The sequence below is a fragment of the Leyella stercorea genome, from assembly GCF_019052365.1.
Taxonomy (GTDB): domain Bacteria; phylum Bacteroidota; class Bacteroidia; order Bacteroidales; family Bacteroidaceae; genus Prevotella.
This window is the reverse complement of record NZ_JAHQUY010000023.1, coordinates 1-42,065: the sequence shown is the minus strand read 5'-3', so window position 1 is coordinate 42,065 and position 42,065 is coordinate 1. Positions and strand designations below refer to the sequence as shown.

Below are 42,065 nucleotides of genomic sequence, written 5' to 3'. Positions count from 1 at the left end.
ACGACAAGCCCATTGGCAGAATTAAGTATGCACTAAATTAATTCCGCCAACAGGTTAAATATAGAATATGGAGCATGGACTGTGTCTGTACGGCAATATACGGATTACCGTACAGACACAGTCCATGCTCAAGCACCACACTATGCAAGTATAAAAACTATGAGAAATCTATTCTCTTTCATTCTCACTATACTGACCGCCTCGCTCCTGGTGTCGTGCAATGAGAAGAAAGAACCATCCCTGAACGAATCAGAATATTATCTTAACAATTGTCTTTCATCAATATCTGCAGAGGGAGACTCTGTCGTGTGGGTAGGCACCGAGTTTGGAGAAATTATCTTCTCGAACAACAGCGATAGACGCCAGTACCAGGTGGGTAGCAACCGAATCTACAAGGTGTACACCCAGCAGTGCGACGGCGATAAGCGTATCTGTTGGATAGCAATACGCAATGCCGGTCTTTCCAAATGGGAGATAGCCGGCAATAGCGCCAGATGCCTTGCCGAATATACCATTCCTAAGAAAGGTCAGCATTATTCCGTCTACGACATTATGGAAGAAGACGGGCTACTTCTTGCTGCCACCAGTCAGGGTGTGTACACGCTAAATCTTAGAAGTGCCGATTCGGCTTTGAAGCCTATCTATCCGAATGGCGGCAATTATCACTCCGGCGACCCATTTGTTACCAAAACCATCTGCCGTTCTGCCGCCAATCAGGTTCTTGTGGCTACACAGAACGGTCTGCTGCATATAGACGTCGCATCCATGAAGACCAGTGTCTCTCATAAGGGCGAACGCATCAACTTCGTCAGCGTGATTGATGGCGAGACCAATATCCTTGCTGGCAACAAGTTCTACATCGAGCATAAGGACGGTTCGCTGAAGCGCGAGGTAGATCTTAAGTTTCATGCCAATCTTTTTTATTATGTTGGCGGAGCCTACTGTTTTCTTGATAACAGCACGGCTGTTCTAACGCGCGATTTGGAAAAGTTCTACACTATTTCTCTCCGCCGCAACATTCCGATGTCATGCAACAACGTTATCGTTTCGGCTAAGAAGAACGACCATGTGTGCATAGCTACCGAAAACGCCGTTTGGAAGGTTCCGGTACACCAAAGCGTGTTCAATGACAATGCTGCCATCATGTCGGCTGCAACCGACGAGAATGGCGACATTTATTATATAAACGCGCATAACGAGATATTCCTTCAGCCCAACGGTTCGGATAAAGCCTACAAGATTTTCGACTTTATCCGCGAGGCACCTATTGTCGACTCGCGTATCTACAACGGATGTTTGTATTATGTTACCAGCAACCACGACTTGAAGCAAGTCAGCCTTACTTCCTACTTCATACGCAATATTCTGCTTTCACACAGCCAAATGGTTTACGACTCGCAGTCGAAAATCACTTCCATGGGACTTATGACCGTAGACAACAAGCCGAAGTTGTATCTCGGCATACAGGACGGACTTATAGAGATTGAGCCCGAAAGCAGGCATATTGACACCATACCATCGTTCAACGACAAGTACATCACCAAGTTCTACCAGCAGTCTAAAGACAACAACCTCTATCTCACCACGCTCAACCACGGCATATTCTACGGCAGCAACGGCAGATACAAGCCGATTGCCGGAACCAGCGGCATGGAGAACATACGCAGCATGGCTATCACCAAGGAGTTTCCGCCGCAGATGATTGTGCTTGCTGGCAACTCTCTGCTGATAAAGGACGGCGACAAAGCTATTGACGCCAAGGCTGAGAGCGACATGTTCGTTATCGGCGACAGCGTCGTATACACCTTGCCCGAGTTCGGCATCCGTAAGTATGTGAAGAAAGCCGACAGCCTCGTTCTTGCCGGCTACTACTATCAAGACATCAGTTTTGAGCGTAAGGCATCGGTGGTGAAAGACGACAAGGTATATTTAGGTTGTGAGCTGGGCGTGCTTACGTTCACAGCGGGCAAGGAAAACCAAGCCCAATGGGTGAAGATTACGAACAGCTCCGTCACCCGCAGAAGAATGGTCGTCACCATCGTGTGCCTGCTGCTCATCGTGTCTGCCATTTTTGTCGGCTACCGCTTCTACCGTTATCTTGCCACACGCACTATCAGGGTGCGCAAGGAGGAACTGAAGAAGCGACTTGCCGGCATCGAGTCGGTAAGCAATCTGTTCTCCGACGACTACAAGAGCACGATTCTTGCTTTATACAAGGATATAGCCGAGATTGGATTGGGCAAGCACCATAGCTGGAAAGCCAACAACGAGAAGATTGCCGCCATCTCCGACACTCTCATGCGCATGAACAGAAGCAATGTGTTCATGCTCCTCAAGAAGATAGACCAGCAGCGCGAACGTCTGGCTTCACTCGAGATTGCGGACAGCAAACTTCTCGCCGACAACAGCCAACGTGCCCTAAGCAACGGTGATATTGAAGTGCTCCGCAGCCAGGCTCTCGCCAACGAGCAGTGGCTCTCCGCCTATGAGAAGGTGCAGAAGGAGCTTAGCGGCTATATGTTCCAGCTTCGCGATGTCATTATTATAAAGGGTCTGTCGGACGGCATTCTTACAGAGATTGACGAATACAAGCAGCTTCTCACAACCGATCCTATGGAGAGTCTTGACGGCAAGTTGCAGGAGATACGCCGCAGATACAACCGCCTATTCCTCGACGATGCGCTCCAGACGCTCCGCGCCTATTTCGCTTCGCGCTCGAAACGGCTCGACGCCAACGACGCCAACGACCATGTCGTGGAGGCTGTAAGGATGCAGCTCGACAGCGTCACCTCCGACATGCAGCAGCAAGACCGTCTGACGTTGCTGCGCCAGCTCAAGCATACCGACCGCCGCATTGAGCAGGTCGTGCTACGCTGCCGACTGCAGAAAGAGATGGATAAGTACACCTTCATACGTCGCACGGCTATCAGCGAGAACGAGGAACGGGTAGTGCAGGTAGACGAGAAGCGTCTTGAGTGCGAGATAGCGACGCGTTCCGACGAGGCTACTCACAACATCAGCCTGCTCATTGCCGACATCTATGCTTGCATGAGCGACACCGACCCGCGTCTTGTGAACAGCATCCTTAAGTTCAACGGCTTCGACAACCAGCAGGCAAAGGTGCTCATGCTTCTCATCGCCGACGCTAAGGTGAAGCGCACCGCTATTCCGGGCATGCTTCGCGTTGTTGGCAACCTTAATCCGGTTATTAGCCGACTGCTGAAGAACAAGATTAAGCCTTCGGAAAACGAAATAAGACAGTACGTAGAGCGCCATCCGGCTTCCTTAGCGTCATACATATTAAGACTGATAGAATAACTTCGCAAACACCACATTCTTCTAAACGTCTTACAGACAGACATTTGTAAAAAGTTGCATTTCGATGAAACGTTGTAATCATCGGATGCAACTTTTTTTTTTGCTTTTCATCTATAACTTTGCAGCATCAAAATTCGCAAGCGACCTATTCAAGCAAGCGATCTATTGAAAGCGACAATTATTCTAAAAAACTTAATAACGTAAAACATTATGATGAAAAGAAAATTCTTAGTGGCTGCTCTTGCAGTGTTCTGCTTTTCTGCCTTTGCGCAGACAAACATCAAAGATGTCAGAACAAATCCCGACTTGTTCTTCCTTAAGGACGGAGAGCAGGCAAGTTCGCTCGATCTTCTTCCTCCTCCACCAGAGATTGGCAGTCTTCAGTGGTTCAACGACGAGGCCCGCTACTATTGGGGTCTGAAGCAGCGCAACACTCCGCGTGGCGACCAGGCTGCTGCCGACGCCAACGTAGAGGATGTGGCTATGAACTTCTCCGACGCCTTCGGCACACGCATCACCAAGGAGGAGACTCCAGCTATCTACAAGCTCGTATACAAGATGCGCGAGGATGCCGGCGACCTTGCCACACGCAGCGCAAAGAAATACTATAACCGCATACGCCCGTTCAAATACTACAACGTGCCTACCTGCAACTCTAAGCAGGAGGGCGAGCTGTCTACAAACGGTTCTTATCCGTCTGGCCACACCACGATAGGCTGGGCTGAGGCGCTGGTGCTCGCAGAGATCAACCCCGACCGTCAGAACGAGATACTGAAGCGTGGTTTCGAGATGGGTCAGAGCCGCGTCATCTGTGGCTATCACTGGCAGAGCGACGTTGACGCCGCACGCGTTGTGGCTTCGGCTGTCGTAGCTCGTCTGCACGCCAACAAGGAGTTCCAGAAGTGTCTTGAGGCTGCCAAGAAGGAGTTTGCAAAGCTCGTGAAGGAGGGCAAGGTAAAGAAGAGCGAGTTTGTAGCCACTCCGTGGGACAAGAAGTAAAAGAACGGCTGGCAAACCATTTTGCCTGACAATTAGAATCCTAAAAAACGAATATGAAAAAATATATAATGGCTGCAGCCCTCGTCATGGGTTTTGCGGCTGCTGCAAATGCGCAGGAGAATAAGCTCGTCGTCAAGCCTTCAGGCCGTATCCTTATGGATGCTGCATTTCTGAACAGCTCCAACAAGACTGTAGACGAGCAGTGTGTAGACGGTGTGAACGTTCCCGACATACGTATCGGCATGAAGGTTTCGTACGGCAAGTGGGAAGGCAAGGCAGATATCGGCTATGCCCGCGGTTCGGTTTCTCCGAAGGATATCTTCATCCAGTACAACTTCAACAAGCAGAACTTCTTGCGTGGCGGCTACTTCGTTCATCAGTTCGGCTACCAGAGCGCTACGTCTTCGAGCTTCAAGGTCTCTATGGAGGAGCCTGAGACCCACTCTGCGTTCGGTGTGGGCGGTCGTCTTGTTGGTTTGATGTACGAGCATAGCGACGACAAGTTCATGGGTACGGGTTCGGTATATACCGACGCCCAGTCGTTCAAGAAGCAGACCAACCACACGGGCTATCAGGGTTCGGGCTTTCTCACCCGTTTGGTCTACCATCCGCTCATCGAGAAGGGCAACCTCTTCCACGTAGGCATCGGCTTGAACTATGAGCTTGCAGCCGAAAACCGTTCTAACATGGAGTTCAAGGCGCCTTATCCAGTACGCGTAGCGGGCATCAACGCCATCGGTGCTAAGATTACCGATGCGAAGAACGACTTCAAGTTCTCTGGCGAACTTATGGCAGCCAAGGGTCATGTAGGCATTGAGGGTCAGTACATCTTCATGAACGTAGACCGTAAGGGCGACGCCAAGAGCTACAATGCATGGGGTGCTTACGGCAACCTGCGCTTCCTTCTCAACAACGAGTACGAGTATGTGAAGAACGATGCCGGCATCGCCACTCCTGCCCCGAAGTCGTGGGAGCTTGTTGCAGCTTACAACTACACCGACATGAACGATGCGAAGGCTGGTTTCCATGGTGGCAAGCTCAGCGACTGGGCTCTTACCATGAACTACTACATCAACAAGTATATGATCTGGCGTGTGAGCGGTCATATCGTACGTGCCGGCGAGAGCGACTACTCTGGCTTCAACAAGAACACTTTCCGCGTTATTGAGACACGTCTCCAGTTCAAATTCTAAAAAAACATGTTCAATTAAAGCATCCCGTGAGATATGAAAAAGTTTATAGCTATTTATATTCTGCTTGCAGCTATCCTTCCTGCATCAGTCTTTGCTCAGGTGCAGCGTTCGGCTGCGTTCCACGATAAGTATCAGTTGAAGGAGGTGGTTGTGCTTTCGCGCCACAACATACGCAGCCCGCTGTCTACCAACGGCTCTGCGTTGAGCAAGATGACTACCCACCAGTGGACCAACTGGAGTTCGGCTGCCAGCGAACTGACGCTGAAGGGCGGCGTTCTTGAGACCGAGATGGGCCAGTTCTTCAGAAAGTGGACCGTCAGCGAGGGTCTGTTCAAGGAGAATCAGGTTCCTTCTGTTGACGAGGTGAACGTCTACGCCAACTCCATGCAGCGCTGCATCGCCACCGCTGCCTATTTCTCTACGGCGTTCATGCCGGTAGGTGGCGTTAAGGTGAACCACCGCTACACGCCTTCTACGATGGACCCCGTGTTCAACCCCGTGCTCACAAAGGTGAGCGACGCGTTCAAGGCAAAGGCTATGGAGCAGATCAACGCGCTGGGCGGAAAGGCTGGTCTTGTCGGTTTGGCTAAGAGCCTGAAGGAGAGCTACCGCAACATATCGCGCACGCTCGACTATCCCCAGAGCGAGGCTTACAAGGAGCTGGGCGACGTGAAGTACGACGACACACAGATTACGCTCGTAAAGGGCAAGGAGCCTGGCATGAAGGGCACGATGAAGAACTTCAACTCGGCTTCCGACGCTTTCATCCTGCAGTATTACGAGGAGCCCGACGCCGACAAGGCGGCGTTCGGCGAGAAACTCACACGCGACGACTGGACCTCTATAGCCAAGGTGAAGGATGTGTACGGCGACGTGCTCTTCACAGCGCCTATCGTGGCTGCAAACGTGGCTCACCCGCTGCTGATGTACATGAAGGACGAGCTTAACTCGAAGAACCGCAAGTTCACGTTCCTCTGCGGTCACGACTCTAACATCGCATCCGTCAACGCGGCTCTCGGTGTTGAGCGCTACAGTCTGCCCAACTCTATCGAGAAGGTGACGCCGATAGGCAGCAAGGTGGTCTACGAGAAGTGGATCGAGAAGGCTACGGGCAAGGAGTACGTAGGCGTTAACCTCGTATACCAGAGCACCGACCAGCTGCAGCATAACGCACCGCTCGACCCCGACCATGCTCCGCAGGTCTTCCCGCTCTCGTTCAAGGGCCTCCAGAAGAACGCCGACGGCCTCTACTCGTTCGAGCAGATTAACGAGCGTTTCGAGCAGGCAGTGAATGCCTACGACGACATCAAGTAACATCCTTTTGTAGTAGCATGTTAATAATAGAAGCACAATAAAATAATCCTTTATCCGCAATGCCTGCACAGCAGGTGTTGCGGATTTTTTTTATTGCTGTCCGGTAAAACTGATAATGTGGTCTAAGACGGGCTTTCTTGCTCGGTTGGTGCACTTCTTGCTCTGGCAAGCGGCAAAGCCGAGCGGAGACAAGTGCACCCCCTAAGTGTGCCACCGTTTGCGTCCGCCGTCCAATCAGTTTCCGTTCGCCGCCCGATCAGATTCCGTACGCCGCCCGATTGGATTCCGTACGGGTGACGATGACTTTTCGTGAGGTTTTTACTGCCAATATCAGACAAGCTGAACGCCATATCGCCACCGCACAATATTTTTTTACATGCAAACCCACCTATTTATAAAGAAAAAGACGTAACTTTGCATAAAAACAGTATAAAATCAATGGAATACAACTTCAGAGAAATAGAAAAGAGATGGCAGAGCCAGTGGGTGAAGGACAAGACTTACCACACCACTGAGGACCCTGCAAAGGAGAAGTTCTACGTACTCAACATGTTCCCCTACCCGTCGGGAGCCGGTCTGCACGTAGGCCATCCGCTTGGCTATATCGCATCCGACATCTACGCACGCTACAAGCGCTTGAAGGGCTTCAACGTGCTCAACCCTATGGGCTACGACGCATACGGACTGCCCGCTGAGCAGTATGCTATACAGACCGGACAGCACCCTGAGGTGACTACCGTGGCTAACATCGCACGCTATCGTCAGCAGCTCGACAACATCGGCTTCTCGTTCGACTGGGACCGCGAGATTCGCACCTGCGACCCGAAGTACTACCACTGGACTCAGTGGGCGTTCGAGAAGATGTTCGGCTCGTTCTTCTGCAACTCGTGCCAGAAGGCAGAGCCGATTGAGAAGCTCGTAGAGCACTTCAACGAGAAGGGCACCGAGGGTCTGGATGTCGCCGAGAGCGAGCATCTGGAGTTCACAGCAGAAGAGTGGCGCGCCATGAGCGACGTGGAGCAGCAGAAGACGCTCATGAACTACCGCATCGCTTACCTCGGCGAGACGATGGTGAACTGGTGCGCCGGTCTGGGCACGGTGCTTGCCAACGACGAGGTGGTGAACGGCGTGAGCGAGCGCGGCGGCTTCCCCGTCGTGCAGAAGAAGATGCAGCAGTGGTGTCTGCGCACATCGGCTTACTCGCAGCGCCTGCTCGACGGTCTGGACACGGTCGACTGGAGCGACTCTATCAAGGAGACACAGAAGAACTGGATAGGCAGAAGTGAGGGTACGGAGATGCAGTTCAGAATAGCCCCCTCCTCAACGGGGAGAGACGGAGAGGGGCTGTTAACAATCTTCACCACTCGCGCCGACACTATCTTCGGTGTAACGTTCATGGTGCTGGCGCCGGAGAGCGAACTCGTGGCGCAGCTCACCACAGCAGAGCATAAGGCTGAGGTGGACGAGTACTTAGCGTACGTGAAGAAGCGCACGGAGCTCGACCGCATGGCAAACCACAACGTGACGGGCGTGTTCAGCGGATCGTATGCCGTGAACCCGTTCACCGGCGAGAACATTCCTATCTGGATTTCAGAATACGTGCTTGCAGGCTACGGCACGGGAGCCATTATGGCTGTTCCGGCGCACGACTCGCGCGACTATGCCTTCGCCAAGCACTTCAACCTGCCTATCACGCCGCTCATCGAGGGCGCCGACGTGTCGGAGGAGAGCTTCGACGCCAAGGAGGGCATCGTCTGCAACTCGCCTGCCGCTGGCAAGGAGACATTGGACGGCTTCTCGCTCAACGGACTAAGCGTGAAGGAGGCTATCGCAAAGACAAAGCAGTTCGTGACGGAGAAGGGCATGGGCCGCGTGAAGGTCAACTATCGTCTGCGCGACGCTATCTTCTCGCGTCAGCGCTACTGGGGCGAGCCGTTCCCGGTCTACTACAAGGACGGTATGCCGCAGATGGTGCCCGAGGACTGCCTGCCGCTGCTGCTGCCCGAGATTGAGACATACAAGCCTACAGAGACCGGCGAGCCGCCGTTGGGACGCGCCAAGATGTGGGCGTGGGACGTGGAGAAACGCCAGGTGGTAGACAAGGCACTCGTGGACAACAAGACCGTCTTCCCGCTCGAGCTGAACACCATGCCGGGCTTCGCCGGCTCATCGGCTTACTACCTGCGCTATATGGATCCGCACAACGACACATGCCTCGTGGGCAAGGACGCCGACAACTACTGGCAGAACGTAGACCTCTACGTAGGAGGCTGCGAGCACGCTACGGGCCACCTCATCTACTCGCGCTTCTGGAACAAGTTCCTCTTCGACCTCGGCGTGTCGTGCAAGGAAGAGCCGTTCCAGAAGCTCGTCAACCAGGGCATGATTCAGGGTCGCTCCAACTTCGTATACCGCGTAAACCGCACAGCCCCCTCTAACTCCCCCCAGGGGGAGAACGGAGTTGCCTCTACAGCTAACGGCTCCCTCTCCTCGGAGAGGGCGGGGGGAGAGGCTGCTCCCGTATTCGTATCATATAACCTGCGCAAGGACTACGACGTCACACCGATACACGTAGACGTGAACATCGTGAGCGCCGACGTGCTCGACATCGAGGCGTTCAAGGCATGGCGACCGGAGTATGCCAACGCCGAGTTCGTGCTCGAGGACGGCAAGTACATCTGCGGCTGGGCTGTAGAGAAGATGTCGAAGTCGATGTTCAACGTCGTTAACCCCGACATGATCGTGGAGAAGTATGGCGCCGACACGCTGCGTCTGTACGAGATGTTCCTCGGTCCGGTGGAGGCAAGCAAGCCTTGGGACACCAACGGCATCGACGGCTGCTTCCGCTTCCTCAAGAAGTTCTGGGCGCTGTTCTACGAGAACCGCACCGACGAGTTCCTGCCCGCAGACGCTGAGCCTACAGCCGACAACCTCAAGAGCCTGCACAAGCTCATAAAGAAGGTGACTGAGGACATCGAACACTTCTCTTACAACACCTCTATCTCGGCGTTCATGATTGCCGTGGGCGAGCTGGCACAGCAGAAGTGCCGCTCAAAGCAGGTGCTCGAGCAGCTCGTGGTGCTCATCGCACCGTTCGCTCCGCACATCGCAGAGGAGCTGTGGCACGCCTTAGGCAACACCACGACCGTATGCGACGCTCAGTGGCCCGTGTTCAACCCGCAGTATCTCGTAGAGAGCGAGGTGCAGCTCACCGTGTCGTTCAACGGCAAGGCACGCTTCCAGAAGAAGTTCGCTGCCGACGCTACCAACGACGAGATTCAGGCTGCTGTGCTCGCCGACGAGCAGAGCAAGAAGTATCTCGACGGAAAGACAGTCGTGAAGGTGATTGTCGTACCTAAGAAGATCGTGAATGTCGTTATAAAATAACAAATATAAATCCTATGACCATCGACCGCAAAATTATCTGGCAAGAAGCAAAGGACTATTTCAACATCACCCTCGGCTTGATGCTTTACACCTTCGGCTTCACAGTTTTCCTACTACCATACGAAATTGTAACCGGAGGCATCGCCGGTATCGGAGCCATCGTGTTCTATGCCACTAAATTTCCAGTTCAATGGACATTTTTCATCATCAACGCCGTGCTCATCGTGGCGGCTCTGAAGGAGCTTGGAATAAAGTTCCTTGCCAAAACCATCTATGCCACGATAGCCATAACCGTGATGCTCGACTTGGCGCAGAAGATTGTGGAGATGCCCGACGGCACCTTCTACAAGCTCATGGGCGAAGGCAACGACTTCATGTCGCTCATCATCGGATGTATGCTCACGGGCACGTCACTGGCGATAGTGTTCCTGAACAACGGCAGCACGGGTGGAACAGACATCATCGCTGCCGTAGTGAACAAACACTATAATGTGTCGCTCGGCAAGGGTCTCATCATGGTCGACCTCGTCATCATCGGCAGCTGTCTCGCCATCGACTCTTTCGGTCCGTTCCCGCAGCGCTGTCAGATGGTGGTGTTCGGTCTGTGTACGATGGTCATCGAGTGTACCATGCTCGACTACGTGATGAGCGTGCAACGGCAGTCGGTGCAGTTCATGATTTTCTCGCACAAGTATCAGGAGATAGCAAGCGCCATAACGAAGAAGACCGACCACACGCTCACTATCCTCGACGGTCACGGATGGTATACGGGTAAGGAGATGAAGGTGATATGTCTGCTCGCCAAGAAGAGCGAGTCGGTGCTCATCTTCCGCCTCATCAAGATGATAGACCCACGCGCCTTCGTGTCGCAGAGCAGCGTCATCGGCGTCTACGGCGAGGGATTCGACCAGATAAAGGTTAAGGTAAAGAGCCCCTCCCAACCCTCCCCGTCGGGGAGGGCTAAGGAAGGCTTAGTCAGCAAAGGCTTAGGAAGGCCTAAAGAGGCTTAGAAAGGCTTAGTCAGCAGTCAGCAAAGGCTTAGAAAGGCCTAAGAAGGCTTAGAAAAGCTTATTAAAAAAACAACAATGAACAATTCACAGCAATCATACACCCTCCCCGACGGGGAGGGACGGGGTGGGGCTATAGTCTTCGCCACCAACAACAAGCACAAGCTCTCGGAGATACGCGCCATACTCGGCGACCGCTTCGACGTGCTCTCGCTCGAAGACATCAACTGCCACGCAGACATACCCGAAACAGCCAACACGCTTGAGGGCAACGCCATTCAGAAGGCGCGCTACGTAGTAGACAACTACGGCTATGACTGCTTCGCCGACGACACGGGCCTCGAAGTGCCCGAGCTTGGAGGCGAACCGGGCGTCCACTCGGCACGCTACGCCGAAGGCACCGACCACAACTCTGAAGCCAACATGCAGAAGCTGCTCGCACGCTTGGGCGACAGCAACGACCGCCGTGCGCAGTTCCGCACCGTGATAGCTCTCGCACGCCGCAGCGACGTTGCCGACTACACGCTCTTCGAGGGCATCGTGCGCGGCACCATATCGCGCGAGAAGCAGGGCACAGAGGGCTTCGGCTACGACCCTATCTTCGTGCCCGAAGGCTACGAGGAGTCGTTCGCACAACTCGGCATGGACATCAAGAACGGCATCTCGCACCGAGCACGCGCCGTTGCGAAGCTCGCCGAATACCTCAAATAAATACAACCATAGCGAGTTTTGCACATCCCCAAAACCAATGGTTCAATAAAACCTTCACAAGCAAGCACAAAAAAAATCTGTTGCTGTCCGGTAAAACTAAAAATGTGATGTTGGGCTTTCAGCCCGCGTTAATTGAGTTTTGACACATCCCCCACATACCTCAACATAACCTCTTATGGTTAGCTCGGTTGGTGCAGTGCTTGCGCGGTTGGTGCCTTCCAGGGGGTGCAGCAGTCTCTGCTGCACCAACAAAGTAAATGGTGCATTTCTGCGCGGTTGGTGCACTTCCAGGGGGTGCAGCAGTCTCTGCTGCACCAACAAAGTAAACGATGCATTTCTGCGCGGTTGGTGCACTTGAGACAAGTGCACCCCCTAAAAAAAATCCCAACAGAGGCAGCCCTCTGTTGGGATTTCCATTTTATATATGTTTTTCCGATATTTACTTAACAAGCACCTTCTTAGATGTGCCGTCGCTCATCTTAACAACGTTGATGCCCTTCTGAGGAGCAGAGAGCTTCTTGCCGTCGAGTGAGAAGTACTGAACAGCAACCGGCTTGTCAGAACCATTCAGACCGAGGATAACGGTCTCGCCATTCGGATTCTCGAGGATGAGCTGCATGCAAGGGCAGTATCCTTCTTTATCCGTTTTTTTGTTCAGAGTGTACATACCCTCTTTACTACTTGCATCCGGCTGACCGTAAACCATGCACATACCATCTACGCCCTTATCTGAGCTCTTACCCAAGAGGAAAGGAGTGTCATCCAACGACTTGCCGTTGCCACCAGTCGGTGTGTATCCGAAACCATAGTAGAAAGCTAACTCTTCACCAGTGATTTCATACTGATTTGCAAAAAGAAGTGAATTCCATACCAAGCCCAACTCACCTGTTTGCTGATTAAAATCACAAATATCATAAGAACCCTCTTCAACCATTGCGCCCAACTGCACAGGCTCGCTATTTTCATCTTGGAATATAAGACCTAAAATACCAGCTTCTTCACCCATAGAACCTACAACAGCGAAGTTAAGACCTACGATCTTGTAACCTGCCAATTCAGAGAAATCAAAGTTATCACCATTGTTCTGTGCAGAAAGAATCATACTTGCTGAAGTCCAATTGTACGGACCCCAAACCATAGCAGGATTTGCTGAACCTTCGAAGCCAAGAGTCACATACTTAGCTTCTCCCTCCTTCATCATAGGAGCCTTTGCCTTCTTTACAACGCTAACCGGAGTTGCGTCTACCTTGTCAGTATAAACTGCAGCCGACTTTGCTGTCTGTGCCGAAGCACCACCTGCGAGCAGCAACATTGCTGCCAATGAGAGTAAAGTTTTCTTCATAGTCTATAAGTTTTAAAATTACTAACCGCAAAAGTACAAAATAAATTGCAATTCGATAATGTTTTGCAATAATTTTTTAAAAAATTCAACCAAACTGACTTTTTATGCTGTAAAATTGCAAGAAAAACTGCGATTTTACTGGAAACAGTCCCCGAAAAGCGCTCAGAGCACCATAAAACACCTTAACAACTCTTTACTCCTGCACAAAAAAAGTATGGCGGGCGTGCCCTTATGTGCAAGACTTTCTGTAACTTTGCAAGCATTAAACAATACATTATTAATATAATATATGGCAATTCATCCTCTTTGGACAGACGACTACTGGCTGCTTATCGTGCAGCTCTACCAGAAGAGTCCGGCAGGCGTTAAGTCGGAATACTCGCGCCCCGTGGTAGATCTGGCGCTCGAGCTGCATATTCCGCCGAAGACGCTGCAGGAGCAGATGGTGGCGCTCGAAGAGCACGCCACGCCTTCGCTGCAACGTCTATGGGACACGTACGCCGAAAACCCACGCCGACTGGCACGCGACGTGAAGCGGCTCAGGCAGATGGCGGGGTTCGGCTTCGGCAACGCCTTCTACAGCGGCATGGATATGACGCTGCCCTTCGAGCACGACTATCTGCCTATCGACGCCGAACAGAAGCTGACGCCGGTGATGCTCACCATCATCCTCAGCCTCTACTTCCAGCTGATGACGAACACTATGGTGAGCGAGACGCCGGAGGTGCAGGATATGGCGCGTCTGTTGGGCTTGAAGCCCGAAGAGGTGGTAGATGTGCTGAAGATATACCAGACATTCGACCCCATTCTGAAACGCGAACCGCTGCCCCACTCGCCCCTCAACGACGAGGCGAAGCTGGTTTGGCAGAGATACAGCAACGAAGCACCCGAGGTGCTCACCACTACTGTGGAGAGGCTAAAGGAGTACTTCAAAGGCTGCGCCTAAGCCGAACGGCTCGGAAGAGTTTTGAATTTTGAATTTTGAATTTTGAATTGTTGCGGCTGCGCCGCAATTAGGAATTATTCAGTTTTGAATTTTCAAAGGCTTAGAAAGGCTTAAAGAGGCTTAGGAAGGCTTAAACGCCGCCTAAAAAGGCTTAGTCAACAATGGCTTAGAAAGGCCTAAAGAGGCTTAGAAAGGCCTAAACGCCACCAGAAATATTATGAAACTAATACAAACCCAGGAACAGAAGCAGCAGCAGTTGCAGCGCCTGACGCAACAGCAGATGCTGCAGGTGCACATGCTCGAGATGCCCGTCACGGAGCTTGAAGAAAACGTGAACGCGGAGCTCGACGACAACCCTGCGCTCGTGAAGGCAGACGACGACATCTACGACTCGAACACCTCATACGACAGCAACGACAGCCCCGCATACGCTTCCTCTTCAGACAACGACAGTCGCAACGGCGGCGAAAGCAACGGCAGCGACATGGACGAGGTGGACACCGAGGCGGACGCCTTCGCCGCTCACACAGAGCGAGAGGAACGCGAGTCGGCGCTGAACAATGCGCTCGACCGTATGACCGGTTCCGACGAAGACATGCCTACGGCGGCTTACACCGGAGCCTACGGTGCCGATTCTGCCGACTACGAGGAGATGGTATACGGCGACACGCGCTCGTTTTACGACAAGCTGAAGGAGCAGATGGGCGAGATAGACCTCTCGGAGAACGACCAGAAGATAATGGAATACATCATCGGGTCGCTCGACAGCGACGGATTGCTGCGCAAGGACAGCCAGTCGATATGTGACGAACTGGCTATCTATCAGGGCGTCTACTGCGACGTGGAGGACATCGACCGCATAATCGGAATCCTGCAGACCTTCGACCCGGCTGGCATCGGAGCGCACTCGCTGCAGGAGTGTCTGCTGCTACAGATAGAACGCCGACCCGACGACAGAATGAAACAGCTGATGACGACAGTCGTAAAGAAGCACTTCAACGACTTCGCGAAGAAGCACTTCGAGAAGCTTCCGCAGCTGCTGGGCGTGGACGAGCATACCGGACAGCGCGTGCTGGAGGAGCTGCGCCGACTCAACCCCAAACCGGGCGCTTCGCTCGGCGAGACCGAGGGCAGAAACGTGCAGCAGATTACGCCCGACTTCATCATCGACACCGACGACAACGGCAACGTGTCGTTCTACATAAACAACGGAAACATACCGGAGCTGCGCGTCTCCTCGTCGTTCAGCGAACTCATGGAGACCTATCGCAACAACAAGGAGAAGATGTCGCGCCGCGAAAAGGAAGCGCTGCTCTATGCAAAGCAGAAGGTGGAGCGCGCAATGGGATACATAGAAGCGATAAAGCAGCGCTACCGCACGCTCACGCTCACCATGCAGGCTATCATCGACTGGCAACGCAAGTTCTTCCAGGACGGCGACGAGGCTGACCTCAAGCCGATGATTCTGAAGAACATCGCCGACCGCACGGGACTCGACATAAGCACAATATCGCGCGTCAGCAACGTGAAGTACGCGCAGACCAACTGGGGAACTTACCCGCTGCGCTTCTTCTTCAGCGACGGTTACACCAACGAAGACGGCGAGGAGATGTCTACACGCAAGATAAAGATTGCGCTGAAAGAACTCGTCGACAAGGAAGACAAGGCGAAACCGCTCAGCGACGACGCTCTCAGAGAGGCGCTCGTGAAGCTCGGCTACCCCATCGCACGACGCACCGTGGCGAAGTATCGCGAGCAACTGGGCATACCGGTGGCAAGAATGAGAAAGAACTAATTATGAAAGAAAAGAACATTATCCTCGCAGCCCGCGCCCTGAGCGCGGTGTTCACCCCGTTCTATCTGTCTTTGGTAGGGATGACCGTACTCTTCACGTTCAGTTATCTCAGTCAGATGCCGTGGGGGTACAAGCTGAGCGTGCTCGCTATGGTCTACTTCTTCACCATTCTCATGCCCACAATGCTCATCAAGCTCTACCGCAACTACCACGGCTGGACTCTCATACAGCTCAGCCGCAAGGAGCGCCGCGTGGTGCCCTATCTGCTCTCGATAGTGAGCTACTACGCATGCTTCTACGTAATGCGACTGTATAACATTCCGCACTTCATGGGCAACATACTCATGGCGGCACTCGTGATACAGATAGTGTGCGCTCTGATAAACGTGTGGTGGAAGATATCGACGCACACCGCAGCCATCGGTGGCGTGGTGGGCGCTCTGCTCGCCTTCTCGTTCATCTTCATGTTCAACCCCATCACGTGGCTCTGCTTCTCGCTCGTGCTCTCAGGGCTCGTCGGCACCAGCCGCATAATACTCCGACAGCACACCCTTTCGCAAGTGACGGCGGGCTTCGGCGTAGGCGTGCTCATCGCCTTCGTAATAATATTAGGATTATAACAATAAAAAACAATAAAATATTATGACTCCATTAGTTAGCATCATCATGGGCAGCACATCAGACCTGCCCGTTATGGAAAAGGCATGCAAGTTCTTGAACGACATGCAGGTGCCGTTTGAAGTGAACGCCCTCTCTGCTCATCGCACACCGGACGCAGTAGAAAGTTTCGCTAAGGGCGCAAAGGCGCGTGGCGTTAAGGTAATCATTGCCGCAGCAGGCATGGCAGCAGCTCTGCCCGGCGTTATCGCAGCAAGCACCACTCTGCCCGTCATCGGCGTACCTATCAAGGGTATGCTCGACGGTCTCGACGCCATGCTCTCTATCATACAGATGCCCCCGGGAATACCCGTTGCAACAGTAGGCGTGAACGGAGCCATGAACGCAGCCATCCTCGCTTGCGAGATGATTGCGCTCTGCGACGAAGGCATCGCAGAAAAGATGGCTCAGTACAAGGCTGGCTTGGGAGAGAAGATAGAAAAGGCGAACAAGGAGCTCGCTGAGGTGAAGTATGAATACAAGTGTTGAGATGGTGAGGTGGTGAGATGGTGATATGTTGTTGTGGTGATGTGGTGATGTGGTGACAATAGTACATCTCTCAACATCTCAACACAACAACATCTCTCAACACCTCACCATCTCAACACCTCACCATCTCACCACCTCACCATCTCACCACCTCAACATCTCTCACCACCTCAACATCTCAACACAACAACATCAAAAATCATGATTGATCTCTTCAACTACCGCCGCCGCGAAGCCTCACCCGTTCAGGTAGGCGACATACAGCTTGGCGGCGACGCCCCGATACGCGTGCAGTCGATGACCACAACCAACACCAACGACACGGAGGCGTGTGTGGCTCAGGCTGAGCGCATCATAAAGGCAGGCGGCGAACTCGTGCGACTCACTACGCAGGGCCGCAGAGAGGCTGAGAACCTGCAGAACATAAACGCACAACTGCGTGCCGACGGCTACACCACACCGCTCGTTGCCGACGTTCACTTCAACGCCAATGTGGCTGACGTGGCTGCGCTGTACGCAGAGAAGGTGCGCGTGAACCCGGGCAACTACGTGGACCCGGCGCGCGTGTTCAAGAAGATTGAGTACACCGACGCGGAGTATGCCGACGAACTCAAGAAACTGGAGGACCGCTTCGTGCCCTTCCTCAACATCTGCCGCGAACACCACACGGCGGTGCGCATCGGCGTGAACCACGGTTCGCTCTCCGACCGCATCATGTCGCGCTACGGCGACACGCCGGAAGGCATCGTCGAGAGCTGCATGGAGTTTCTGCGCATCTGCAAGAAGGAGCAGTTCGACAACGTAGTGATAAGCATCAAGGCGTCGAACACCGTCATCATGGTGCGCACGGTGCGTCTGCTCATCACCGAGATGGACAACGCCGACATGCACTACCCGCTCCACCTCGGCGTCACCGAGGCTGGCGAAGGCGAGGACGGACGCATCAAGAGTGCGGTGGGCATCGGCGCACTGCTTGCCGACGGCATCGGCGACACTATCCGCGTGAGTCTGAGCGAGGAGCCGGAGGCAGAGATACCCGTTGCGCGCCACCTCGTCGACTATATCACGAAGCGTGCCGGACACACTCTCGTGCCAGGCACAGAGGCGAAGGACTTCTCTTGGGTGCGTCCTGAGCGCCGCCCCACTCGCGCTATGGGATACATCGGCGGCTCGAATGTGCCGGTGGTGATAGCTTCGCTCGGACAGAACGACGACGCAGAGAGCGTGGAGTTCAACCCCGATATGACACCCGACTATATCTACTGCGGTGCCAAGCTGCCCAAGAACCGCCGCGACGGACAGAAATACATCGTCGACTTCAACGCATACACCGGCGAGCCGAACACCTACCCTATCTTCCCGTACAACGCTACGCCGTTCGTGGGCGGAGTGAAGGCAGATGTTAAGTTCCTCGTGCTGCAGCTCGGCGCTCCGTCGGAGGAGTACATGGCTTGCCTGAAGGCCCACCCGGAGGTAGTGGTTGTTGCTGTGTCGAACCAGCAGAACCGCCTCGGCGAGCAGCGTGCGCTTACTCACGAGTTGTGGTCGAACGGCTTGTTCAACCCCGTTGTGTTCGCTCAGATGTACAGTCACACCAGCGCCGAGAAGGCAGACCTGCAGCTTGAGGCGGCAGCCGATATGGGCGCGCTGATGATTGACGGCCTCTGCGACGGCGTATGGCTGATGAACAACGGCGACATCGCGGTGCGCGACCTTACCGACACAGCGTTCGCAATATTGCAGGCGGCTCGTCTGCGCACATCGAAGACCGAATACATCTCATGCCCTGGCTGCGGCAGAACGCTCTACGACCTGCGCTCTACCATCGCAAAGATAAAGGCGGCTACGGCGCACATGAAGGGCCTGAAGATAGGCATCATGGGCTGCATCGTGAACGGACCGGGCGAGATGGCTGACGCCGACTACGGTTATGTGGGCGCCGGACCGGGAAAAATTTCGCTCTACAAGCAGAAGATGTGCGTGGAGAAAGCCATACCGGAGAGTGAGGCAGTGGAACATCTGCTCAGATTTATAGAAGAAGACAGAAAGGAAAAATAATGAGTTTAACTGGCATTGCACGATACGCATTCGCACCCCGACAGCATAAGCTGGAACAACATTTCAACGAGCCGGAGGCTCTGCAGCATAATGTGTTGCAGCACCTCCTGCGCGCTGCCGCCAACACCGAGTACGGCAGAAACCATCTTTTCGCTACGACAAAGGGCTACGACGACTTCGTGCGCAACGTGCCCGTGAATACCTACGAGGAGCTGAAGGCCGACATCGACCGTATGCGACACGGCGAGGCTGACGTGCTGTGGCCGGGAAAGGTGAAGTGGTACGCCAAGTCGTCGGGCACTACGAACGACAAGAGCAAGTTCATACCAGTGTCGGCTGAAGGACTGAAGAACATACACTACAAGGGCGGCACCGACGTGGTGGCGCTCTACCTGCAGAATAACCCGAAGAGCCGCATGTTCGACGGCAAGGGATTGATCTTAGGCGGTTCGCACTCGCCAAACTACAACGTGGCTGGCTCGCTCGTGGGCGACCTCAGCGCCATTCTCATAGAGAACATCAACCCGCTCGTGAACCTCGTGCGTGTGCCGAAGAAGCAGACGGCGCTGCTGAGCGACTTCGAGGTGAAGCGCGACCGCATTGCGCGCGAATGTCTCAACAAGAACGTGACTAACATCTCGGGTGTGCCCTCATGGATGCTCAGTGTGCTGGTGCGCGTGCTCGAACTATCGGGCAAGGAGCGCCTCGACGAGGTGTGGCCCAACCTGGAGGTGTTCTTCCACGGCGGCATCGCGTTCACGCCCTACCGCTCGCAGTACGAGCACATCATAAAGAGCGACCGCATGCACTACATGGAGACGTACAACGCCTCGGAGGGATTCTTCGGCATACAGAACGACCCAGAGGACAAGTCGATGCTGCTGATGCTCGACTACGATGTGTTCTACGAGTTCCTGCCTATGGACGAGTTCGACTCTGAAAACCCGAACATCGTGCCACTCGAGGGCGTGGAGACGGGCAAGAACTACGCCATGCTTATCAGCACGTCGTGCGGTCTGTGGCGCTACATGATTGGCGACACGGTGAAGTTCACGTCGGTGCGCCCGTACAAGTTCGTCATAACGGGCAGAACGAAGTATTTCATCAACGCTTTCGGCGAGGAGCTTATCCAGGACAACGCCGAGAAGGGCCTCGCCTATGCCTGCCAGCAGACTGGTGCAGAGGTGAAGGAGTACACGGCGGCGCCGGTGTTCATGGACGCCAACGCGAAGTGCCGCCACCAGTGGCTCATCGAGTTCGCGAAGAAGCCTGAGAACATCAGCGAGTTTGCCGAACTGCTCGACCGACAGCTACAGGCTATCAACTCCGACTACGAGGCGAAGCGCTTCCACGACATCACGCTGCAGCCGCTTGAGGTTGTCGTTGCGCGCGAAGGTCAGTTCGACGACTGGCTGCGCTCTAAGGGCAAGCTGGGCGGACAGCACAAGATACCGCGCCTCTCTAACAACCGCAAGACCATTGAGGAGATAATGGGGGTGAAGTGATGTTGTTGTGGTGAGGTGGTGACATTTGTAGGGGGTGCACTTGTCTCAAGTGCACCAACCGAGCAGAAATGCACCGTTTGCTTGGTTGGTGCAGCAGAGACTGCTGCACCCCCTGAAGAAGTGCACCAACGTATTGTATGAAACAAATTAAAAAAACAAGAAGTTAAGCCAAATGCTGAAACTAAGAAACATACTATATATAATAGGTGTAATCGCGCTGCTCTCGTCGTGCGCCCGCATGGGACGCCCCGACGGAGGATGGTACGACGAGACGCCGCCGCATGTGATAGGCTCGACACCTGCCGACCGCAGCACTGACGTGCAGGCGAAGAAGGTGAACATCTACTTCGACGAGTTCATAAAGCTCGACAACGCGTCGGAGAAGGTGGTGGTGTCGCCGCCGCAGCTTGAGCAGGCGGAGATAAAGGCTTCGGGCAAGAAGATCAGCGTGGAGCTGAAGGACTCGCTGAAGCCCAACACTACGTACACCGTCGACTTCTCTGACGCCATCTCCGACAACAACGAGGGCAACCCGATGGGCAACTACACCTACAGTTTCTCTACGGGCGACCATATCGACACGCTCGAAGTGGCTGGCACCGTGGTGGCGGCTGAGAACCTCGAACCGGTGAAGGGCATACTCGTGGGTCTGTACGCCGAGATGGGCGACTCGTGCTTCATGAAGATGCCCATGCTGCGCGTGGCACGTGCCGACTCGCGCGGACACTTCGTCATAAAGGGCGTGGCGCCAGGCGCTTACCGCATCTACGCCCTCAACGACCAGGACGGCAACTATATGTTCTCGCAGAAGAGCGAGCAGATGGCTTTCTCGCACGACACCATACGCCCCGCGTTCTGCGACGCCCTGCGACAGGACACGCTTTGGCTCGACTCGCTGCATATCAAGGACATAAAGCAGACGGGATACATACGTTTCACGCCCGACGACCTCGTGCTCAGAGCGTTCGAACACGTGCAGACCGACCGATTCTTCCTCAAGTCGGAACGCCTGCAGCCCGACCGCTTCACGCTGTTCTTCAGCTACGGCTCGAAGAAGCTGCCCGAGATAAAGCCACTCAACTTCGACGCTACCGACCGACTCCTTATAGAGCCGTCTGTGCGCCGCGACACCATAACCTACTGGCTGCGCGACACGGCGCTCGTCAATCAGGACACGCTCAGCCTCGCCCTCACCTACGAGATGACCGACACGCTGGGCAACCTCGTGCCGCAGACCGACACGCTGCAGATTCTCTCTAAGCAGCCCTACGAACGCCGCCTGAAGGAGGCGCAGAAGGAGCTGGAGAGCTGGAAGAAGCAGCAGGAGAAGAAGCGCAAGCGCGGCGAGGCGTACGACTCCGTGATGCCGCCGAAGGAACTGGAGTTCAAGCTCGCCGTAGACTCGAAACTCGACCCCGACCGCAACCTGCACTTCGAGTTCGACACGCCGCTCGCCTCAGCAGACACGTCTAAGATTCACCTCTACGCCAAGCACGACACGCTATGGTACGTAGCGCCGCTGCGCTTCGAGCCAGTGAAGCAGAAGATGTGGGGCGACAGCATAGCCACCGCAGAGTCGAAGCGCCAGTACATGCTGCGCGCCGAGTGGCGTCCGGGCATAGAATACAGCCTCGAAATCGACTCGCTCGCCTTCACCGACATCTACGGCAACGCGTCGAAGAAGCTGAAGAAGGGCTTCAAGGTGGGCGCCATGGACGACTACAGCAGTCTGGTGCTCAACATAGCGCAACTCAATGGCGAGAACCTCGTCGTCGAACTGCTCACGAGCGAAGACAAGTCGGTGAAGAGCGTGCACACAACCAACTCAACGGCAGCGTTCTACTACGTACGACCGGGCAAATACTACGCCCGCCTGTTCGTCGACCGCAACAACAACGGCGTGTGGGACACGGGCGACTACAGCGCCAACCTGCAACCCGAAGAGGTGTTCTACTATCCGTACGAGATAGAGTGCAAGGCGAAGTGGGACGTAACGCTCAACTGGAACATCAACGAGAAACCGCTCGACCAGCAGAAACCCGAGAAGATAAAGAAACAAAAGGGCGAACGCCAACGCAAGATACAACAGCGCAACATGGAAAGAGCGCGGAAAATGGGCATTGCGTATCCGTTCTGAATTACAAAAAAATAGAAATAATATGAAGACCAGACACTTCCTCCTCGTCGTAGCCCTGCTATTGGCAGGTCTGCAGACCACAACGGCACAATGCAAGTACCGCAACACGGCAGTAAAGCCGGGCGAGTTCCTGTCTTATAACCTCTACTACAACTGGCAGTTCGTATGGGTGAAAGCAGGCACGGCGTCGATGTCGGTAGTGAAGAGCAACTATCACGGCAAGCCGGCGCTGCGCATGGCGCTCATCACACGCACGTCGAAGACGCTTGACAAGATGTTCGTGATGCGCGACACGCTGCTCTGCTACAACACGCTCGACCTCGAACCACTCTACTATCGCAAAGGAGCGCGCGAGGGTAAGCGCTACACCGTAGACGAGGCGTTCTACTCGTACAGCAACAACCATCAGCACGTGAAGCTGCACCGACAGAAGAACAACGGCGAGCACGTATGGAACGAGTTCAACCGCACGGCGTGCGCCTACGACATGATGAGCATCTTCCTGCGCGCACGCTCGTTCAACCCCGAGAGCTGGAAGAAGGGCAAGCGCATACACATACCCATCACCGACGGACCGAAGATCATCAACGCCATCCTCGAATACAAGGGCAAGACCACCGTCAAGGCCGACAACGGCGTGAAGTACCGCTGCCTGCAACTCTCGTATATCGAGAACGAAGGCAATAAGGAGAAGGAGATCACGCGCTTCTACGTTACGGACGACGTACATCATGTGCCGGTAAGACTGGATATGTTCCTGAAGTTCGGCGTCGCAAAAGCGTTCCTCTCAGGCATGAAGGGCGTGAAGTAATCATCAGGGGGTGCAGTTGTCTCCGCTCGGCTTTGCCGCTTGCCAGAGCAAGAACTGCATCAACCAGTCAAAAATGGTGCTGTTCCTGCTATGGCAAGCGGCAAAGCCGAGCGGAGACAACTGCACCCCCTATCAAAAAACATTCTATGCGCAAACTCATTATACTATTCGTCACACTCGCAACCATCACCTCTTGCGACCTGAAACGCGAGAACTTCAACTCCTCGAAGAAGCGCTTCACCAACGAAGTGCTGCTCGGCTACACGCCCGTCAAGGACCAGGACCACAGCTCGCTCTGCTGGGCGTACGCCATGCTCGCCACCATCGAGAGCGAACACATACAGATGGGCGACTCGGTGAACCTCTCCGTCGACTACATAGCGCGCTACCAGCTCGACGAGCAGGCACGCTTCCACTTCCTCTCGAAAGGCTTCAACCGCATGACGCTGCGCGGAACGGCGCCGCTGCTGCTGCGCCTGCTCGACGAATACGGCATCATGCCCTACGACTCCTACCATGCGCGCGACATCAACTACAACGCCCTCACGAAACGCCTGGAGATGCTCTCCAACTCGTCGCGCAACCTGAGCCAGATGAAGCAACGCACAGAACGACTCTTCGACGAGCGCATAGGAGCGCTGCCCAAGAAGGTGTACATGCTCGGAGCCGAATACACACCGCTCGAGTTCGCCCACAGCGTCTGCATGCGCGGCGAATATCTCGCCATGACGAGCTTCACCCACCACCGCTTCGGCGAGGCGTTCGTGCTCGAAGTGCCCGACAACTACAGCAACGAGCTATACTACAACGTGCCCATCGACGTGATGATGAAGCGCATAGAACGCTCGCTGCGCACCGGACACCCCGTATGCTGGGAAGGCGACACAAGCGAAGTGGGCTTCGACTTCAAGCGCGGCGTGGCGGAACTCACCAAGCAGCGAACCTACACGCAGAAGCAGCGACAGATAGAGTTTGAGAACCACCACACCACCGACGACCACTGTATGGTGCTCATAGGTATAGCCCACGACGAGAACGGCAAACGCTACTACATTGCCAAGAATTCGTGGGGAACAGGCAACCAGTACGGCGGACTCATGTACCTCTCGGAGCAGTACGTGATGATGAAGACCATAGCCATCGTCGTGAAGAACATAAATATGTAAGCCACAGGTGCTGCATACAAAAAGACATGTATAGGACTATAACACATAATGTTTGCGCAAATGTTTGCGCAAACATTTTTTTTGATTCATAAATGCGACAGATTTTAACGTTTATTACACGTTCAAAATATCACTCAAACAGACATTTAGCTATATTTGCAAAATCTAAAGACGCTTATAAATTTTTTACAACTACTATAATAATTAACCTAACCCTTAAAGACTATGCAGAAAAGATCGTTTCTTACAGTCGTAATGTTCCTGATAGGAATGTTTATGACGGGGGCGTACGCACAAGTACACACAGTTTCTGGTCTGGTGAAAGACAAAGAAATGGGTGAACCCCTTGTTGGAGTAAGCGTGTCTGTAAAAGGCACGAAGAATGCAACCATGACTGACCTGAACGGCAACTACACCATTCAAACCAGCCCGAAAGACGTACTCGAATTCAAGTATGTCGGCATGAAAAATGCAGAGGAGACTGTAGGCAACCGCAAGGTTATCAACATCACTCTCGTAGCTAACGCAGAAAGCCTCGGCGAAGTCGTAGTGACAGCCATGGGTATCAAGCGTCAGTCGGAGACCCTTACCTACTCGGCTCAGACCGTAGGCGGAAAGGACGTCAACGACATCAAGTCAATCAACATGATCAACTCGCTGCAGGGCAAGAGCGCAGGTCTTCAGATTACGCCTAACTCTACCGGTGCAGGCGGTTCTTCAAAGATTTTGTTCCGCGGCAACAAGTCAATCTCTGGTAGCAACCAGCCGCTCATCGTCATCGACGGTGTGCCGACAATGACCAATACCACAACCTCTCAGGTATCAAGCGACTACGGTGGCGAGCGCGACGCAGGTGACGTTATGTCTACCATCAACCCCGACGATATCGCTTCTATCACACTTCTGAAGGGCGCTGCCGCTTCAGCTCTCTACGGTGCGGTGGCTGCCAACGGCGCCATCATGATCACCACAAAGCAGGGCATGGCAGGCAAGGTGAACGTGAACGTATCGAGCAACACCACAATGGAGGTTCCGATGATTCTGCCTGAGTTCCAGAACACATACGGCGCAGGCGCTGACGGCACATTCTCTTGGGGCGACAAGCTCAGCAAGGCTTGCAAGAACTACGCAGAGTCGTTCTTCCGCACAGGCTTCACAACCAACAACACCGTATCGCTCTCGGGCGGTAGCGAGAACTTCAAGGGCTACTTCTCTTACGGCAACGTATTCTCTCACGGCATGACTCCTGAGAACACATTCCGCAGCCACAACCTCAACACTAAGGTAGACTTCAAGGTGCTCAACAACGTATACGTCGACTTCTCGGCTAAGTACAGCAACCAGTACTCTAAGAACCAGGCTGCTGCCGGCTACCTCTGGAACCCGCTCACAGGAGTATACCTCGCTCCGCGCGGCATCGACTGGGACCACTACAAGGACAACTACGAGGTTTACGACCCCACACGCGGCTGCAACGTACAGAACTGGACCAACACCGAGCTGCAGCAGTTCGGCAACCCGTACTGGATGCTCAACCGTCAGACTCCTATCTCTAAGCGCAACCGCTATGAGTTCGGTGGCTCTATCAAGTGGGACATCACTCCCGACCTCAACATCCAGGGACGTATGCGCTACGAGCGCGGCGAAGAGCAGTTCATCCACAACGCTTACGCTTCGTCTGTAGGCAACCTCTACAAGATGGGACGCATGAAGAACAACCGCTACTTCAGCGACCAGCTCTACGGCGACGTGCTCATCAACTACAACCATACTTGGAACGACTGGGGCCTCACAGCTACAGCAGGCTCAAGCTTCACCAAGACCAAGACCGCACACGTAGACCTCTGGGGCGAGGGCGAACAGTACAAGTCGCCGGGCGACGGCAACATCTACTATCCGAACATCTTCACTCCGAACAACTTCTACGGCAACATGTCTAAGCTGGGCAGCGGCGACGCTATGGAGACAGAAAAGCGCCTCAACGCCGTGTTCGCAACAGCTCAGGTAGCCTTCAAGGAGGCTGTGTTCCTCGACCTCTCTGCACGTAACGACTGGTCTTCAGCTCTCGCATTCACCGACGGTTGCTCGTTCTTCTACCCGTCAGTAGGCGCCAGCGTACTGCTCAACAAGCTCGTGCCTATGGGCGAGCAGGTTAACCTCTTCAAGTTCCGCGGCAGCTACTCTATCGTAGGTAACGACGTGCCTATCTACATGTCTAACCCACGCTACACTCTCGGCGAGTCGGGCGCTATCTCTGCACCTGACAAGGCTGCGTTCCGCACATTGAAGCCAGAGAAGACCCACTCTATCGAGGTAGGTTTCGACGGTACATTCTTCAACAACCGTCTCGACTTCTCTCTTACATACTATAAGACAAACACCAAGAACCAGTTCTTCTCTGTTTCGGCTCCTTACGAGAGCGGTCTGCGCAACCGTTACGTCAACGCCGGCAACGTACAGAACCAGGGTATCGAGGCATCTATCGGCTGGCACCAGCAGTTCAACCCCGACTTCTCTTGGTCTACCAACTTCAACATCTCTTACAACGAGAACAAGATCAAGGAGCTCGTAGAGGGCTTGGAGAACGGTCTTACCATCGCTTCTTGGCAGGGCGCTAAGGTAGTGCTCAACGAGGGCGGCTCTTACGGCGACCTCTACGTACGCCAGATCAAGCGCGACGAGGCAGGCAAGCCGGTAAAGAACGACAAGGGCGAACCTATCCTCATGGGCGACAACGTTGACGAGATGAAGTATGCAGGCAACATGAACGCAAAGGTGAACTTCGGTTGGACAAACACATTCCACTACAAGGACTTCACATTCTCATTCCTCATCGACGGTAAGTTCGGCGGCAGAGTGCTCTCTGCAACTGAGGCTACTCTCGACGGTTGGGGCGTTTCAAAGCGTTCTGGCATCGCACGCAACGCAGGTAAGGTTGTGGTTGACGGCGTAGAGTTCGACCCGCAGGCTTGGTACACAACAACAGGCTCTTCTAACTTCAACAACTCTTACGCTACAGAGTTCTACGTATACAAGGGCACGAACGTACGTCTGCGCGAGATGAGCCTCGGCTACACCTTCCGCAACCTCTTCGGCAACGGCAAGAACCTCACTGCTGCGCTCATCGCACGCAACCTCTTCTTCTTCTACAAGGACGCTCCTTGCGACCCGGACGTATCAATGGGTACCGGCAACGGCGTGCAGGGTGTCGACATCTTCAACCTCCCGTCGGCAACAAGCTTGGGTCTGAACCTGAAGTTGAACTTCTAATTTTTGAGCGAGTAAAAACAAGTTTTACAACCGTTTAAAATCTAAGGAAATATGAAAAAGAGAAATATATTCGCGGTGTCATCAATGCTGGCACTGGCTGTGATGGGTAGCGGAATGCTTAGCTCATGCACAGACGACTTCGAAGATCTGAATACAAACAAGACGCAGGTAGACCCGGGCGATCTGCCGTTCAAAGCACAGTGTGCCGAGGCAATGAACTATTGCTACCCGCCTCACCAGAACATGTTCCAGTTCTGGACAAACCTCACCATCGACCTCTACGGTGGCTACTTCCAGACACCTCACGGCAACTTCACCAACTGCGATATGGGTGAGAACCGCGGACACAGTGGCGGTATGTACGAGAACTACTATCTGCATATCTTCAACAACACACGCCGCAACATCGCCAACCTCGACAAGCAGGAGAACGCCGGACTGGCTGGCACAATGCGCATCGTGCAGGCTGTAGGTACAATGCAGGCTACAGACGCATACGGACCGCTCGCCTACTCGTCTATCATCAACGCCGAGAGCGAGTCTACCTATCGCTTCGACAGTCAGCAGAAGCTCTATGAGCAGATGCTCGACGACCTCGACAAGGCTATCGCCGGACTGCAGAAGATGGACGACACAGAGAAGGCTTCGCTCGCTACATACGACACATGGGGCGGTGGCGATCCGGCTATCTGGGTGCAGATTGCAAACACCATGAAGCTGCGTATCGCTCTGCGTCTCTCTAAGCGCGAGAGCGAGATGGCTGCCGACGGCTACGACCTCAAGGCTATCGCTACGGCTGCTGCTGCCAACACCCTCGCCGTTTCGGGCAAGGACATCGTCGTTAAGGACCAGAGCAACGAGCTGAAGCGTATGTTCGACTGGCAGGACTGCGGCATGAACGCTAACCTCGTAACCCTTATGGTGGGCATGAACGACCCGCGTCTGCCTCTCTACATGACAAAGAATGCTGACGACATCACCAACGAGAAGGGCGTCACCACTCCTAAGGGATCCGTTTACTGCGGCATCCGCTACGCAAGCGGCATGGCACAGAAGGGTTCTAACGGCTCGTACGGCTACAAGATGTCGCAGTGGGTTGGCGCTTACAACACTCCGCTGCCTATCTTCAAGGCTGCCGAGGCTTACTTCCTGCTTGCCGAGGCTAAGCTGCGCTGGAACATCGGCACTGAAAGCGTAAAGAGCCTCTACGAGAAGGGCATCCGTCTCTCTATCAAGAACGAGCTTGCTTATAAGGGATCGTTCGCAGGCATCGAGAACATCAGCGACGCCGACATCGACGCTTACATCAACGGCACAACCGGTCAGGCAGACTACGTTGATCCGGGCAACTCGGCTAACAACTGCAAGGCTGTCAACACGCTCGGCGTGAAGTGGGACGACGCTGCAAGCAAGGAAGACCAGCTCGCACGCATCCAGACTCAGAAGTACATCGCTCTCTTCCCGCTCTCTAACGAAGGTTGGGCTGAACAGCGCCGCACCGGCTATCCGAAGTTCTTCGTAGCTTTGGTTAACAAGAGCGAAGGTGCTGTCGACACTCAGGAAGGCGTTCGCCGTGTTATCTACAGCAGCAATGCTTACGACACCAACGCTGAAGGCGTAAAGGGTGGCATCGAGCTTCTCGACAAGGAGAACACCAGCAAGAAGGGTATCTCTGGCGATAAGGGCGGCACACACCTCTGGTGGGACAACGCTAACAAGGGCAACTTCTAAGCGTCAGCTACAGAATAACTAAAAAACGGACTCTGCCAAACACATTTGGCGGAGTCCGTTTTTTTCATAGTAGCGGAGGTATCCTGCCTCCGCCACAGTGGGCTGGTTTCATTATTTTTTAGTATCTTTGCAGAAGATAAAAAGATAGTGCAGAACTATAAAAAGCTGCACATAACTATAAAACCCAAGCAATATGAAGAAAATCGTGATTCTCGACTTCGACGGCACCATCGCCGACACGAAGCCCGTTATACTTAACACCTTCCACCGCACTTTCGACGCTATGCTCCTGCCGCAGCACAGCGACGAGGAGATAGCCGCTACAATCGGTCTGCCGCTCGTGGAGGCGTTCCCCGTGCTCGAGCCGATGGACAAGGAGAAGGCTGCGGAGTGTACAGCCAAGTACCGCGAGATATTCGAGGACGTGAACCGCGAGATTGGCGTGCCGATGTTCCCGCACGTGGCTGACACGGTGCGACTGCTGCACGCAAAGGGATGCATAGTGACCATCGCTACAAGCCGCGGATATAAGTCGGCTGTCGACTTCGTGCGCTCGTTCGGTCTCGACGACGTCATAACGCTCGTCGTGGCTGCCGAGGACGTGCGCCACGCCAAGCCCGATGCCGAGCCGGTGCTGAAGACGCTGAAGCACTACAATCTGAAGCCCGAGGACGCCGTCGTCGTAGGCGACACCCACTTCGACATCCTCATGGGTCGCAACGCCCACTGCATGACCATCGGCGTTACGTACGGCAACGGTTCGCGAGAGAGTCTCATGGAAGCTGGCGCCGACGCCATTGTCGACGATTTTGCAGAAATTGCAGAGTTGGTGTGATGGGATGGTGGTGAGGTGGTGAGATTTGTTGCCAGCATTAACCAAGCTTTTACAACTTTTTTCCAGCATTTCAACCATACTTTTGCAACTTTTTTCCAGCATTTCAACCATGCTTTTACAACTTTTTGCCAGCAAACATCCCATCTCTCTCAATTATATTTGCTAAATTTGCATATTAATTAGGTGCATACCGCTTCTATACAACAACGAATAACAAAAAAACAAAACAAAAATATAATGGAACAAGCACTTTGGATTTACAATACGCTGTCGCGTCGCAAGGAAGTGTTCAAGCCGCTGCACGCCCCTAACGTGGGCATGTACGTCTGCGGACCTACCGTCTATGGCGACCCACACCTGGGCCATGCGCGCCCGGCTATCACGTTCGACATTCTCTTCCGCTACCTCAAGCACCTCGGCTATAAGGTGCGCTACGTGCGCAACATCACCGACGTGGGTCACTTGGAGCACGACGCCGACGAAGGCGATGACAAGATAGAGAAGAAGGCTCGCCTGGAGCAGCTCGAACCGATGGAGATTGCGCAGTATTACACCAACCGCTACCACGCAGCTATGGAAGCGCTGAACGTGCTGCCGCCAAGCATCGAGCCGCACGCTACGGGTCACATCATCGAGCAGGAGCAGCTCGTGCAGCAGATTCTCGACAACGGATTCGCATATGAGAGCAACGGCTCGGTTTACTTCGACGTGAAGAAGTACAACGAGAAGCACCACTACGGCATTCTCTCTGGTCGCAACCTCGACGACGTGAAGGACGCATCGCGCGCTCTTGACGGTGTTGGCGAGAAACGCAACCAGGCAGACTTCGCACTCTGGAAGAAGGCATCGCCTGAGCACATCATGCGCTGGCCGAGCCCCTGGAGCGACGGCTTCCCGGGATGGCACTGCGAGTGTACGGCGATGGGCCGCAAGTATCTCGGCGCCCACTTCGACATACACGGCGGCGGAATGGACCTCGTGTTCCCGCACCACGAGTGCGAGATTGCGCAGGCTGTGGCTTCGCAGGGTGACCAGATGGTGCACTACTGGATGCACAACAACATGATCACAATCAACGGACAGAAGATGGGCAAGTCGCTCGGCAACTTCATCACACTCGAGGAGTTCTTCACGGGCAACAACAAGAACCTTGAGCAGCCCTACTCGCCGATGACCATACGCTTCTTCATCCTCTCGGCTCACTACCGCGGCACAGTCGACTTCTCTAACGAGGCGCTGCAGGCTTCGCAGAAGGGTCTTGAGAAACTCATGAACGGCATCGCCGACCTCGACCGCATCGCTGCTTCGGCAGAGAGCGACGCCGAGACAAAGAAGGTTGTGAGCGAGCTGCGCCAGAAGTGCTACGACGCCATGAACGACGACTTCGCTACGCCGCTCGTCATAGCTCATCTCTTCGAGGCTTGCTCCGTAGTAAACAAGCTCGTAGACCACAAGGCTACCATCTCTGAGGCTGACCTTAAGGAACTGGCTGAGACAATGCGCCTCTTCGCGTTCGACCTGCTCGGTCTGCGCCCCGACAACGCCGGCTCTTCATCGCATCGCGAGGAGGCTTTCGGCAAGGTCGTAGACATGGTGCTCGACCTCCGCTCTAAGGCTAAGGCGTCGAAAGACTGGGCTACCAGCGACCGCATCCGCGACGAACTGGCTGAGCTTGGCTTCGAGGTGAAGGACACCAAGGACGGTGCTACCTGGAAGCTTAAATAAGAGTTTTGAATTTTGAGTTTTGAGTTTTGAATTAACATTAGCAAAGGCTTAAGAAGGCCTAAGAAGGCTTAGAAAGGCTTAAACGCAGCCCAAGAGCGGCTTAAAGCTCCCAAAATAATAAAAAGCAATGAAGAAAATATCTATAATCGCCGCAGCTATCGCTCTCTGCAGTTGCTCGGCAACAAAGACAACAGACGCAGCCGTTGACCTCAACGGCGAGTGGGACATCGTAACCGTAGACGGCACTGCTGTCGACACCACAAAGACAGAGTTCCGCCCTACACTGGGCTTCGACACAGCAAAGAACAACGTGTTCGGATGCGCCGGATGCAACTCTATCAACGGCAAGGCAAAGGTGGATGCTGCAAAGCAGACCATCAGCTTCTCGGAGATAGGCACCACGCTGATGCTCTGCGCCCACATGGAGTATGAGCAGCAGATTCTGAAGGCTCTCGAAAGCGTGAAGGGATACAAGGCTGGCAAAGGCTGCGTTGAACTCACAAACGGCAGCGGAAAGGCTGTGCTGCAGCTGAAGAAGCAGTAATAAAAGTAGCATAGGTGAAAGCCTCCGCCACACCAAGTAGAATAGTAATATTTGCTTGCTGCGGAGGCCAGAGACCTCCGCTACGGAATAACCCCTAAAACAGAAATCGTATGAAACACATAGTATTTCTTACTGGCGCCGGCATGTCCGTGGAGTCGGGTTTCAAGACGTTCCGCGGCAACGACGGCTTGTGGGAGAACTATCCCGTCGACCAGGTTGCGTCGCACGAGGGATGGCTTGCCGACCCCACACTCGTAACCAACTTCTACAACATGCTGCGCCGAAAGCTCTACGCAGCGCAGCCCAATGAGGGCCACCGCCTCATCCACGAGCTGGAGAAAGACTATAAGGTGACGGTCATCACGCAGAACGTGGACAACCTGCACGAGAAAGCCGGCTCCACCAGTGTGATTCACCTGCACGGCGAACTGACAAAGGTGTGCTCCTCACGCGACGTGGACGACCCGCGCTACCAGCGCACTCTGACCGAGGACAACTGCGAGGTGAAACCCGGCACACTCGCCGGCGACGGATCGCTCGAACGCCCGTTCATAGTGTTCTTCGGCGAGTCGGTGCCTATGATTAGCGTTGCGGCAGAGGCTGCAGAGCAAGCCGACATCTTCGTGATTATAGGCACATCGCTCAACGTCTACCCAGCTGCGGGCCTCATCCACTATGTGCGCCCCTCTGCACCCGTATACCTCATCGACCCCGAACCGTCGATGGGCGTAGGCAGACAGAACTTCAAGCACTTCCAGTGCGGAGCAAGCGAAGGGATGAAACGCCTGTGCGAAGAGCTCGGCGTAAAGTAATCTGGACAGCAATAGTATAAAAAAGACGAACACGAATAACTCAAATCTCACGAATGTATAAACCTTCGATTCGTGAAATTTGTGTTATTCGTGTTCGTTATTATATCCGATTTATATTTTCGAATCCTTAGAACTTGTAGTTGATTCCGAACAAAACGTTTCTGCCGTCTACGTCGAAGCCCCATGTGTTAGCCTCGTCAACACGCTGATAGCCGAGGAAACCGATCTTTGTGACGAAAGCTACGTGTTTTGAAAGGTTCACCTTAAGACCCGGCTTCAGACCGATCTCGAAAGCGTCGTAGTCATCCAACGGCTTCTTGTTGTCGTAGTGAGCATAGCCTACTGTGCCCTCGATGAAGAAGTCAACAACCTTTGAGCCACAAACGGTATAGCGTACGTACGGAGCAAGCTCGAAAACCTTCTGACCGTTCTCAACGCCTGTATAGCCTAAAGAAACACCTGCATCCCACTTCTTGTCAATCTGGAAGCCAATCTCCGGAGCTATCTTCCAGCTGAAGTACGAATCGTCGTCAACACTGGTGTTAGCAAGGCTGAAACCGCCGCCGATATACACCTGAGCGCTTGCACATACGGCTACAAAGAGAGTAGCCAAAGTCATCATAATCTTTTTCATAATTGTTTGATTTTTTTAGTGATTACTACACGAAACATTACGTCGCGTGCTGATACTATTAAATATTTAAGCGCCACAAATGTACGCTTTTTAATAATATGAAACAATAAAAAGCGAGAAAAATAACACTACTACCCTATAAATTCGCGCATTTTTGATGTACAACGAGCAGTTTGCACCGCTGTTTTCCGCCGTTTGCCTAATTATTCGTACCTTTGTACGATATATCAGATAGTAGCGGAGGTCTCCGACCTCCGCTACTAAAAAAACAAAAAACTCAAAGAATAATGCACAAACTCAGAACAATAGAAATGCAGCGTCTGTCGGTAGACGAGTTTCACGAGGCGAACAAGTTGCCGCTCATCGTGGTGCTCGACGACGTGCGCTCGCTCCACAACGTAGGCTCGGTGTTCCGTTCCTCCGACGCTTTCCGCGTAGAAGCCGTTTACCTCTGCGGCATCACCGCTACTCCGCCCCACCCCGAGATTCACAAGACGGCGCTCGGAGGCGAGGACTCCGTGACTTGGCGCTACTTCGAGACGGCTACCGAGGCGGTGGCAGAACTGCAGAAAGAGGGCGTTTTCGTCTATTCTATAGAGCAGGTGGAAGGCTCCACGAAGCTGCAGAACCTGCAACTGGACACCGACCGCCGCTACGCCGTGGTGTTCGGCAACGAGGTGAAAGGCGTACACCAGGAGGTGGTAGACCTTGCCGACGGATGTCTTGAGATACCGCAGTTCGGCACAAAACACTCGCTGAACGTCAGCGTGACGGCAGGCATCGTGATTTGGGAGGTTGCAAAGCAGTTCTTGGAAAGGCTTAAACTTTAAGTCTGTTTTAAAAAAAATATTCTTTGCTAACAACAATAAAAAACAATGCAAATTGTAGAAATACTAATTATTCTTACAATTTGCATTGTTTTTATTGTAAATACACAACTATATACATGCATCAATAATTGTAACTATTATCCAAAGTATAAATGGAGTCAATATTACAAATAAGTCACCTGAATATTTTTTAAAAGCTTTTTTATAACTTTCTGTCTCTTGCTTATGAGAATATATTAAAAAAATAGTACTGAAAACATATAGGAAAAAAAATATCCAAGTTATATAAATCATCCAACTAACTCTGCCTATATACGTTATTAATCCACTTATATAAAAAGAGAAACTAAATAATTCATGTAGCCTTTTCATTTATAATTACTTTTTATTAATACATTCACTAAAATCATATTTCTTCCAAAAGTACAAATTAAAAACAAATACCACAAACAGTATTTTTATTTTTTATAATTTCATAAGAAAACACAACAGATTATTTATAAGCATCTCACTATCTAATAATTATAACTCTATTTATTATTTTTTTCGTAACTTTGCAGCGTTATATCCACTTGAAACATACATAATTATATAAATGAAGAAACTTTTTATCGAGACATACGGCTGCCAGATGAACGTGGCAGACTCTGAAGTAGTGGCTTCCATTATGCAGATGGCAGGCTACGAACTGTGCGAGAACGAGGCAGAGGCTGACGCCATCTTCCTCAACACCTGCTCTATCCGCGAGAACGCAGAGAACAAGATATACGGACGACTTGAGACTCTGCACGCAGAGCAGAAGAAGGGACGCCAGCTCATACTCGGCGTGCTCGGCTGCATGGCTGAGCGTGTGCGCGAAGACCTCATACAGAACCACTTCGCCAACCTCGTTTGCGGTCCCGACTCCTACCTCAATCTGCCGGACATGATTGCGCAGTGCGAGAACGGACAGAACGCCATGAACATCGAGCTGAGCACCACCGAGACCTACCGCGACGTTGTGCCGCAGCGCATCGGCGGCAACCGCGTGAGCGGCTTCGTGAGCATCATGCGCGGCTGCAACAACTTCTGCCACTACTGCATCGTGCCTTATACTCGCGGACGCGAACGCTCACGCGACGTGGAGAGCATCCTGCGCGAGGTGCGCGACCTGCACGACCGTGGCTTCAAGGAGGTGACACTGCTCGGACAGAACGTGAACAGCTATGGTCTGACGCCTGCCGGAAAGCGCATCGAAGGCGGATGCTCGTTCGCCGAACTGCTGCACAAGGTGGCGCAGAGCGTGCCAGATATGCGCGTGCGCTTCACCACCTCGAACCCCGAGGATATGACCGACGACATTCTGTACGCCGTAGCCGAAGAGCCTAACCTCTGCAAGCACATCCACTTCCCGGCACAGAGCGGATCGACAAAGATACTGAAGCTGATGAACCGCAAGTACACACGCGAGCAGTACTTGGAGCGCGTGGAGGCTATACGCCGCATCATACCCGGCTGCGGACTCTCTACCGACCTCTTCGTGGGCTATCACGACGAGACGCCGGAGGATCACGCAGAGACGCTCTCGCTGGTGCGCGAGTGCCAGTTCGACTCGGCTTTCATGTTCAAGTATTCGGAGCGCCCGGGCACATACGCCGCAAAGCACCTGCCCGACAACGTGTCGGAGGAGGTGAAGATAGAGCGCCTCAACGAGCTTATAAGCCTTCAGACGGAGGTGAGCGCTGAGCAGAACCGCAAGGACATCGGCAAGACATTCGAGGTGCTCGTAGAGGGCTACTCGAAGCGTTCGCGCCAGCAGCTCATGGGACGCACCGAGCAGAACAAGGCTGTAGTGTTCGACAAGGGCACGTACCACATCGGCGACCGCGTGATGGTGAAGATTACGGACGCTACATCGGCTACGCTGCTGGGCACTATAGCCGAATAAACGTATGATGCAGAGAACAACGCATCATATACAGCAGACAACTAATATATCGCAAAACAACGCATAACCGCATAACGATATGAAAGAATTCCTACAGGTACTGAGGCGCTTCGTGCCGCCCTACAAGAAGTATATAGCGCTGACAGCCACGTTCAACATCCTGTCGGCTGTGCTCAACATCTTCTCCTTCGCAGCACTCATACCTATACTTCAGATTCTCTTCCGCACAGAAGGCGCGGGCAGCGCTACGCATCTCATGCCGTGGAGCTTCGACAACATAAAGGAGGTGCTGTCGAACAACGCCGACTACTACGTGACGCAGCTCATAGCCAACGTCGGACCGACCACTACCCTACTCGTCATCGGTCTGTTCCTCGCCTTCACCACGTTCCTCAAGACGGGTGCCTACTTCCTCTCGTCTGCCACCATCATTCCGGTAAGAACGGGCGTGGTGCGCGACATACGCAACCAGCTCTACCGCAAGATAACATCGCTGCCGCTGAGCTTCTTCTCAGACGAACGCAAGGGCGACATCATAGCGCGTATGACGGGCGACGTGCAGGAGATAGAGAGCTCGATAATGTCGTCGCTCGACATGCTCTTCAAGAACCCTATTCTCATCACGTTCTACTTCGGAGCGCTTATCTTCATCTCGTGGCAGCTCACGCTCTTCACCATCGTCTTCGTGCCTATCTTCGGATGGTTCATGGGCTTCGTGGGCAGAAAGCTCAAGAAGAAGTCTATCAAGGCGCAGTCGCTCTGGAGCGACACAATGTCGCAGGTTGAGGAAACACTCGGCGGACTGCGCATCGTGAAGGCGTTCTGCGCTGAGGAGAAGATGAACACACGCTTCTCTAACATCAACAACGAATACCGCGACGCCGTGCAGCGCGTGAACATTCGCCAGCAGATGGCTCACCCGATGAGCGAGTTCCTCGGCACGGTGCTCATCATCATCGTGCTCTGGGTGGGCGGCATACTGGTGCTCGACAACAAGATACTATCCGGTCCGTCGTTCATCTACTATCTCGTAATGCTCTACTCTATCATCAACCCTCTGAAGGAGTTCTCAAAGGCGAGCTACAACATACCGAAGGGTCTCGCCTCAATGGAGCGCGTAGACAAGATTCTGAAGGCTGAGAACACCATTAAGGAGCCTCTGCATCCGAAGCACATCGCTTCGTTCGATCATCAGATAGAGTTCCGCCACGTGTCGTTCCGCTACGGCGAGCAGTGGGTGCTGCGCGACATCAATCTCACTATAGAGAAGGGCAAGACCGTGGCACTCGTCGGACAGAGCGGTTCGGGCAAGTCGACACTCGTCGACCTCATTCCGCGCTACTACGACGTGCAGGAGGGCGAGGTGCTCATCGACGGCATCAACGTGAAGGACCTCGGCGTACACGACCTGCGTCAGCTCATCGGCAACGTCAACCAGGAGGCTATTCTCTTCAACGACTCGTTCCGCGGCAACATAACGTTCGGCGTCGAGAGCGCCACGCAGGAGCAGATTGAGCAGGCGGCGCGCATAGCCAACGCTCACGAGTTCATCATGCAGACCGAGCACGGCTACGACACCAATATCGGCGACCGCGGCGGACGTCTCTCTGGCGGACAGCGACAGCGCGTGAGCATAGCCCGAGCCATACTGAAGAACCCGCCCATACTCATCCTCGACGAGGCTACATCGGCGCTCGACACCGAGAGCGAACGACTCGTGCAGGACGCGCTGGAGCGCCTTATGAAGTCGCGCACGACGGTGGCTATCGCCCACCGCCTGTCTACCATCAAGAACGCCGACGAGATATGCGTAATGCACGAGGGCGAGATTGTAGAGCGTGGCACGCACGAAGAACTTATAGCGCTCGGCGGCTACTACAAGAAGCTGCACGAGATGCAGAAATAACTATTTTTCAAAATATCAACTATCAACAAAGCAGAGGTCACATCACTGTGGCCTCTGCTTTTTTTTACCCTAACAGTAGCGGAGGTGAAAGCCTCCGCAGCACCAAGCCAAATAGTTTCTACTAATAGCATTGCAGCTTGCGGCGGCGGCCAGAGACCGCCACTACTATTCAGTTTCAAATAATACAGGTTATCCACAATTTACAGAAAACTGTTGATAACTCTGTAATAAACTGACTCACAATAAATAATTATCAACAAACCTGTGTATAACTACGTTAGTTTACTGCATACAGGCAGGCTTCTAACAGGGTTATCCACAGGGTTTATCCACAGGTTATACTAAACAGGCAGCCTGTAGCAAAACCCAGAATCACGATGCCGTAGTCTCCTACTGTTAGATTTATGGGCAATTTCATAGTTTAGACACACACTATACGGAGAAGCAACAGGCATAAACCTGTCCAAACTGACAATATAGACAGACAACACCCTCCTACCAAACAACCGAGTTATCCACAATTTTCAACAACCTGTTGATAACTCCGTAACACACTAACTCTTAACATATTAGTATTAACAAACATGTTGATAAACCTGTTGGTTTGAGTCTACACATTCCTACTAATCAACCATACATCCTAACAATCTCTCATAATCTTACTAACAACAGCCAACATAACACTAACAACCGCTGCACATGTTATCAACAACTCCCAAGACAGGGCTATATTGAAAAACGCCTGCATTATTGTTGATAATGTTGATAACACAGGTAAAAGACTGATATACAATAAGAAGTTATCAACATATCCTGTTGGTTATGCTGTTAGTATTCAGACGAAACAAGGTTAAAATCAACATAAAACAGGACTTATATCAACATAGAACGAGCTTGATATCATATAAAAACCAGGTTTAGGCAGCATTAAACAAGACTGCAATCCACAAACCATCTTATTACCGTGAACTGGTAACGCTGTTACCGTTGCGCGGTAATAAAGTTACCGAACTGCGGTAATGATATTCTTGCTACGTGGTAATTCTATAGCACGACAAGGACTATAGCGAAGAAATACACGAGAAATCCACAAAACCTGTTGATATTGTTGATAACTGTTGTAAAGCACTGATAAACAACAGGAAGTTATCAACACACCTGTGGATAACTATGTTAGGATAATGGATTGAATAGCAAAACAATCTGTTTGCGAGTTTTGCCCCCTCCTACGATTAGTATTTCATCACTATTTATAACCTGGTTGCTAATATCCTACAACCGCCAGTGGTCATTCTCAAACCTGTTGATAACCTGTGAATAACCTACTAACAACTATGTTAACAACTCGGAGATTATCAACAGGTAAACAGGCGGAGTGGGGCAGATGTGGATAACTGTGTGCGTTATCAAATTAATATTCTAAAGTTTTCCACAGGTTTTTTAAAGAAAAAGATATAAACTTATTAACTTTGCAGGTGTAACGGCACTTTTGTGAATAACTCATGTATATCGTTCATTTTCAAAGAGAAGATATCAACACGACCTGTTGAGAGTCCTGTACCACATGTTAATAACGAAATAACCAAAGAAACAGGCGGAAAGTTTTCAACGTACTAACAGCATATCATACTCATATTCTTTTTCTTTTCTTTAAATAAAAAGAAATAAATATATAGATAGGTGTTGAGAAGTTGAAGGGGTGTTGTGGTGAGATGGTGAGATGGTGAGATGGTGAGATTTGAAAGCGGCGCCTGTTGGCCTTTCCAAACAGGGATGGAGTAGGGACAGGCGGCGAAAGCGTAGCAATACATGTTGAGTAAGGAAAGGCAGAATATGCCGCAATATAAAAAGAAACAATATTAAACAAAGATATATGAACAACGATTGGAAAGAGAAGGGTTACATCAACGAGCCGGTTGATGGATCCGTTGACTTGAAGAAGGAGATACGTCGCTTGTGTGAGGAGAAGGACGCTGTTGTGCTGGCTCATTATTATACGGTGGGCGAAGTGCAGGAGGTGGCCGACTTCATAGGCGACTCGCTGGCATTGGCGCGCAAGGCTGCAAAGACCGACGCGAAGATCATCGTGATGTGCGGCGTGCACTTCATGGCTGAGACATGCAAGCTGCTCTCGCCGGAGAAGAAGGTGCTCTGCCCCGACCTCACAGCCGGTTGCTCGCTTGCCGACTCGTGCAAGGCTGAGGACCTGAAGGAGTTCAAGGCGCAGCACCCTGGCTATAAGGTGGTGAGCTACGTGAACACTACGGCTGCCGTGAAGGCGCTGACAGATGTGGTTGTCACTTCGGGCAACGCGAAGAAGGTGGTGGACAGTCTGCCGAAGGACGAGAAGCTCATCTTCGGTCCCGACTACAATCTGGGCAACTATATCAACAGCGTGACGGGTCGCGACATGCTGCTCTGGAATGGTGGCTGCCATGTGCACGAGAAGTTCTCTGTAGAGGCAATCGTGAAGCTGAAGCAGGAGCATCCGAAGGCTGTAGTGATGGCTCATCTGGAGTGCAAGGCGCCGGTGCTCGCCGTGGCAGACGTGAAGGGCTCTACGGCTACGATGCTCAACTACGCCAAGGAGCACAAGGAGACGAAGGAGTATATCATCGCTACCGAGGCTGGCATACTGCACGAGCTGCAGCGCAACTGTCCCGACGTGAAGTTCTATCCGGTTCCGCCGGAAGTGTCTGAGGGTGGGGTAGGCTGCTCTTGCAACGAGTGCGAGTACATGAAGAAGAATACGCTGCTGAAGATATACAATACGCTGCGCTACGAGCTTCCGGAGGTGACGGTAGACGAATCTATCGCCAAGGATGCCGTTAAGCCGATAGAGCGCATGCTGGAGCTTTCCTAAGGTTTACTCCCAGGGGGTGCACTTGTCTCCGCTCGGCTTTGCCGCTTGCCAGAGCAAGAAGTGCACCAACCAAGCAAGAAGTGCACCAATATTAAATCCTCCCACAGATTTCACTCTAAGTTTGCAGAAGAATGCGACGCAGTCGCATAAACG

General features: G+C 52.9%; 29 protein-coding genes. 27 read left to right on the top strand and 2 right to left on the bottom strand.

Features of this window, described 5'->3' with window-relative positions; translation table 11 throughout:
* The first annotated feature begins 159 nt into the window (after positions 1 to 159).
* The 7 genes from KTQ90_RS05955 (at position 160) to KTQ90_RS05925 (ending at position 11,929) form a co-directional block, all read left to right on the top strand.
* Positions 160 to 3,318, top strand: coding sequence for a ligand-binding sensor domain-containing protein (locus KTQ90_RS05955; protein WP_217317592.1), 3,159 nt, complete (start codon positions 160 to 162; stop codon positions 3,316 to 3,318).
* A 210-nt stretch (positions 3,319 to 3,528) separates the two neighbouring features.
* The gene (locus tag KTQ90_RS05950) at positions 3,529 to 4,317 is read left to right on the top strand and encodes an acid phosphatase (protein WP_217317591.1); all 789 of its coding nucleotides are present in this window, start codon (positions 3,529 to 3,531) and stop codon (positions 4,315 to 4,317) included.
* 53 nt (positions 4,318 to 4,370) lie between these two features.
* Positions 4,371 to 5,510, top strand: a complete 1,140-nt coding sequence (locus KTQ90_RS05945; protein ID WP_217317590.1) for a porin — start codon at positions 4,371 to 4,373, stop codon at positions 5,508 to 5,510.
* 33 nt (positions 5,511 to 5,543) lie between these two features.
* The gene (locus KTQ90_RS05940; RefSeq protein WP_217317589.1) at positions 5,544 to 6,824 is read left to right on the top strand and encodes a histidine-type phosphatase; all 1,281 of its coding nucleotides are present in this window, start codon (positions 5,544 to 5,546) and stop codon (positions 6,822 to 6,824) included.
* A gap of 438 nt (positions 6,825 to 7,262) precedes the next feature.
* Positions 7,263 to 10,211, top strand: coding sequence for a leucine--tRNA ligase (locus tag KTQ90_RS05935; RefSeq protein WP_217317588.1), 2,949 nt, complete (start codon positions 7,263 to 7,265; stop codon positions 10,209 to 10,211).
* A 14-nt stretch (positions 10,212 to 10,225) separates the two neighbouring features.
* Positions 10,226 to 11,221, top strand: coding sequence for a YitT family protein (locus KTQ90_RS05930; RefSeq protein WP_217317587.1), 996 nt, complete (start codon positions 10,226 to 10,228; stop codon positions 11,219 to 11,221).
* A 75-nt stretch (positions 11,222 to 11,296) separates the two neighbouring features.
* Positions 11,297 to 11,929, top strand: a complete 633-nt coding sequence (locus KTQ90_RS05925) for a non-canonical purine NTP diphosphatase (protein ID WP_217317586.1) — start codon at positions 11,297 to 11,299, stop codon at positions 11,927 to 11,929.
* 439 nt (positions 11,930 to 12,368) lie between these two features.
* Here KTQ90_RS05925 and KTQ90_RS05920 read toward each other — a convergent pair whose 3' ends face one another.
* Positions 12,369 to 13,271 carry a hypothetical protein gene (locus tag KTQ90_RS05920; RefSeq protein WP_217317585.1) on the bottom strand — a complete coding sequence of 301 codons (903 nt, stop codon included), beginning with the start codon at positions 13,269 to 13,271 and terminating at the stop codon, positions 12,369 to 12,371.
* Positions 13,272 to 13,560: 289 nt separating this feature from the next.
* On the opposite strand from KTQ90_RS05920, the gene KTQ90_RS05915 reads away from it, so the two are divergent.
* From KTQ90_RS05915 to KTQ90_RS05840, 16 genes are all read left to right on the top strand, one after another.
* Positions 13,561 to 14,217: a hypothetical protein gene (locus KTQ90_RS05915; RefSeq protein ID WP_217317584.1), complete on the top strand. Its 657-nt coding sequence runs from the start codon at positions 13,561 to 13,563 to the stop codon at positions 14,215 to 14,217.
* A 217-nt stretch (positions 14,218 to 14,434) separates the two neighbouring features.
* Positions 14,435 to 16,012 (top strand): RNA polymerase factor sigma-54, encoded by a 1,578-nt coding sequence (gene rpoN / locus KTQ90_RS05910; RefSeq protein ID WP_217317583.1) that lies wholly within the window; start codon positions 14,435 to 14,437, stop codon positions 16,010 to 16,012.
* A 2-nt stretch (positions 16,013 to 16,014) separates the two neighbouring features.
* On the top strand, positions 16,015 to 16,632 hold the full coding sequence (locus tag KTQ90_RS05905; RefSeq protein WP_022158740.1) for a phosphatase PAP2 family protein: 618 nt from the start codon (positions 16,015 to 16,017) through the stop codon (positions 16,630 to 16,632).
* A gap of 22 nt (positions 16,633 to 16,654) precedes the next feature.
* Positions 16,655 to 17,158, top strand: a complete 504-nt coding sequence (gene purE, locus KTQ90_RS05900; protein ID WP_022158739.1) for a 5-(carboxyamino)imidazole ribonucleotide mutase — start codon at positions 16,655 to 16,657, stop codon at positions 17,156 to 17,158.
* A gap of 49 nt (positions 17,159 to 17,207) precedes the next feature.
* Entirely contained in the window at positions 17,208 to 17,363 is a 156-nt protein-coding gene (locus KTQ90_RS05895; protein WP_217317582.1) for a hypothetical protein, read from the top strand.
* Positions 17,360 to 19,216, top strand: a complete 1,857-nt coding sequence (locus KTQ90_RS05890; RefSeq protein WP_217317581.1) for a 4-hydroxy-3-methylbut-2-en-1-yl diphosphate synthase — start codon at positions 17,360 to 17,362, stop codon at positions 19,214 to 19,216. The genes KTQ90_RS05895 and KTQ90_RS05890 overlap by 4 nt, the downstream gene beginning before the upstream one ends.
* Positions 19,216 to 20,721 (top strand): GH3 auxin-responsive promoter family protein, encoded by a 1,506-nt coding sequence (locus KTQ90_RS05885; RefSeq protein ID WP_217317580.1) that lies wholly within the window; start codon positions 19,216 to 19,218, stop codon positions 20,719 to 20,721. The genes KTQ90_RS05890 and KTQ90_RS05885 overlap by 1 nt, the downstream gene beginning before the upstream one ends.
* A gap of 172 nt (positions 20,722 to 20,893) precedes the next feature.
* Positions 20,894 to 22,858, top strand: coding sequence for an Ig-like domain-containing domain (locus KTQ90_RS05880; protein ID WP_217317579.1), 1,965 nt, complete (start codon positions 20,894 to 20,896; stop codon positions 22,856 to 22,858).
* Positions 22,859 to 22,880: 22 nt separating this feature from the next.
* On the top strand, positions 22,881 to 23,669 hold the full coding sequence (locus KTQ90_RS05875) for a DUF3108 domain-containing protein (RefSeq protein WP_217317578.1): 789 nt from the start codon (positions 22,881 to 22,883) through the stop codon (positions 23,667 to 23,669).
* A 146-nt stretch (positions 23,670 to 23,815) separates the two neighbouring features.
* The gene (locus KTQ90_RS05870) at positions 23,816 to 24,835 is read left to right on the top strand and encodes a C1 family peptidase (protein WP_217317577.1); all 1,020 of its coding nucleotides are present in this window, start codon (positions 23,816 to 23,818) and stop codon (positions 24,833 to 24,835) included.
* 225 nt (positions 24,836 to 25,060) lie between these two features.
* Entirely contained in the window at positions 25,061 to 28,105 is a 3,045-nt protein-coding gene (locus KTQ90_RS05865) for a SusC/RagA family TonB-linked outer membrane protein (protein WP_217317576.1), read from the top strand.
* Between the two features lie 51 nt (positions 28,106 to 28,156).
* Entirely contained in the window at positions 28,157 to 29,836 is a 1,680-nt protein-coding gene (locus KTQ90_RS05860; RefSeq protein ID WP_217317575.1) for a SusD/RagB family nutrient-binding outer membrane lipoprotein, read from the top strand.
* Positions 29,837 to 30,029: 193 nt separating this feature from the next.
* Entirely contained in the window at positions 30,030 to 30,671 is a 642-nt protein-coding gene (locus KTQ90_RS05855) for an HAD family hydrolase (protein ID WP_217317574.1), read from the top strand.
* Between the two features lie 237 nt (positions 30,672 to 30,908).
* Positions 30,909 to 32,396 (top strand): cysteine--tRNA ligase, encoded by a 1,488-nt coding sequence (gene cysS / locus KTQ90_RS05850; RefSeq protein ID WP_217317573.1) that lies wholly within the window; start codon positions 30,909 to 30,911, stop codon positions 32,394 to 32,396.
* A gap of 127 nt (positions 32,397 to 32,523) precedes the next feature.
* Positions 32,524 to 32,940, top strand: a complete 417-nt coding sequence (locus KTQ90_RS05845) for an META domain-containing protein (protein WP_217317572.1) — start codon at positions 32,524 to 32,526, stop codon at positions 32,938 to 32,940.
* Between the two features lie 110 nt (positions 32,941 to 33,050).
* Positions 33,051 to 33,752: an SIR2 family NAD-dependent protein deacylase gene (locus tag KTQ90_RS05840; protein ID WP_217317571.1), complete on the top strand. Its 702-nt coding sequence runs from the start codon at positions 33,051 to 33,053 to the stop codon at positions 33,750 to 33,752.
* Between the two features lie 127 nt (positions 33,753 to 33,879).
* On the opposite strand, the gene KTQ90_RS05835 is transcribed toward KTQ90_RS05840, so the two are convergent.
* A complete protein-coding gene (locus tag KTQ90_RS05835; RefSeq protein ID WP_217317570.1) occupies positions 33,880 to 34,386 on the bottom strand; it encodes an outer membrane beta-barrel protein in 507 nt (168 codons plus the stop codon).
* Between the two features lie 287 nt (positions 34,387 to 34,673).
* On the opposite strand from KTQ90_RS05835, the gene KTQ90_RS05830 reads away from it, so the two are divergent.
* From KTQ90_RS05830 to nadA, 4 genes are all read left to right on the top strand, one after another.
* Positions 34,674 to 35,216, top strand: coding sequence for an RNA methyltransferase (locus KTQ90_RS05830; protein WP_007898413.1), 543 nt, complete (start codon positions 34,674 to 34,676; stop codon positions 35,214 to 35,216).
* Between the two features lie 595 nt (positions 35,217 to 35,811).
* On the top strand, positions 35,812 to 37,143 hold the full coding sequence (gene miaB, locus KTQ90_RS05825) for a tRNA (N6-isopentenyl adenosine(37)-C2)-methylthiotransferase MiaB (RefSeq protein ID WP_217317569.1): 1,332 nt from the start codon (positions 35,812 to 35,814) through the stop codon (positions 37,141 to 37,143).
* Positions 37,144 to 37,222: 79 nt separating this feature from the next.
* Positions 37,223 to 39,049, top strand: a complete 1,827-nt coding sequence (locus tag KTQ90_RS05820; protein WP_217317568.1) for an ABC transporter ATP-binding protein — start codon at positions 37,223 to 37,225, stop codon at positions 39,047 to 39,049.
* A 1,873-nt stretch (positions 39,050 to 40,922) separates the two neighbouring features.
* Positions 40,923 to 41,912 carry a quinolinate synthase NadA gene (nadA, locus tag KTQ90_RS05815; protein WP_217317567.1) on the top strand — a complete coding sequence of 330 codons (990 nt, stop codon included), beginning with the start codon at positions 40,923 to 40,925 and terminating at the stop codon, positions 41,910 to 41,912.
* Positions 41,913 to 42,065: the final 153 nt, after the last annotated feature.

What these genes read in the sequence shown, in the direction of transcription:
- KTQ90_RS05835 (WP_217317570.1), bottom strand. Translation starts at nt 34,386, where the DNA reads ATGAAAAAGATTATGATGACTTTGGCTACTCTCTTTGTAGCCGTATGT.
- KTQ90_RS05930 (WP_217317587.1), top strand. Translation starts at nt 10,226, where the DNA reads ATGACCATCGACCGCAAAATTATCTGGCAAGAAGCAAAGGACTATTTC.
- purE (WP_022158739.1), top strand. Translation starts at nt 16,655, where the DNA reads ATGACTCCATTAGTTAGCATCATCATGGGCAGCACATCAGACCTGCCC.
- rpoN (WP_217317583.1), top strand. Translation starts at nt 14,435, where the DNA reads ATGAAACTAATACAAACCCAGGAACAGAAGCAGCAGCAGTTGCAGCGC.
- KTQ90_RS05940 (WP_217317589.1), top strand. Translation starts at nt 5,544, where the DNA reads ATGAAAAAGTTTATAGCTATTTATATTCTGCTTGCAGCTATCCTTCCT.
- KTQ90_RS05875 (WP_217317578.1), top strand. Translation starts at nt 22,881, where the DNA reads ATGAAGACCAGACACTTCCTCCTCGTCGTAGCCCTGCTATTGGCAGGT.
- nadA (WP_217317567.1), top strand. Translation starts at nt 40,923, where the DNA reads ATGAACAACGATTGGAAAGAGAAGGGTTACATCAACGAGCCGGTTGAT.
- KTQ90_RS05820 (WP_217317568.1), top strand. Translation starts at nt 37,223, where the DNA reads ATGAAAGAATTCCTACAGGTACTGAGGCGCTTCGTGCCGCCCTACAAG.
- KTQ90_RS05830 (WP_007898413.1), top strand. Translation starts at nt 34,674, where the DNA reads ATGCACAAACTCAGAACAATAGAAATGCAGCGTCTGTCGGTAGACGAG.
- KTQ90_RS05935 (WP_217317588.1), top strand. Translation starts at nt 7,263, where the DNA reads ATGGAATACAACTTCAGAGAAATAGAAAAGAGATGGCAGAGCCAGTGG.
- KTQ90_RS05945 (WP_217317590.1), top strand. Translation starts at nt 4,371, where the DNA reads ATGAAAAAATATATAATGGCTGCAGCCCTCGTCATGGGTTTTGCGGCT.
- KTQ90_RS05920 (WP_217317585.1), bottom strand. Translation starts at nt 13,271, where the DNA reads ATGAAGAAAACTTTACTCTCATTGGCAGCAATGTTGCTGCTCGCAGGT.
- miaB (WP_217317569.1), top strand. Translation starts at nt 35,812, where the DNA reads ATGAAGAAACTTTTTATCGAGACATACGGCTGCCAGATGAACGTGGCA.
- KTQ90_RS05845 (WP_217317572.1), top strand. Translation starts at nt 32,524, where the DNA reads ATGAAGAAAATATCTATAATCGCCGCAGCTATCGCTCTCTGCAGTTGC.
- KTQ90_RS05870 (WP_217317577.1), top strand. Translation starts at nt 23,816, where the DNA reads ATGCGCAAACTCATTATACTATTCGTCACACTCGCAACCATCACCTCT.
- KTQ90_RS05950 (WP_217317591.1), top strand. Translation starts at nt 3,529, where the DNA reads ATGATGAAAAGAAAATTCTTAGTGGCTGCTCTTGCAGTGTTCTGCTTT.
- KTQ90_RS05905 (WP_022158740.1), top strand. Translation starts at nt 16,015, where the DNA reads ATGAAAGAAAAGAACATTATCCTCGCAGCCCGCGCCCTGAGCGCGGTG.
- KTQ90_RS05880 (WP_217317579.1), top strand. Translation starts at nt 20,894, where the DNA reads ATGCTGAAACTAAGAAACATACTATATATAATAGGTGTAATCGCGCTG.
- KTQ90_RS05855 (WP_217317574.1), top strand. Translation starts at nt 30,030, where the DNA reads ATGAAGAAAATCGTGATTCTCGACTTCGACGGCACCATCGCCGACACG.
- KTQ90_RS05955 (WP_217317592.1), top strand. Translation starts at nt 160, where the DNA reads ATGAGAAATCTATTCTCTTTCATTCTCACTATACTGACCGCCTCGCTC.
- KTQ90_RS05840 (WP_217317571.1), top strand. Translation starts at nt 33,051, where the DNA reads ATGAAACACATAGTATTTCTTACTGGCGCCGGCATGTCCGTGGAGTCG.
- KTQ90_RS05860 (WP_217317575.1), top strand. Translation starts at nt 28,157, where the DNA reads ATGAAAAAGAGAAATATATTCGCGGTGTCATCAATGCTGGCACTGGCT.
- KTQ90_RS05890 (WP_217317581.1), top strand. Translation starts at nt 17,360, where the DNA reads ATGATTGATCTCTTCAACTACCGCCGCCGCGAAGCCTCACCCGTTCAG.
- KTQ90_RS05915 (WP_217317584.1), top strand. Translation starts at nt 13,561, where the DNA reads ATGGCAATTCATCCTCTTTGGACAGACGACTACTGGCTGCTTATCGTG.
- KTQ90_RS05865 (WP_217317576.1), top strand. Translation starts at nt 25,061, where the DNA reads ATGCAGAAAAGATCGTTTCTTACAGTCGTAATGTTCCTGATAGGAATG.
- cysS (WP_217317573.1), top strand. Translation starts at nt 30,909, where the DNA reads ATGGAACAAGCACTTTGGATTTACAATACGCTGTCGCGTCGCAAGGAA.
- KTQ90_RS05925 (WP_217317586.1), top strand. Translation starts at nt 11,297, where the DNA reads ATGAACAATTCACAGCAATCATACACCCTCCCCGACGGGGAGGGACGG.
- KTQ90_RS05885 (WP_217317580.1), top strand. Translation starts at nt 19,216, where the DNA reads ATGAGTTTAACTGGCATTGCACGATACGCATTCGCACCCCGACAGCAT.